The organism is Sphingorhabdus sp., from assembly GCF_023910635.1.
GTDB lineage: Bacteria > Pseudomonadota > Alphaproteobacteria > Sphingomonadales > Sphingomonadaceae > Sphingorhabdus_B.
In genome coordinates, this window is the sequence record NZ_JAAVVZ010000021.1 from 1 (window position 1) to 44,125 (window position 44,125).

At 54.7% G+C, this 44,125-nt stretch carries 33 protein-coding genes; 26 read left to right on the forward strand and 7 right to left on the reverse strand.

All coding sequences use genetic code 11. The annotated features are described in order from the left end of the window. The 6 genes from mce to alr form a co-directional block, all read left to right on the forward strand. The coding region (gene mce, locus HEQ34_RS11290; RefSeq protein WP_296200440.1) for a methylmalonyl-CoA epimerase at positions 1-426 on the forward strand (426 nt) is incomplete at its 5' end. Between the two features lie 167 nt (positions 427-593). Beyond that, positions 594-2,849, forward strand: coding sequence for a methylmalonyl-CoA mutase (gene scpA / locus HEQ34_RS11295; protein WP_296200441.1), 2,256 nt, complete (start codon positions 594-596; stop codon positions 2,847-2,849). A 146-nt stretch (positions 2,850-2,995) separates the two neighbouring features. Then, positions 2,996-4,006, forward strand: coding sequence for a biotin synthase BioB (gene bioB, locus HEQ34_RS11300; RefSeq protein ID WP_296200442.1), 1,011 nt, complete (start codon positions 2,996-2,998; stop codon positions 4,004-4,006). A 670-nt stretch (positions 4,007-4,676) separates the two neighbouring features. Then, a complete protein-coding gene (locus tag HEQ34_RS11305) occupies positions 4,677-6,878 on the forward strand; it encodes an acetyl/propionyl/methylcrotonyl-CoA carboxylase subunit alpha (protein ID WP_296200443.1) in 2,202 nt (733 codons plus the stop codon). A gap of 62 nt (positions 6,879-6,940) precedes the next feature. Beyond that, positions 6,941-8,527 carry an MFS transporter gene (locus tag HEQ34_RS11310; protein ID WP_296200444.1) on the forward strand — a complete coding sequence of 529 codons (1,587 nt, stop codon included), beginning with the start codon at positions 6,941-6,943 and terminating at the stop codon, positions 8,525-8,527. A 31-nt stretch (positions 8,528-8,558) separates the two neighbouring features. Beyond that, on the forward strand, positions 8,559-9,602 hold the full coding sequence (gene alr / locus HEQ34_RS11315) for an alanine racemase (protein ID WP_296200445.1): 1,044 nt from the start codon (positions 8,559-8,561) through the stop codon (positions 9,600-9,602). A gap of 57 nt (positions 9,603-9,659) precedes the next feature. Here alr and HEQ34_RS11320 read toward each other — a convergent pair whose 3' ends face one another. The 3 genes from HEQ34_RS11320 to HEQ34_RS11330 all read right to left on the reverse strand — a co-directional run bounded on the left by HEQ34_RS11320 (position 9,660) and on the right by HEQ34_RS11330 (position 17,113). Further along, on the reverse strand, positions 9,660-10,595 hold the full coding sequence (locus tag HEQ34_RS11320) for a hypothetical protein (RefSeq protein ID WP_296200446.1): 936 nt from the start codon (positions 10,593-10,595) through the stop codon (positions 9,660-9,662). Between the two features lie 554 nt (positions 10,596-11,149). Beyond that, positions 11,150-13,276, reverse strand: coding sequence for an alpha/beta fold hydrolase (locus tag HEQ34_RS11325; RefSeq protein WP_296200447.1), 2,127 nt, complete (start codon positions 13,274-13,276; stop codon positions 11,150-11,152). 612 nt (positions 13,277-13,888) lie between these two features. Next, on the reverse strand, positions 13,889-17,113 hold the full coding sequence (locus tag HEQ34_RS11330; protein WP_296200448.1) for a TonB-dependent receptor: 3,225 nt from the start codon (positions 17,111-17,113) through the stop codon (positions 13,889-13,891). A 395-nt stretch (positions 17,114-17,508) separates the two neighbouring features. On the opposite strand from HEQ34_RS11330, the gene phaR reads away from it, so the two are divergent. The 4 genes from phaR (at position 17,509) to rnr (ending at position 23,098) form a co-directional block, all read left to right on the forward strand. After that, positions 17,509-18,075 (forward strand): polyhydroxyalkanoate synthesis repressor PhaR, encoded by a 567-nt coding sequence (gene phaR, locus HEQ34_RS11335; RefSeq protein WP_296200450.1) that lies wholly within the window; start codon positions 17,509-17,511, stop codon positions 18,073-18,075. A 26-nt stretch (positions 18,076-18,101) separates the two neighbouring features. Then, positions 18,102-19,631 (forward strand): proline--tRNA ligase, encoded by a 1,530-nt coding sequence (proS, locus tag HEQ34_RS11340; RefSeq protein WP_296200451.1) that lies wholly within the window; start codon positions 18,102-18,104, stop codon positions 19,629-19,631. Between the two features lie 30 nt (positions 19,632-19,661). Further along, positions 19,662-20,090: a GxxExxY protein gene (locus HEQ34_RS11345; protein ID WP_296200453.1), complete on the forward strand. Its 429-nt coding sequence runs from the start codon at positions 19,662-19,664 to the stop codon at positions 20,088-20,090. A 737-nt stretch (positions 20,091-20,827) separates the two neighbouring features. Continuing rightward, complete coding sequence (rnr, locus tag HEQ34_RS11350; RefSeq protein ID WP_296200455.1) at positions 20,828-23,098, forward strand: ribonuclease R; 2,271 nt, start codon at positions 20,828-20,830, stop codon at positions 23,096-23,098. Between the two features lie 11 nt (positions 23,099-23,109). Here the strand turns inward: rnr and HEQ34_RS11355 are convergent, their stop codons facing one another. Then, positions 23,110-23,565, reverse strand: coding sequence for a universal stress protein (locus tag HEQ34_RS11355; RefSeq protein ID WP_296200459.1), 456 nt, complete (start codon positions 23,563-23,565; stop codon positions 23,110-23,112). 153 nt (positions 23,566-23,718) lie between these two features. Here HEQ34_RS11355 and HEQ34_RS11360 point away from each other — a divergent pair, with 153 nt between their 5' ends. From HEQ34_RS11360 to HEQ34_RS11430, 15 genes are all read left to right on the forward strand, one after another. Next, a complete protein-coding gene (locus HEQ34_RS11360; protein ID WP_296200461.1) occupies positions 23,719-25,032 on the forward strand; it encodes a pyruvate dehydrogenase complex dihydrolipoamide acetyltransferase in 1,314 nt (437 codons plus the stop codon). Positions 25,033-25,196: 164 nt separating this feature from the next. After that, the gene (locus tag HEQ34_RS11365) at positions 25,197-25,583 is read left to right on the forward strand and encodes an endonuclease domain-containing protein (RefSeq protein WP_296200463.1); all 387 of its coding nucleotides are present in this window, start codon (positions 25,197-25,199) and stop codon (positions 25,581-25,583) included. A 234-nt stretch (positions 25,584-25,817) separates the two neighbouring features. Further along, a complete protein-coding gene (gene lpdA / locus HEQ34_RS11370) occupies positions 25,818-27,209 on the forward strand; it encodes a dihydrolipoyl dehydrogenase (protein ID WP_296200465.1) in 1,392 nt (463 codons plus the stop codon). Between the two features lie 216 nt (positions 27,210-27,425). Then, positions 27,426-28,730, forward strand: coding sequence for an amidohydrolase family protein (locus tag HEQ34_RS11375; protein ID WP_296200467.1), 1,305 nt, complete (start codon positions 27,426-27,428; stop codon positions 28,728-28,730). A gap of 112 nt (positions 28,731-28,842) precedes the next feature. Next, positions 28,843-29,187, forward strand: coding sequence for a hypothetical protein (locus HEQ34_RS11380; RefSeq protein WP_296200468.1), 345 nt, complete (start codon positions 28,843-28,845; stop codon positions 29,185-29,187). 275 nt (positions 29,188-29,462) lie between these two features. After that, positions 29,463-30,617 (forward strand): acyl-CoA dehydrogenase family protein, encoded by a 1,155-nt coding sequence (locus tag HEQ34_RS11385; protein ID WP_296200470.1) that lies wholly within the window; start codon positions 29,463-29,465, stop codon positions 30,615-30,617. Between the two features lie 17 nt (positions 30,618-30,634). Then, positions 30,635-31,837: a CoA transferase gene (locus tag HEQ34_RS11390; RefSeq protein ID WP_296200472.1), complete on the forward strand. Its 1,203-nt coding sequence runs from the start codon at positions 30,635-30,637 to the stop codon at positions 31,835-31,837. Next, on the forward strand, positions 31,834-33,048 hold the full coding sequence (locus tag HEQ34_RS11395; RefSeq protein WP_296200473.1) for an acetyl-CoA C-acetyltransferase: 1,215 nt from the start codon (positions 31,834-31,836) through the stop codon (positions 33,046-33,048). The genes HEQ34_RS11390 and HEQ34_RS11395 overlap by 4 nt, the downstream gene beginning before the upstream one ends. Further along, positions 33,045-34,634 (forward strand): acyl-CoA dehydrogenase family protein, encoded by a 1,590-nt coding sequence (locus HEQ34_RS11400; protein ID WP_296200475.1) that lies wholly within the window; start codon positions 33,045-33,047, stop codon positions 34,632-34,634. Before HEQ34_RS11395 ends, HEQ34_RS11400 begins: the two co-directional genes overlap by 4 nt. Beyond that, positions 34,634-35,500, forward strand: coding sequence for a MaoC family dehydratase N-terminal domain-containing protein (locus tag HEQ34_RS11405; protein WP_296200477.1), 867 nt, complete (start codon positions 34,634-34,636; stop codon positions 35,498-35,500). Before HEQ34_RS11400 ends, HEQ34_RS11405 begins: the two co-directional genes overlap by 1 nt. After that, a complete protein-coding gene (locus HEQ34_RS11410; RefSeq protein ID WP_296200479.1) occupies positions 35,493-36,668 on the forward strand; it encodes an acyl-CoA dehydrogenase family protein in 1,176 nt (391 codons plus the stop codon). Before HEQ34_RS11405 ends, HEQ34_RS11410 begins: the two co-directional genes overlap by 8 nt. A gap of 16 nt (positions 36,669-36,684) precedes the next feature. After that, positions 36,685-37,851 carry an acyl-CoA dehydrogenase family protein gene (locus HEQ34_RS11415; RefSeq protein ID WP_296200481.1) on the forward strand — a complete coding sequence of 389 codons (1,167 nt, stop codon included), beginning with the start codon at positions 36,685-36,687 and terminating at the stop codon, positions 37,849-37,851. Between the two features lie 43 nt (positions 37,852-37,894). Next, entirely contained in the window at positions 37,895-38,680 is a 786-nt protein-coding gene (locus HEQ34_RS11420) for an enoyl-CoA hydratase-related protein (RefSeq protein WP_296200483.1), read from the forward strand. A 359-nt stretch (positions 38,681-39,039) separates the two neighbouring features. Beyond that, positions 39,040-39,783 carry a hypothetical protein gene (locus HEQ34_RS11425; RefSeq protein WP_296200485.1) on the forward strand — a complete coding sequence of 248 codons (744 nt, stop codon included), beginning with the start codon at positions 39,040-39,042 and terminating at the stop codon, positions 39,781-39,783. 474 nt (positions 39,784-40,257) lie between these two features. Further along, entirely contained in the window at positions 40,258-40,488 is a 231-nt protein-coding gene (locus HEQ34_RS11430; protein WP_296200486.1) for a hypothetical protein, read from the forward strand. A 307-nt stretch (positions 40,489-40,795) separates the two neighbouring features. On the opposite strand, the gene HEQ34_RS11435 is transcribed toward HEQ34_RS11430, so the two are convergent. From HEQ34_RS11435 to HEQ34_RS11445, 3 genes are read right to left on the reverse strand one after another with little or no spacing between them, the layout of a single operon-like run. After that, positions 40,796-40,966: a hypothetical protein gene (locus tag HEQ34_RS11435; protein WP_296200488.1), complete on the reverse strand. Its 171-nt coding sequence runs from the start codon at positions 40,964-40,966 to the stop codon at positions 40,796-40,798. After that, positions 40,929-41,150, reverse strand: coding sequence for a hypothetical protein (locus HEQ34_RS11440; protein WP_296200490.1), 222 nt, complete (start codon positions 41,148-41,150; stop codon positions 40,929-40,931). Before HEQ34_RS11440 ends, HEQ34_RS11435 begins: the two co-directional genes overlap by 38 nt. Positions 41,151-41,155: 5 nt before the next feature. Continuing rightward, the gene (locus HEQ34_RS11445) at positions 41,156-41,335 is read right to left on the reverse strand and encodes a hypothetical protein (RefSeq protein ID WP_296200492.1); all 180 of its coding nucleotides are present in this window, start codon (positions 41,333-41,335) and stop codon (positions 41,156-41,158) included. A gap of 1,031 nt (positions 41,336-42,366) precedes the next feature. On the opposite strand from HEQ34_RS11445, the gene HEQ34_RS11450 reads away from it, so the two are divergent. Further along, a partial coding sequence (locus tag HEQ34_RS11450) for an Ig-like domain-containing protein (RefSeq protein WP_296200496.1) occupies positions 42,367-44,125 on the forward strand: 1,759 nt, incomplete at its 3' end.

The window sequence follows — 44,125 nt, forward strand, 5'->3', positions numbered from 1 at the left end:
AACCATATCGGCGTCGCAACGCCATCTATCGCGGACAGTCTCGTCTTTTACCGCGATGTGATGGGCGCGACGAAAATCCATGCGCCGTTTGACTTGCCCGACCAAGGCGTGAAGGTTTGCTTTGTCGATACGCCCGGCGCGGACGGCGCGATGAACGGCACGCAGATTGAGTTAATCGAACCGCTCCCCGGCAATGCCTCCATCGCGGCGTTTCTGGAGAAAAATCCGGCGGGTGGGCAGCATCATGTCTGTTACGAAGTGCCCGATATTCACGCCGCAAAGGCGGAGTTTGAGGCAATGGGCAAACGCGTGCTTGGCGAGCCACGGATTGGCGCGCATGGGACGCTAATATTCTTTGTACATCCAAAGGATATGCAGGGTGTTTTGACCGAGATTATGGAGGTGCCTACGCAAGGCGGGCATTGATTGCACCCCTCCCGCAGGCGGGAGGGGCAGTGAGACTTACCGCCAGAGCTTTAGCGGCGGCGGTTAGTCGCAACGGGGTGGGCAAAAGCCCACACCAACTTCGCCTAGGCCCATTGGCCAAGGCTACGTATCCTCTCCCGCTTGCGGGAGAGGAAGGCAGGGACAAAATGACGAATATCGACGACTGGAAAAAAGCGGCGGAAAAAGAGGTTAAGGGTAGGGACCTAACCTGGCACACGCCAGAGGGCATTGCTGTAAAACCGCTGTATACCGCAGAGGATGCTGGCGACCCCGGCCTTCCCGGCTTTGCGCCTTTTACGCGCGGTGTGCGTGCGTCGATGTATGCGGGCCGCCCATGGACGATCCGCCAATATGCCGGTTTTTCGACCGCCGAGGAATCGAACGCTTTTTATCGCCGGAACTTGGCTGCCGGGCAAAAGGGCCTTTCGGTCGCCTTCGATCTCGCCACCCACCGGGGCTATGACAGCGACCATCCGCGCGTTGTGGGCGATGTTGGTAAGGCTGGCGTTGCGATTGATTCTGTCGAGGATATGAAAATCCTGTTCGACGGGATTCCGCTGGACCAGATGTCGGTATCGATGACGATGAACGGCGCGGTCATTCCGATCCTCGCGTTCTTCATCGTCGCTGGTGAAGAGCAAGGGGTATCTCAGGCGCAGCTCGACGGCACGATTCAGAATGACATTCTGAAAGAATTCATGGTCCGCAACACCTATATTTATCCGCCCGAACCATCGATGCGGATCGTGTCGGACATCATCGCTTACACCAGCGCACACATGCCAAAATTCAACAGCATCTCCATTTCCGGTTATCACATGCATGAGGCGGGCGCGACGGCGGTGCAGGAACTTGCCTTCACCATCGCCGACGGCAAGGAATATGTGCAGCGCGCGATGGCGACAGGCCTCGACATCGACGCTTTTGCGGGACGTCTATCGTTCTTCTTTGGCATCGGCATGAACTTCTTCATGGAGGTGTCTAAGCTACGCGCCGCGCGGACCTTGTGGCACCGCGTTATGGATGAACTTGGCGCGAAGGACGAACGCTCCAAAATGCTGCGCACGCATTGCCAGACGTCGGGCGTGTCTTTGCAAGAGCAAGACCCCTATAATAACGTCATTCGCACGACGATTGAGGCGATGGCCGCGACCTTGGGTGGGACGCAGTCGCTGCACACCAATGCGCTCGACGAAGCCATAGCGCTACCGACCGATTTTTCGGCGCGCATTGCCCGCAATACACAGATTGTGCTGGCCGAAGAAAGCGGCATTACTAAGGTCGTCGATCCTTTGGGTGGCTCTTATTATGTCGAGGCGCTGACGGCTGAATTGGTCGACCAAGCGTGGAAAATTATCGGCGAAGTTGACGAACTTGGCGGCATGACCAAGGCCGTAGCCTCTGGTATGCCCAAACGCCTCATCGAAGAAGCCGCCGCGGCGCGGCAAGCACGCGTGGACAAGGGCGAAGATGTCATCGTTGGCGTCAACACATATAAGCTCGCCACAGAAGACCAGCTCGACACGCTGGAGGTCGACAATGACTTCGTCCGCCAAGGACAGATTGCCCGCCTTGCCGCCACCCGTGCCGCGCGTGATGAGGCCGCCTGTCAGGCGGCGCTGAAGGCGTTGACTGAGGGGGCGCGAAATCCTCCCCGGCACGGGGAGGGGGACCATCCAAAGGATGGTGGAGGGGCAGGTGACGCGTCTCGCAACATCCAAAGCTCAGTCAACCCCGCCGGTGCCCCTCCACCACCTTCGGTGGTCCCCCTCCCCGTGCCGGGGAGGAACTTATTGGCGCTCGCCGTCAATGCCGCCCGGGCACGTGCAACATTGGGCGAAATTTCAGACGCGATGGAGGCTGTATTCGGTCGATACGCGACAACGCCAGTTCCCGTTCAAGGCATTTATGGCAGCGCGTATGAATTTGATAAACGCTGGGCGCAAGTGCTGGACGGCGTTGCTTCGGTTGAACGCCGCTTGGGCCGCAAGCCCAAGCTTTTGGTCGCGAAAATGGGGCAGGACGGGCATGATCGCGGTGCCAATGTCATTGCGTCGGCTTTTTCCGATATGGGCTTTGACGTTATCAGCGGGCCATTATTTCAAACGCCCGAAGAAACCGTTGTGCTTGCCTTGCAACATGATGTTGACGCCGTGGGTGCCTCCAGCCTTGCTGCGGGCCACAAAACACTCATACCAGAGCTCATAAAGGGGCTGCGCGAGGCAGGACGCGGCGACATTAAGGTGATCGCAGGCGGCGTTATTCCCCCGCAAGATTATGATTATCTGCGTGAGGCAGGGGTGCAGGGCATTTACGGCCCCGGCAGCAATGTTGTTGAGTGCGCAGCCGATGTTTTGACGTTATTGGGGCATAATATGCCACCTTTGCACGATGCAACATAATGCTAATCACCAACGTCACCCTGAACTTGGTTCACCTGTGGTGACTTACGTTCCAGGGTCCATTTTGTTTCACGAACGGATGGTTTTGGCTGCAGGATGGATGCTGAAACGAGTTCAGCATGACGAGTATGAATGGGAGTTTTTAATTGACTGAAGTCCGCACCGACTGGAGCCGCGCAGAAATCGCCACTTTGTTCGATCTGCCGTTCGACGAACTGCTATTTCAAGCGCAGACTATCCACCGCGCGCATCATGCGGCGGGGCAGATACAGCTTTGCACATTGCTCTCGATCAAGACCGGCGGTTGCCCAGAAGATTGCGGCTATTGCTCGCAATCGGTGAAGGCCGATAGCGGCGTAGAGGCGACCAAGTTGATGGACGTACAGGGCGTGTTGCAAAAGGCGGCGCAGGCGGCGGACCAAGGCTCGCGCCGTTTTTGCATGGGCGCGGCTTGGCGCAACCCCAAGGACCGCGATATGCCCGCGATTGTCGAGATCGTCAAAGGCGTGCGGCAAATGGGCATGGAAACCTGCATGACCTTGGGCATGTTGACGCCGCGCCAAGCCGATATGCTTGCCGAGGCTGGGCTGGATTATTACAACCATAATATCGACACCTCACCAGAGCGGTATAATGAGATCATTACGACGCGCACAATGGAAGACCGGCTCGATACGCTGGCAGAAGTCCGCCGTGCAGGCATCAACGTATGTAGCGGCGGGATTGTGGGCATGGGCGAAACCCGCGCCGACCGGGTTGGCTTCATTCACACGCTGGCGACCCTGCCAGCCCACCCCGAAAGCGTTCCCGTCAACGCGCTGGTGCCGGTGAAGGGCACGGTGCTGGGCGATATGCTGGCCGATACGCCACTGGCGAAGATCGACGATATCGAATTTGTTCGCACGATTGCAGTGGCGCGGATCACGATGCCGATGAGCATGGTGCGCCTAAGCGCGGGGCGTGAAAGCATGTCGGAAGCGACGCAAGCTCTGTGCTTCATGGCCGGCGCGAACAGCATCTTTACAGGCGACAAGCTGCTGACCGCAGCCAATGCAGGCGACGATAAGGACGCCGCGTTGCTGGCGAAATTGGGGTTGCGGGCGATGGAATCTGAGGAGCCGCTTCGGGTGTGCAAGGCGTTGGAGGCGGCGGAGTGAGTTTTTCTGATCGCCCTGCCGTGCCATGGCGGCGTAAGCTTGGATGCGCTGCTTATATTGCGTTACTGGCTCCGGTTATCTTTTTTTCTCTAGCCGAGCGTTTTTTGGGCCAATGTAACTCAGATGGCTTCTGTTGGGAAACATGGCAGTTCTATCTTATTTTTCCGGGTATACCCATCGTTGCTCTGATAGGCGGTTTTCTCGTTATCCGTTGGGCCGTTAAGGATAATTGATGTTCAAAAGAATCATAACTGCAAACCGCGCGGATTACGGGGCGATGCTGGCAAATCTGGGTCTGGTGCCGATAGAGGCGGCGGAGTGAATTTCGTCCCGACAGCCACCACCCGTCATGCTGAACTTGTTTCAGCATCCATTTTTCAGCAACAACTGTCGGTGTGCGTGGCACGATGGACCCTGAAACAAGTTCAGGGTGACGATTATGAAGGTGTCTGCGCGTGAAATTCGTTCTTCGTGTTTTTCTGAGTATGGTATTATTAATGGTTTGGGCTGTCGCTTACCTTTGGATATACATTTTCACCACCGCCTACTTTTTTGCCAAGGGTCTGGTCGATCCTGAATGGGGATGGCCAATAGCGGGAGTGACTTTCCTGCTGTTCCTTTTCACATATGCCTTCGCACTTAACGTTATTCTAGTCAGACTGGATCGTTCATGTTCAAAAAAATCCTAATCGCAAACCGTGGCGAAATTGCTTGCCGGATTATCAAGACTGCGCGGCGAATGGGGATCGCGACGGTCGCAGTCTATTCCGACGCCGATGCACGCGCGCCCTTTGTGCAGATGGCTGACGAGGCGGTGCATATTGGGCCTTCGCCGGCGGCGCAGTCTTATTTGCTCGCGGACAAGATCATCGCCGCATGCAAGCAAACCGGCGCGGAGGCGGTGCATCCGGGCTATGGCTTTCTGTCCGAACGCACCAGCTTTGCGCAAGCCTTGGCCAAGGAGAATATTGCCTTTATCGGACCGCCCGTGAACGCGATTGCGGCGATGGGCGACAAGATTGAGTCCAAGAAGCTGGCGATGGCGGCGGGCGTCAATGTCGTTCCCGGCTTTGTCGGTGAAATTGACGACACGGAACATGCCGTGCGGATTTCGGAAGAAATCGGCTACCCAGTCATGATGAAAGCCAGCGCGGGCGGCGGCGGCAAGGGGATGCGGCTTGCCTATAATGAGCAGGATGTCCGCGAAGGCTTTGAAGCGACCAAGCGTGAGGGGCTGAATTCGTTCGGTGATGATCGCGTGTTTATCGAGAAATTCATCCTCAACCCGCGCCATATCGAAATCCAGATATTGGGCGATCAGCACGGAAACATCCTATATCTCAACGAACGCGAATGTTCGATCCAGCGGCGGCATCAAAAGGTTGTGGAGGAGGCGCCATCGCCTTTCGTTACGCCCAAGATGCGCAAAGCGATGGGTGAGCAGTGCGTGGCGCTGTCGCGCGCGGTTGGCTATTATTCCGCCGGAACGGTTGAATTGATCGTATCCGGCGCAGACCCGAGCGGTGAAAGCTTCTACTTCCTTGAAATGAACACACGGTTGCAGGTGGAACATCCCGTAACCGAATGCATCACCGGCATTGATCTGGTTGAACAAATGATCCGCGTCGCCGCGGGTGAGAAGCTTGCCATGACGCAAGACGACATCAAAATCGACGGATGGGCCATTGAAAACCGCGTCTATGCCGAAGACCCCTATCGCGGATTTTTGCCGAGCACGGGGCGGTTGACGCGCTATCGTCCGCCGCTTCATTCCTCCCCAGAACGGGGAGGGGGACCAGCGAAGCTGGTGGAGGGGCAGGGGCAGAGCAGCACGACTTTCCGGCCTCATGAGACTATTCTGTTACCCCCCCAATATCCTGCGGATGGTTCCCCTCCTTGTGCCGGGTATGAAGCGCGCGGCATCAACGGCGTCCGCGTAGACGACGGCGTAGCCGAGGGCGGTGAAGTTTCGATATTCTACGACCCCATGATCGCGAAGCTGATCACTTGGGGGGCAACCCGCGATGAGGCCGCCGACTTGCAAATCGCGGCGCTTGATCGTTTTGAGATAGAGGGCCTTGGCCACAATATCGATTTCGTCAGCGCCATCATGCAACATCCACGATTTCGTTCGGGGGAGTTGACCACTGGCTTCATCGCCGAAGAATATCCCGATGGCTTTCAAGGCGCGCCTGCAGATGCAGAATTGATCAAATCACTCGCCGCAATCGCTGGCTTTGTAGCGACGGCGGAGGCCGACCGCGCGCGGCATGTCGATGGTCAATTGGGCGATACGCTTGATCCGCCAGCGCATTGGCAAGTTTCCATCGGCGCGGCGGTCCATCACATCGAAATGGTCGATGGCGACATCGACGTCGATGGCGTGCCTTTCGATCTGTCGATGGAATATGATCCCGGAGATCGCTTGATCGAAGCGGAAGTCTATGTTCCCCAGCGCACGCTGGGGGCCAGCCCTAATCAATCCGAATCTGGACCCCGGCCTTCGCCGGGGAACACCATGGAACTCGCGGTCAAGATCACTAAAACGCGCACCGGATTTCATCTGACGACACGCGGTGCAACGCATGTCGCCCGCGTGCTGCCGGGTCACATCGCGCATTTGGCCACGCATATGATAGAAAAAATCCCGCCAGACTTGTCCAAGTTTCTCATTTGCCCGATGCCCGGCTTGCTTACGACCTTGCATGTCAATGTCGGTGACACGGTTGAGGCTGGCCAACCACTTGCGGTGGTAGAGGCGATGAAAATGGAAAATATTTTGCGTGCGGAAAAATCCGGAACGGTAAAGTTGATCAATGCGCAGGCTGGAGACAGCCTGGCCGTCGACGCCGTGATACTAGAGATGGAGTGAACCCGCTTGTAAGTGCCGACATTGGCATTAAAACAAGAGCGAAGGGTTATTAGGGGAATATCATGGCCAGTACTGCCGAAACTGAAGTTGTGCTTGATCCAAAGCGCGACCGCTTGGTCATTACCGCATCGTCGCTCGGTACGGTTTTCGAATGGTATGACTTTTTCGTGTATGGCATTTTGGCCGCGTTAATCGGAAAGCTGTTTTTCCCCGCCGACAATCCGACGGCCGCGACTTTGGCATCGCTGGCGATCTTTGGCGCAGGCTTTGGTGTGCGGCCATTTGGCGCAATCCTGTTCGGCTATTTCGGCGATAAGATTGGTCGCAAATATACGTTTCTTGTCACCATAACGCTCATGGGTGTTGCGACCGCGGCGATTGGATTGCTGCCGACGTTTGAAACCGCAGGGATATGGGCCGCAGGCTTGCTTTTGCTTATGCGCTGTCTTCAGGGATTGGCGCTTGGCGGCGAATATGGCGGGGCGGCCATCTATGTTGCCGAACATGCGCCAGACGGCAAACGTGGCCAATATACCAGCTGGATTCAGGCATCGGTCGCTGGCGGCTTTCTGCTCGCGGTCATTGTCGTGCTAATCACGCGCCAGTCCATGAGCAATGAGGCGTTTGAGGCATGGGGCTGGCGTATGCCGTTCTTGACCTCGATTTTGTTGCTTGCGATTTCCCTCTACATGCGTCTCAAACTGTCGGAAAGCCCGGTTTTTAAGGCGATGAAGGCCGCTGGCACGACGTCCAAAAACCCGTTTCTGGAAAGCTTTCAATATCCGGGCAATGTGGGGCGTATTTTCGTTGCATTATTTGGCGTTGCCGCCGGGTTGACCGTCATTTATTACACCTCGCAATTCGGCACTTTATACTTTCTGACGGGGACTGCGCGCGTTCCGGAGACTGATGCGCTTTTGTATATGGCAGTGGGCGCGGCGTTGGCGGCACCGACCTATGTTGCATGCGGTTGGCTGTCGGATAAATGGGGCCGCAAAAGGTTGCTCTTGCTTGGCTACGGCCTTTCCATCGTCGGCGTGTTCCCGATTTTCTGGATGATGGCGGATGCCGCAAACCCGGCCTTGGCCCGCGCGACAGAGCGCAACCCTGTCACCCTTTCGATACCACAATGTGATTTCAACGCGCTCAACCGCGTACACAAAAGCGAATGTGCGCAAGCGCTAAACTTCCTGACGAAGCGCGGCATAGCCTATAGCAAGCAGCCGAGTGATCGCGTGTCGTTGAACGTCGGTGACGCAAATCTTCAGGGTTTTGTTGAAAAAGCCTATATCGCCGCGCTGGAAAAAGCAGGCTACCCCGACAAGTCAGACCCGGCGCAGCGCGAGCCTTGGAAAATTATCTTGGCGGTGTTCCTGATGGTGGCGTTGTCAGGCATGACCTATGGGCAAGTCGCCGCGATCCTTGTCGAAATGTTTCCGGCGAAAATTAGATACACCTCAATGTCCATACCTTACCACATTGGCGCAGGTTATTTTGGCGGATTTCTGCCCTATATTTCGCAGTATATCGTGGCGCAGACCGGGCAGCCGTTTTCGGGACTGTGGTACACCGTCGGGGTTACGGCATTGGCATTTGTCGTAGCACTGATCTGGTTGCCGGAAACATCGGGAAAAACCAAGTTAGATTGACAGGCATCGGGCGAGCAGCAAAAGGCGGTCAATGACTAATTTTGACCCTCCCTTGCGCCTTCACCTTGACGGCGAGGCGTTGGTTTCCAACTGGCGTGCGCTAGATGCGCGCAGCGGCGCGGCGCGGGCAGGGGCCGCGGTAAAAGCCAACGCTTATGGCTTGGGTGCACGCGCGGTCGTCGCCCGTTTGCGGGATGCAGGGTGCCGTGACTTTTTCGTTGCCCATTGGGGTGAAGCAGAAGCTATTGCCGATGTGGTACCGCCCAGTTGGATATCGGTGCTGAATGGTATTGCGCAATGCGATGTTACCGCCGCGCGGGCGTTGGGGGCCACGCCCGTGCTGAATACGCCAGAGCAACTTGGCATGTGGCGCAACGCAGGCGGCGGGCGATGCCATGTCATGGTCGATAGCGGCATTAACCGCTTGGGCCTTGCGCCGCAGCACATAATAGACGGCGCGCTCGACGGCATGCAGGTTGATGTATTGATGTCGCATCTGGCATCGGCGGACACCGATGTCGCGCAGAACCGTGAGCAGCTCGGCCTGTTTCACCAGACTGTTTCCGCAACGACAGCGCAGCGGTTAAGCCTAGCCAATAGCGCAGGCATCATGTTGGGCGCAGATTATCATTTTGACCTAACCCGCCCCGGGATCAGCCTATATGGCGGCATTGCGCGCGCCGGTATGGAGGAATGGATCAAACCGGTTGTGCGTCTCTCGGCGCGGATTTTGCAGGTGCGAAATTTACCGGCAGGGGCAATGGTCGGTTACAACGCAACGCACATCTGTGCGCAAGAAACACGCGTGGGCACAATATCGATTGGCTATGCCGACGGGTATCTGCGCGCTTTTTCGGGCAAGGGCAGGGCGATGGCGGATGGACATGCGTTGCCCGTCATCGGCCGCGTGTCGATGGACATTGTGACGCTTGATCTCAATGCGGCCCCAGCATTGCGCGAAGGTGACTGGGTAGAATTAGAATATGACCTTGTCACTGCGGCGGCACTGACGGGGCTTTCGCAATATGAACTGCTGACGAATTTAGGGCCGAGGTTCGCGCGCGTCTGGGGTTGATAGCTTCTTGTTCGCTGCAGCCGCCCTATGCGACATGGCCATCGCGGACTGCGCTTTTTAACCCGTCAAGTCCATTCGCTCGATTTTGGCGACGGGTGAACGTTGACGAACGCGTGTTCCGGTAACATCATTCTCATATTGCGCCGTCAACGAGTACCGCTCGATCGCATATACGCCCAACGTTGAGCCATCGCCTTCCGCCTTTAACGGAGCGTAGATACGGGTTTTGATGGCTTTCAAAACAACATCCGCCCAATCAGTGTCGCCTTTATTGCGCAAAATTTCGGGTTCATCGACTTTGCCGTCAACTCCAATCCAAAATCCGATGTCCACCCATCGATTCTCGACTACTTGGGTCCCGATACGGTTCAAGTCGCTGCCACCAGCCATTGCACGAACGGCTTGTGCCTCATTCATTTTGATTGGCGTAGAATACAACAGGACCGGTTGGTCGGTCCCACCCATTGCCGCATAGCGCGCGATCAACTTGTTCGCTGTTTCGCTGTTACCATCGGTTCTATCCAAGCGCGATCTGAGAACTTCTGCGACGATTTTGAATTTGTCATTACCGTCGGTTGGTGCATTCAAAAACATATCAATTTCGTCCAGTGCGTCCTTTTTGCGAAATGTTGTCTTTTCAACTTCTGCTCGTTGTACCCGAAGCGACAGATCGCGTAAGCGAGCAATGGCGGCAACCTGAGGCAAACCCGCCGTGAGCGCCAGCCTCTCAATCTCAAGGTACTTGTCACTTGCTTCTTTAATATAACCAAGCTTCATTCGCGAATCTGCGACCTCAATCTCGGCGCCAAACACGCGATAATCATTGGGTTTTAGTGCGCCTTTCAGAGTATCGCGCATATCAAGAACTGAGATTCGATAAACGTTGAACTCCCCTAAATGGGCGGCTACATTTCCGTTTGCACGAAGCAGATCCGAGACTTCGACAGGATACTCCCCTTTATGCTTTCGGTTCCGTCCAAGGGCATTCGCCAAGGTTGAGCGCGCATTTCGATAATCCCCTTCGACAAATTGATTTTCGGCGTGGGCCAGCGTTGCCTTGATATCTTGATCCGGTGGGCATTTCCGCGCGAGGCATGCTTTCAAGTCGGCCTCTGTGTCTTTCAATGACCGTGCAGTGACAACGATTTCTCGCTGAACTTCTTGTTTCGCTATCGTCGGGCCATCGGCCCCGGCCATCAAAAGCATTGCGGTCAGTGTAAATGTTTTTAGCATGCTGGCATCCTAAATTCTAAATGACTTCAACTACGTGTAATGAAGATGTTAAGATGAAACGTGAACTCCTACCCTCATCCAACTAGGATAGGGCTTCGACGTTGTCGTTACCGATGCGACTTAGTCAAGAAAGGGGCGCAAAACGGGGTTGCCCCTGCGCCCATTTCTCGACTGCTTCAAGATAAAGGCAATTTCATCCATAGGTTCTGCAATCCAATCAAACCGGAAATGATATGGCGGCAAAGCGGGCCAACACGCCTGCTTGATGAAACTAATATTCTAACAGAATATTAGTTTCATCAATTGCATGGCGGCTATTTTGAATTAAGAGCAACAGCAATAGGCGGGAGCTGGTCTGGGTCGGATGCGATGTAGGCCGGGTTAAAACGCTCCGCCCATGCTTCTGCCTCTTTTAACCATTCGATATGTACGTCTTCATACGGCAGATTGTGCGTGCCCTTTGGCTGCTCGACATATCTAAAATCTATGCCTTCTTTCTTACCCGATCCTTTCAGTCGCGATACGAGTGTCCGCGATTGTTCAATGGGAATACGCGCGTCTCGTAAGCCCGCAACAATCAAAATCGGGGACCAAGGTCCATTCGTATTCCGCGCGGAAGAAATGCCGATCAAGTTGTCAGCCGTCGCCTGAAAATTTGCACCGAAGTCGCCAAAGGCCCGCGTGTCGAATGCTTTCATCATCGGGAAATCGTATACACCGGCTCCAGCAATCGCACATTTCCATTTATCCGCATCGCGCTGCGCACCTCGTGCTGTGGCGTAGCCCCCATAAGACCATCCCATGAGGCAGGCGCGCTTAGGATCGATCAACCCAGATTGACCAAACCATGTCAGTACGTCATTCAAATCATCCTGCATCCGCTCGCCGTAGCCATTGGGCTTGCGGCCTTCCTTTACGAATTCCTTACCATAGCCGCCGGAGCCTCGGTAATTGGGCTGAATAACCACATAACCAAGCTCAGCCATCGCCTGATGCCATGGGAATACACCAAATTCTTCCTGATCGCGAACGCCGAAGGGGCCGCCATGCGGCATGACAATTACGGGTAGCTTCTGGCGGCTTGGTCGATGGCGTGGGTACGTGACGACTGCTTCGATTTCTAGACCGTCGGATGCTTTGTAGCGCACGGAGTCAGTTGGGTTAAGTTCAAATTCCTTGATGATCGGATGCGCCCAACCAACAAGGTTCAAGTTGCCAGATTCCGTATCAAAGAGATAATAGCCGCCTGGGGCGTTCACCTTACCAATTTGCATGAGGATTTTCGTATCCCCATCGTTGGTGGACAGAATTTTGGCGTTCCCTCTGCCAAAATCTTCATCCATTAACTTCTGGACTTCGGCGAGGCGTGGGTCAAACCAGCGCGTTCGTTCTTTCGTAGTTGTGTATGCTACCCCTTGTATTGCATTGTCAGCCTCATTCGCAATGAGGCCATCGACATCATAACCCTTGATCCCAAATATGGGGTCCCCCACAATCTGCATCGTTTTCATGTTTACTTTGTATACTTTACGAAAACCATCCTTGTTGCTTGTCGCATATGCCATATCTGGCTCATCCAGGAAGATGCCGGGGGTAATTTGGGTTCCTGTAAAAGTAGAATCAGCCTCGTTGGAAACGGTTCTCAACGTTCCGTTGCCATCAGATCGATACATTAAACGCTGCTTGCCACTGTCACCATCGCCGCCCACGCCAGCGCGGATTACGCCTTTACCGTCAACAATCCAGTCGCCAACCTCTACATTCGGACGCATGACAGTTTTGAACTTGCCAGAACGAACTTCGACTTCGATTACCTCGGGATTATCGCTATAGCTACTATCCTTTAAGGTATCGCGTGAGACAAGAATCTTTTCCTTTTCATCGTCGATGAACAGAATGTCGGCACCATTTCCGCCAGCGCCATCCCACGCCAAGGGGCTTATCTTTTTGGTTTCTAGGTCATAGGTTACCAAGCGCGCCACGTCTGAACGGCGACCACCAAGGATTTCGCGCGATGCAACTGTAAAAACAATCGTCCGGTTACCGACAAAACGCCATGATCTAATCGTACGGTCACCTGCCTCTCGATACTCTTCTGCTTTGGCGAAAAATACCGGCGCTGATCCGGGTTTGGTCACATCTAAATAGCCTAGGAAATCAACACCGTCCTTCGTCATCATCACGGCGATTTTGGTTCCGTCGGGGGAAAGCCGCGGAGAACGCATGAAAGGGCGTTTACCAAACACGGCCGTATCGACCCTTCCGCGTGGAGCGTTGACCACAATCGTCCGGCTATCAACCGCCTGCACGGCTATATGCAGAAAAGGTGCGTTACTTGCAGACGCCGCCGTTGCAGACGCTGCCGTTGCAGACGCTGCCGTTGCAAAAATTGATGATACCGCAGCGCCTGAAAACAAAACTGCTAATTTGGCCATATTCATAATTTCTACCTCCTAACATTATGACTTCATGTAATAGTTTGGATAGTGGTAGACGCAAGACAAATAACGCGCTTGTTTGGCATGTGAGGACAATTATTTTGTTGTCGTCACCAGCGGATTGGCACGGTGGAATGTTTGCCTGCCGATCCTGAAGAAGGCCACAATAGCCGTTCGCGCCCACGGACACCGGGTCCCCCTAAAAACTAATATGCTCTGTATATGGCGCAAGCCCGCTGCATGGTGATTTTGTAACCACTGCTCCTAGTTAGGCCGTGAACGCATAAAAACCGGCAGGTTAGATAGCGATGTCTGGACTGCCGATGCATTGCCTGCATAAAAGTTGCGATGCACGCCTAGGGTCAGGACCACTTAAATCCACCTTGGCGTCCGTCGGATTTGACCCATACTGTCCATTGCCGCGTTGGCAAGCTTGGACTTAGAACCACTAAGTCCTGCGCTTGCCGCCTTGCACTGAACAGTATGGCCTCAAACCGCGAAGGTGGATTTAAGTGGTCCTGACCCTAGATACAAATCGTCATTGACTGACACTGTAACAGTAAAAAAAGGGCATCTAAATAGGCGCCCTTCTTTTTGTCTCAAAGATATTTCAACTTAGAAATTAGCATTGATTCCGAAGAAGAAGTTACGGCCGAAGCTGTCGAACGGATCTCCACCGATTGTACCAAGCAAGCCAAGTGGTGGTTGCGTATCGAGCACGTTGCCGACACCAGCGTAGAAACGCAAGTCGTTACCTATTTCAAAGCCGAGACGTATGTCGTGATACAGTGCGTCTGGATAGTAGACCCGTGGGAATGCATCGAGGTTCTGCGGAGCCAAAGTAACAATGTTGCCAAGTACCGGGTCACACGTACCGCCATTCAGGCCGGTTTGACCACGGAATGCACCAGTAAGTGGGCATTGACCCGAATAATTGTTCTGTGTTTCCCACCCGCCAATGGTCTGCTTACCGATATAACGTGCGGTATACAGGATATCAACATCACCGAAGTCATAATCAAGCGAGAAGCTAGCGGAATACTCAGGATCGCCCAACTCGCTTTTTTGGCGGTTCGGCGAGACTGGGTTGGTTGGATCAGTGAAGTTATTCAGCGAAAGAACTTTGGTTACAATCATACGTGCAGTCACGCGATCACCATTGTCGAAGGACTTACGATAAGCGAGGTCGAAATCGATCCCCTTGGTCTTCTGCGCTGCGAAGTTGACACCGCCGGAAATTACCGCAGGCTCAACAAACAGGCCGGTCGTTGGGTTACGCTGAACAGTTGCACAGAACGGATTGTTTAATCCTGAAGCATTTGCATAGCACAGATTAAGGATTTGCTGGGCACCCAAAGTGGCAATCAGGTCTTCCACCTCAATCTTGTAGTAGTCGACTGTCAGGCTAAGGCCAGGAATGAAGTTTGGCTCAAGCACTACACCAAGTGTCAAGCTCTTGCCCTTTTCTTCGGTCAAGGTGGGGTTACCACCTGAAACGAAGCCAGTGGAAGCGGTACGAGCCAGGCAGTTAACCCAAGGATCACCAAGCCTCCGTTGGGTAGCAGGAACAGCGCTGCTTTCACACGCTGTAACCGCCGCCTGATTGAAGGTGGTAGGAACCCCAGCAGCCGCGCAATTTGCGGCAATGATGCTGCCTGGTGAAGGAAGATCACAAGGGTCGGACAACTGGGCAAAGTTTTCCGAAGCAGACCCGAAGAGGTCTCCCTGAGTCGGGGCGCGCACTGAAGTCGCGTAGGACGCACGCAAGCGGATATCATCTATCGGAGCGTAAACACCCTGAATAGTGTATGCATAAACAGTTCCAGTTGCTGTGTTATAATCTGAAACACGGCCTGCCAAGTTGACTGAAAGTTCCTTCGCAAACGGCATATCCTTCAACAGCGGAATCTGGATTTCGCCATAGGCTTCTTTGACACTAAACGAGGGCGGACGGAAATCCTGAAGTGCGTTCAGGAACGTTGCGCCGCTTGATGTCAATTCATCATAATCAACGCTTGCTTTTTCTTTACGATATTCAGCACCGATCGCGAATGCCACCGGACCACCGGGAAGTTCAAAAATCTGTGATAGATCGCCACCGACGAACGCGGATGCAACAAACTGGCTCGCAAACTCGTCCGTCCGGCCTTCTGTATTGACGAAATCAAGGGCCCTAGGGTCGGCACGGCCTTGGCCGAAAACGTTAATAGGAACACAAGCCTGATTAACGTTCGTCACTGCATTCATCGCACAGATGACGCGCTGACCAGCGCTATTTAAAACGAAATTGGTGCCCGTGAATGATGCTGGCGCAACCACAGCCTGAACCGCCTGGTTAAAGCCGTCATAGTCAGAGCCGTCCTTGGTAAACAGAATTAGGTTATTCGTGTTAAAGCCCTTGGCTTCAAACCGGCCGTAGTTGACCGCGAATTCGTAGTTCCAATCTTCATTAAACGTACCTTCAATACCACCAACGGCGCGATAGGTTTCGCGTGTAGCTTGAAGCCCACGTCCGCCCAAATCGATGTTGAATCGCTGCATACCAAAGGTGGTTTGTGCAGCTGTGGTCCCGCCAACAGGGCACAAACCAAAACTACGCAGGGTAGAAAGGTTCTGAGCACTTAAAAATCCGTTACTGCACCGAAGTGGCTCACCACCAAGTGTACCCGGAATACTGGTGAAAAAGCTTGGCTGACCTTCACCCGATGCGTCTGCGCGGACATATTTTGCCTCGATGAATGGTTTGAAAGCGTCCGATACATCGAAATGCGCCAACAGGTTCACCGCATAACGGTCTACAGCGGCTAACAAACTGCCGGTGTTCCGCAGTGAAGAGCCATTGCCGCCGCGAATGGCGGTTGAGCCAGCACTTTCGAAGTTTTCGGGAGCCGTATCAACATACAAATCGCCTGCATCGCTGAAGCGAAGATAGGCACCAGCGCCGACGCGCCCGATTGTCCCAGCGTCAGAAATCGCACCGTTCTTTATTCCACATATGAAAGTGTTGTCTGGGATACCGTCAGTTGCACTGAAACCAACTTCACCGCCAGCCGCACCCTGGGGATCTGTGGTCTGGAATTGGCAACGACCACTTGCGGCGCCTGTCAACGCGTCACGGTCACGCAATAATAAAGGTTGCTGACGGGTATATTCCGCCGAGACGGTAACGTTACCGCGACCATCCGCGAAGTTCTGGCCGGCAAGAACGCTTGCAAAATAGTTACCACGGTCTCCGCGTGACGAAATGCCACCCTGTGCACGAGCCGTGATGCCATCATAATCGCGCCTCAAGATAAAGTTCACAACACCCGCAACTGCGTCCGAACCGTAAACAGCTGAGTTACCACCAGTGACGAGGTCGATACGTTCAACGAGATCAGTTGGGATTGTGTTCACGTCAAAGCCGTTGTCACCTGGAGTCGATGTGACGTGGCGGCGACCATTGACCAGAACCAGCGTACGGTCAGTACCTAGGCCACGAAGGTCGAGAAGGCTGAGGCCGGCCGTACCAATGAAACGGCTAGAGTTACCCGAGCTGAAAGTGGAACGCAGCGATGGTAGATCGTTCAACGCGTCACCAAGCGACACCTCGCCTGTGCCCGTAAGATCTTCAATCGTCACAGACGTCAATGGAACGGCAGACTGCAGCGTTGGACGGGCAATGCGCGAACCAGTCACTAAGATGGGTTGAGCTACCTCTTCCTCTTCTGCCTCTGTGGCGACCTCCTCATCAGCCTCCGCCGACGTAACGTCTGCAACTTCCTGCGCAAAAGACGGTGCCGCAGCAAACAAAGCGAAACTTATTGCCGAACCGGCAATCAACAAACGTGTTTTCTTCATAAATAGCTCCCCTGCTATCTCTTAAATCAAAGTATATATATGACCGACTATCCACTTGGAAAGCCACCAATGACGGCACAGACTCATGTTTAACCTAAGATTAACAAAAAGTGCAACGCTCGCTATCTGAAAAATTGGATTTTTTTCAAATGTTGCATCATTGCCACAATTCTCATCATTGTTACTTTGTTAATGGAGGGCTGATAGAGGAGTTTACTATATGTTACGTGTCGTTTTCTTTAGTTTACTTGGTTTTACTCAATGTTACATATAAAAATCGGCCGATGGCCAAACTGTAGGCGCATTATAACCACCGCCCGGCATGCAATTCACCAATGTTGCAGTGCACTATGGCTTAATGCTATCAGGGCCTAACTTTTCCGGAAGGACCACATATGGCACGCACGGCCAACAAGAACGGTGATGGCCCGATCATCATTAAAAAATATGCCAACCGCAGACTTTATAACACGCAGTCTTCGAAATATATCACGCTCGATTTCCTTGCAGAACTCACGCGCAAGAACATTGATTTCAAGGTTGTCGATGCCAAATCGAATGCGGATATTACCCACGGCGTCTTGACGCAGATCATCATGGATGAGGAAAATAGCGGGCAGCAAATGTTGCCCGTGGGCTTCCTTAAGCAATTGATCGCCATGTATGGTGATTCCATGCAAGGCATGGTGCCGCAGTTCTTGGAAACGTCGATGGACAATTTCCGCAAGAACCAACGGCAGGTTCAAGAAGTGATTGAAACTGCGATCACCTCTGGTCCTTTTGGCCATTTGGCAAAGCAGAATATCGAATTTATGCGATCTGCGCGTGAGGCGTTGATGCCGAATTTGGGCAACCTTACCGGTAAAAAGCCGGAACGCGACGAAAGCGTTGCTGATCTTAAGCAACAAATTGCCGCGCTACAGGCCCAAATTGACAAAATGGTCGCCGACCGCACCGTATAATTCTCTCATAAAAAACAGGTAAGATTTTGATAAAACATGCTTTAAGTGTCACCCGCGCGCAAAATTTCGCTGGCTGGTATCAAGAGGTCATTTCGGAGGCCGATTTGGCCGAGGAATCCGGTGTCCGGGGATGCATGGTCATCCGGCCATGGGGCTATGGCATGTGGGAACGCATTCAAAAGCTTATGGACGCAGAAATTAAGGCCGCTGGCGTTGAAAACTGCTATTTCCCATTGTTCATTCCTTTGTCCTTCTTTGAAAAAGAGGCCGACCATGTCGAAGGCTTTGCCAAAGAAATGGCGGTTGTTACGCATCACCGCCTTGTCAGTGATGGCAATGGAAAACTGATCCCAGACCCCGGATCGAAGCTAGAGGAACCGCTTGTCGTTCGCCCCACGTCGGAAACGGTGATTGGCGCCGCCATGAGCCGCTGGGTGCAAAGCTGGCGCGATTTGCCATTGATGGTCAACCAATGGGCCAATGTTGTGCGCTGGGAAATGCGGACACGTATGTTCCTGCGCACCAGCGAATTTTTGTGGCAGGAAGGGCATACCGCCCATGTGGACCGCGAAGACGCGATGCAGGAAACGATGCGCGCACTGGAAATGTACCGCGCCTTTGCCGAAGGTCCGCTGGCCATGCCTGTTGTGGCCGGTGAAAAACCGGAAAATGAACGCTTTCCCGGCGCAGTTGCCACCTACAGCATCGAAGCGATGATGCAGGATGGTAAAGCGTTGCAGGCCGGCACGTCGCATTATCTCGGCACTGGCTTTGCCGAGGCATCCGGCATTAAATATCAGGATAAGGAAGGCAATCAGCAATTTGCGCATACGACAAGCTGGGGCGTGTCCACGCGCATGATTGGCGGCGTTATCATGACGCATGGCGACGATGATGGCCTGCGCTGCCCGCCGCAAATTGCACCGCATCAAATTGTTATCATTCCGATGTTGCGGGATAATGACGAGGACGAGGCGGTATTGGCATATTGCCGCAGCCTGCGCTTGGAATTGTTGGCGGCTAACGCCTTTGGTGAACCATTGCGCGTGTTGCTGGATACCAAAGCAGCAAAGGCGTCAAACAAGCGCTGGGCGTGGGTTAAGAAGGGCGCGCCCATCATAATTGAGGTGGGGCCGCGTGATATGGCCGAAGGCAAGGCAGCGGTCATACGCCGCGACCGTCTGTATAAGGACGACGGCAAGCTTGCGACCGCGTTCACGCCGCGCACCGAATTTGTGGCGTCTGCGGCGGCGTTGTTGGAGGAAATCCAGAACGGTTTATATGCCGAGGCAAAAGCGCGGCTAGAGGCCAATATCCGCCGTGACGTGGCCGACCTTTCCCAGTATTTTGCGGGCGATGAGGCCAAATTTGCTGGATGGGTCGAAGTGCAATGGTCGCGGCCAAGCGGCGAAGCGCTCGACAAGATCGTCACGCAACTCAAGACGTTGAAACTCACCATGCGCAACAGCCCCATTGACGCTGCCCCTGCCGACGGGGCGTGCTTTTTTACAGGCGACCCTGCGGTGGAACGGATACTGATCGGGCGGACTTATTAGCGGTTCGCACGAAGACACGAAGAGGGCAGAATGGACATTGAAGAAGTTTGCAATATCATTGTCGACTGCGCGTTCAAATTGCACGTAGATATCGGTTCGGGTCTTTTGGAAAGTGCGTATGAGGCAATCTTGGCGGCTAAGCTCGAAAGCCGAGGGCTGCGCGTCGCCCGGCAGATACCCATCGACATTGAATATGACGGCGTACAGTTACCAGCGGCCTTTCGCCTGGACTTGCTCGTAGAAAACAGTGTTATCTTGGAGATAAAATCTGTCGAAAAAACTCTGCCAGTCCATGCAAAGCAAGTGATAACCTATCTGCGCTTAACAAATTTAACCCATGGCTTTGTCATTAACTTCGGTACAGCGATGTTCAAAGATGGCATAAGGCGGCTATTAAACGACCGAACGTCTTCTGTGTCTTCGCGTCTTCGTGCGAACAAAGTTGAAATATATAATTAATGACAAAATAACTGATACTTATCGAGCGGACTTATTGGAATTTCGCACGAAGACACGAAGAGGGCAGAATGGACATTGAAGAAGTTTGCAATATCATGGTCGACTGCGCGTTCAAATTTAACCCATGGCTTTGTCATTAACTTCGGTACAGCGATGTTCAAAGATGGCATAAGGCGGCTATTAAACGACCGAACGTCTTCTGTGTCTTCGCGTCTTCGTGCGAACAAAGTTGAAATATATAATTAATGACAAAATAACTGATACTTATCGAGCGGACTTATTGGAATTTCGCACGAAGACACGAAGAGGGCAGAATGGACATTGAAGAAGTTTGCAATATCATGGTCGACTGCGCGTTCAAATTTAACCCATGGCTTTGTCATTAACTTCGGTACAGCGATGTTCAAAGATGGCATAAGGCGGCTATTAAACGACCGAACGTCTTCTGTGTCTTCGCGTCTTCGTGCGAACAAAGTTGAAATATATAATTAATGACAAAATAACTGATACTTATCGAGCGGACTTATTGGAATTTCGCACGAAGACACGAAGAGGGCAGAATGGACATTGAAGAAGTTTGCAATATCATGGTCGACTGCGCGTTCAAATTTAACCCATGGCTTTGTCATTAACTTCGGCACAGCGATGTTCAAAGATGGCATAAGGCGGTTAGTAAACGACCGAACGTCTTCTGTGTCTTCGCGTCTTCGTGCGAACAAAATTGGAATAACCAAATAATGACCAAATATGCGCAGTTTGAAGGGCTCCCCACCCGCGATCAGATCCTTGAATTTATCAAAACGTCGAAGGACCCTGCGGGTAAACGGGAAATTGCGCGAGAATTTGGTCTGCGCGGTAATGAAAAAATTGCGCTGAAGGCGTTGTTGAAGGACATGACGGACGAAGGGCTGATCGACATGGCCCCGGGCCGTGCCTTTCACAAAATGGGCGGTGTGCCGAAGGTTACCGTGCTCAAGATCGTTGCGATTGACGGCGATACTGCGGTCGCTGTGCCGGAGCATTGGGAAGCCGAAGGCATTCCGTTGCCTAAAATTCGGGTCATAGAAACCAAAGGCAAGCGTGGCGCCTTGGGCATTGGTGACCGTATATTGGCGCGTACCGAAGAGCGTGGCAGCGGCCATGTCGCGCACATCATGAAGAAGCTCGCAAAGGGCAGCGAGCAGATATTGGGCGTGGTCGAAGGCGGAGAAAATGGCCGTTACTGGCTAAAGTCTGTCGACAAAAAAGCACGTTTCGATACGCAAATTGGTGACGTTGGTGATGCCAAGGCCGGGGAATTGGTGCTTGCCGAATTGACTGGCAATGCGCACAAAAAATCGGCGCGTGTGACGCAAGTCCTTGGCGACCCATTTGCGCCCAAAAGCTTCAGCCTTATCGCCATTCACAAGTTCGGCATTCCGTTTGAAATGCCAGAAGCAGTCGAGCGTGAGGCCGAACGCGTAAGGGAGTTACCGGTCACCGACGACCATCGCGAAGACCTGCGCCATTTGCCTATCATTGCCATTGATCCACGCGATGCGCGCGACTTTGATGATGCCATTTGGGCAACCCCCAATGCCGACACCGGCGGGTTTGACGCTATCGTCGCGATTGCCGATGTGAGCTATTATGTCCGCCCAGGAAGCGCATTGGACCATGAAGCGTCGAAGCGCGGAAACAGTGTGTATTTCCCCGACCTAGTTGTGCCAATGCTGCCGCACGCTTTGTCTTCGGACAAATGTTCATTGCGGGCAGGGGAAGATCGCGCGGTACTGGCCTGCCATCTCGCCATCGGCAAAACTGGCCAAGTGACGTCATGGCGCTTCACGCGCGCTATCGCCCGAATTGCCGCCAATATCCCTTATCCAGATGCGCAGGCCGCTATCGATGGCCGGATGGAAAACCCGTTGCTGGAATCGGCGCTTAAGCCGCTTTGGGCGTGCTGGCGGTTGCTTTCATTGGCGCGGAACAAGCGCGGGCCACTGGAACTCAATTTACCTGAAAAGCGGATTACGCTTGACGATCAAGGCCGGGTCACTGGTGTTGCCGAGCGCGAACAGTTGGAAGCACATCGTTTGGTCGAAGATTTCATGATTGCCGCCAATGTTGCCGCAGCAAAGGCGCTGGAGGCAAAGAAGTCATCCTTAATTTACCGCGCACATGAGCCACCGAGCCGCGAAAAGCTTGTTGCGCTGAAGGAATATCTGAAGACCTTTGACATTGAATTTGCGCTTGGTCAGGTGATCAAGCCTGAGACTTTCAACGCGATCCTCGAAAAAATCATCGACGAAGAGGTGCGTCCGCAAATCATGGAGGCCGTTTTGCGTAGCCAGACACAAGCTTATTACGGCCCCATTAATGTGGGACATTTTGGCTTGTCACTGGGCAGCTATGCGCATTTCACCTCGCCAATCCGGCGCTACGCCGACCTTATCGTGCACCGCGCATTGGTGAGCGCTTATGGGCTTGAGATGCCCAAGCCAAAACTCAAAGATGTTGAGCCCATAACGGGCTTGACCGAGGCCGCGATCACGAAGCTTGCAGCCACCGCAGAAGCCATCAGTCGCACCGAACGCCGCGCGATGGAAGCAGAGCGCGAGACAACAGACCGCTACATTGCGGCCTATCTCTCCGCGCAAGTCGGGCAAATCGTTCAAGCGCGGATTACGGGCGTGCAGAATTTCGGATTTTTCGCAACTGTACAAGGGATTGGCGGCGACGGCTTGGTCCCTGTCTCAACCTTGGGCAAGGATTATTTCCATTATGACGAGGCGAGCCAGACGTTGATCGGCGAAAAGACACGGCAGGAATATCGGCCGGGCATGTGCCTTGAATTGCGATTGGCCGAGGCGAACCCGATTTCAGGCGCGCTGCGCTTTGAGTTGCCGGAGGGCGGAAGCTACGCGCCAGACCGTTTCAAGCATAAGGGCAAGCCCAAGGCCGGGAAATATGATACGGCAAAGCGCGGTAGGCCGGGGAATATCCGGCATCAGGGAAAAAGGCGTTAGACACGTATAGCCTAACTCAACTCGTCCAATTGCGCGTCGCTGAGCGATCCGGGAATAACCATGACCGGGCAGGGCAAGGTCCCCGCATTCACGCCGGTAAAGTGGCTGATTAACGGGCCAGGAGCACCTTGGGCGGCGGCACCCAGCACGAGTGCGGCGATACCGGGATGTTCCTCCAACATGACCTTTACAACATCAATAGCCTCGCCAGGCTTAACCGTGATATCAGGGCGAACGCCCATTTCGTCGAAGATCGAACCGGCTGCTGCGGTCACAAGCTGCTCCGCCCGGTCGCGCGCCTCTTCTTCCATCGTCGCCTGAACGCCGCCCCAGGCGACAAAATCCGCCTGCTCAACGAGCGCCAAAATATGCACTGCGCCGTCGGTTTTGGCGGCACGGCGCGATGCAAAGCGCAAGGCAAGCCGTGCTTCCTCGGTTTCGTCGATAACCACCAAATATGTCCGCATATTTCCCCCCCGCCTTTGCTTCACCCGCGGCATTTCATGAATTCGTATAGCCTGCGCGAAATTTGAATGATTGGCAACCACATCACGCTTGACGCTTGGGAAAGCTTGGCTATTCGAAGAACGATAACGACGACCATAAAAGGCCTGTACCCGATGCCCATAGAACTCAAAATGCCCGCGCTTTCACCCACGATGGAAGAAGGCACATTGGCCCGTTGGCTGGTCAAAGAAGGCGACAAAGTGTCTTCTGGCGATCTGCTGGCCGAAATTGAGACCGATAAGGCGACGATGGAGTTTGAAGCGGTTGATGAGGGTATCGTGACCAAGATATTGGTGGCCGAAGGAACCGATGGCGTGAAGGTCGGCGCGGTCATTGCGATGATTCAGGGTGAGGATGATGAGGGTGCGGTTGATAAGGGTGATGCCCACCCCCGGCCCCTCCCGCAGGCGGGAGGGGAGCAGGTTAAGTCTGCGCCTAAAACCGCAATGGTTGCCCAACCGGCTATAACTCCCCTCCCGCAGGCGGGAGGGGTTGGGGGAGGGCCAGCGACGTCACAATCCAGCGACCGCGTCAAAGCCAGCCCACTCGCCAAACGTATTGCCGGGAACAAGGGTCTTGATCTCACCACGATCTCAGGCACTGGCCCCAATGGCCGTATCGTGAAAGCCGACGTAGAAGCGATCTCTGGCGAAGGCCGGAGCCCAGTCGCGCCGGCGGAACTGGATCGCGGCCTTCGCCGCGAAACACCAGCGCCCACGCAGGCAATTGACACCGACATCCCGCATGAGGTCGTCAAGCTTAGCAATATGCGCAAGACCATTGCGCGCCGCCTGACCGAGAGCAAGCAGACCGTTCCGCATATTTATCTGACCGTCGATGTCCGCTTGGACGCCTTATTGAAGCTGCGCGGCGAGTTGAACGCCAGCCTTGAAGGCCGCGGCATCAAGCTGTCGGTGAATGACATGTTGATCAAGGCGCTGGCGCTGGCGCTGGTGCAAGTGCCAAAGTGCAATGTCAGCTTTGCCGGTGACAATATGCTGCAATACGCCCGCGCCGACATCAGCGTGGCTGTTTCGGTGCCCACTGGCCTGATTACGCCAATCATTACCGACGCCGCGAACAAGTCGCTGTCCAAAATCTCGACCGAAGTGGCCGAGCTTGCGGCCCGCGCCAAGGATGGCAAGTTGCAACCGCATGAATATCAGGGTGGCACCGCGTCGATCAGCAACATGGGCATGATGGGCATCAAACAATTCGACGCCGTCATCAACCCGCCACAAGCGATGATCCTAGCGGTCGGGGCAGGGGAAAAGCGGCCCTATATCGTCGATGACGCCCTCGCCATCGCCACGGTAATGTCCGCCACCGGCAGCTTCGACCACCGCGCCATCGACGGCGCAGACGGCGCAATGTTTATGAAAGTCTTCAAGGAATTGGTGGAGAAGCCTTTGGGGTTGGTGGCTTGATATGGTGAAGAATGTCACCGCCTAACCCCTCTCCCCTTGCGGGAGAGGGAGGGGCCCGCCGCGTAGCGGTGGGAGGGTGTGGGGGCGCGTCGCGGCAAGCGACGTCGGCTACCTTGGCGCAGGTTCAATCGCGGCACGAATTGCTCAAAAAAAGGGCGCGGTTTATGCGCGCCAACCCCACCGATGCCGAACGGAAGCTTTGGTACATTCTGCGAGATAAGCGGCTGAATCCGCTTCGTTGGCGTCGGCAACAGGTGATCGATGATCGCTATATTGTTGACTTCATTTGCTTTGAGCATCGGGTGATTATCGAGGCAGATGGCAGCCAACATGCGGAAAATGACATGGATGCCGCACGCGATGCCTGGCTGAAACAGCAGGGATTTACGGTTCTGCGTTTCTGGAATGCGGACATCCTTAACAATATGGAAGGCGTAGTCGAAACAATCATCGCTGCCGTTCAAAATAATGCCGCACAGACGTGCGGCGACCCCACACCCAACCCTCTCCCGCAAGGGGAGAGGGCTTTGGAGAGAAGCCAAAATGTCTGATTATGATCTCATTGTTCTCGGTTCCGGCCCCAGTGGTTATGTCACCGCCTAACCCCTCTCCCCTTGCGGGAGAGGGAGGGGCCCGCCGCGCAGCGGTGGGAGGGTGTGGGGTCGCGTCGCGGCAAACGACGCTGCCTTCCGCTTCGGATAAAAGAGATATGTCGGTACCCATGTACTTGCCACACACACCCAACCCTCTCCCGCAAGGGGAGAGGGCTTTAGAGAGAAGCCAAAATGTCTGATTATGACCTCATCGTCCTTGGTTCCGGTCCCGGTGGCTACGTCGCCGCCATCCGCGCCGCGCAGCTCGGGCTGAAAGTCGCGATTGTCGAGCGCGAAAATCTCGGCGGGATTTGTCTCAACTGGGGGTGCATCCCGACCAAGGCGTTGCTGCGCTCGGCGGAGATTTATCATTATATGCAGCATGCGGGCGATTATGGCCTGATGGCCGCTAACATAAGCGCGGATATTGACGCGGTGGTGAAGCGGTCGCGTGGTGTGGCCAAGCAGTTGAATCAGGGCGTCACGCATCTGATGAAGAAGAACAAGATTACCGTTCATATGGGCGACGGCAAGTTGATCGCCGCGAACACATTGACCGTTACCAAGGATGGCAAGACCGAGGAACTAACCGCAAAGAACATAATCCTCGCCACCGGCGCACGGGCGCGGGATTTGCCCTTTGCGCCCGCCGATGGGAAACGCATCTGGACCTATCGCCACGCAATGGTGCCGCCCGAAATGCCAAAGAAGCTGCTCGTGATTGGGTCCGGTGCGATTGGCATTGAGTTTGCGAGTTTCTACAATGATATGGGCGCAGAGGTGACCGTCGTTGAAATGCTGGATCGCATAGTGCCGGTCGAGGACGCCGATGTCTCGGCCTTCCTGGAAAAGGCGCTGACCAAGCAAGGCATGAAGATCATGACCGGGGCAGGGGTCGAAAGCCTGAAAGCCAGCGCGACGGTCGTTTCCGCTGCGATCAAGGGCAGGGACGGCAAGGTCGCCCAATCGGAATTCACGCATTGCATCGTTGCCATTGGCATAGTCCCCAACACCGAAAATATCGGGTTGGAAGCGCTTGGCGTCGAAATGGATCGCGGCTTCCTGAAAACCGACCCGATGTGCCGCACAAACGTGCCCGGCCTGTGGGCGATTGGCGACATTACCGCCCCGCCTTGGTTGGCGCATAAGGCAAGCCATGAAGGCGTGATTGCAGCCGAAGCCATTGCAGGCGGCCACCCAGTTGCCATGGACCCGCTGAACATTCCCGGCTGCACTTATTGCCATCCGCAAGTCGCGAGTGTCGGCCTGACTGAGGCCAAAGCGAAAGAGGCTGGCTACGACGTCAAGGTCGGCAATTTCCCGTTCCTGGGCAATGGCAAGGCAATTGCGTTGGGCGAGGCAGAAGGCTTTATTAAAACCGTCTTCGACGCCAAGACTGGTGAGTTGCTTGGCGCGCATATGGTTGGCGCGGAAGTCACCGAGCTGATCCAAGGCTACACCATCGGCAAAACCGCCGAATTGGTCGAGGCCGATTTCATGCACACCGTCTTCCCGCATCCAACCTTGAGCGAGATGATGCACGAGAGCGTGCTCGGCGCTTACGGCAAGATGATTCATATGTGAGCCAAGGCGGTTGGGATCAATACACCAATACAACCGTCACCCTGAACTTGGTTCAGGGTCTATTGTGTCTTTCTAACGTCGGCTTGAGTCGCAATATGGATCCTGAAACAAGTTCAGGATGACGTCGATTATATAAGGATGACGACGTTTTCGCTGTCCTACACGTCCATTTTTTGCCATCCTTTCCGGCAACTGAAATATGTAGGAAAATTGGGTATGTTATTAAGTGTGAACTTGCTGAAGAATCTGCGGGTCTTGGCGGTTTCAGGCGTCGCGATTTTGTCCTCGACTGCGCAGGCGCAGACCACGGTCATTACCGCCGACAAGATGGTCGATGTTTTGAACGGTAAAACGGTCGAATATCCAGCTGTTTTTGTCGGCGCAGACGGCCGCATCACCAGCATCGCCGATGCCCGCACGGTAAAATGGGGAAGCGACGTCACGCATATCGACATGTCCGGCAAAACCATATTGCCCGGCCTCATTGACATGCATGTCCATCTCGATAGCCCAGCTGATATTGGCGGCTATCGCGGCCTTGAATTTACCGACAGCTTCTGGGGCATGTCGGCCGTCGGCGCAGCGCAAGCCATGCTTAAGGCTGGCTTTACCACCGTGCGCAATGTCGGGGCGGAAAACCGCAATGACATTGGCCTGAAACAAGCCATTGAAAATGGCTATGCGATTGGTCCCCGGATCGTGCCAGCAGGCTATTCCATCGGCGCAACGGGCGGACATTGCGACTCGACATTCCTCCCGCCAAGCCTTGAGGGCGCTTCCAAGGAAGAGGGCATCGCCGATAGCGAGGACGAACTGCGCTACGAAGTCCGCCGCCAGCGTAAATATGGCGCTGAAGTCATCAAGGTCTGCGCCACGGGCGGGGTGTTCTCGCGCAATACCGAACCTGGTCAGCAGCAGCTTTCCGAACGTGAATTACGCGTAATTGCCGATGAGGCGCATCAATGGGGCCTGCGCGTTGCGGCACATGCGCATGGTGGAGACGGCATTAAGGCCGCGATCAAGGCGGGCATCGACACGATTGAGCATGCAAGTCTTGTCGACGATGAAGGCATAAAGCTTGCCGCCGCGCGCGTGCGTCCTGTGTGGTTCTCTATGGATATCTTCAACACCGATTATACCCAGGCCGAAGGCGCGAAAAACGGCGTGTTGGAGGACAATCTGCGCAAGGACCGCGAAGTTGGGCAGATCCAGCGCGACAATTTCCGTAAAGCGCACAAAGCTGGCGTGAAGATGGTCTTTGCCTCCGATGCGGGCGTGATGCCGCACGGGCTTGTCGGCGGACAGTTCAAGGTCATGGTCGAATATGGCATGACCCCGATTGAGGCCATTCAGGCAGCAACCCGCAACGCCGCGCAAGCGCTTGGCCGTGAAAAGGATGTTGGTGCGATTGCCATTGGCCGCTTTGCCGATATCATCGCTGTCGATGGTGATCCTTTGGCCAATGTGCGGGAACTGGAGTCGGTCGATGCCGTTGTGAAGGGCGGCAAAATCGTCCGGTGAATGCGCATGCATCAAACTGTCATAGCGCATTGATTGCACCATGACGCTTGTGTAAACTATATCATCAGCGGTCGCAGAACCGTCCGGGAATGAACATCAGGGATTTTGAAACATGATCACTATCATCGCAACCGCACTGCTCAGCATGGCCGCCATGAAGGGCGACGCCGTGGACAACGCGCGCAAGGCATTCAACAACTGCATGATTGAAGTCCACAATATTGCAGTTTCAGAGAAACTAACCCCCACCGCGTTCATCAAAACATCCGATACGGCATGCCCGACAGAACGTGCAGCCTATAAGGCGATATTGGTGAAGGCCGAGCGGTCTTATGGTTCAAGCCTAGCCGACGCGGAGAAGTTTGCTGCCGAAGAGATCCAGATGCTGGTCGACTCGGTGGTGACGAGCTTTAATGAAAATGTTGAGGGTGGCTCGAAGTTAACGCCGGAGAAATAAGGGCCGCAACACACAATGTCGGTGACTTACAACTCGCTATAGATGGACTTAACGCGAAAAAATTCAGATAATGTAGTTAGTGCACTGAATTAATTATATTTTTTATATTTTATCGCCTATCTAGCGACCTCAGCTCGATACACATTGCCCCGGAATTTGATCAAGCGGGCGGGTTTGAACGCCCAATGTGCTTGGCCTTGCCAAGAGGCGCAACATTGATCGGTAAAGAGCGTATACGGAAGTGATATATTTATATCTGAGGGGAAGCGGGCAACATGGATAACGACATTTTCGAGCAGTTTATCGCCCAGCTTCAGCGATATGTCCGCGAACGGTTAATTCCGGCGGAGAAGGAAATCCTCGAAACAGACATTATTCCGGACTCAATCCTGACCGAGATGCGCGACATGGGCCTGTTTGGCCTAACCATGCCTGAAGAATATGGCGGTGCGGGAATGAATATTCAGCAATATGTCCGCACCATCCGGGAATTGAGCTATGCCATGCCCTGTTATCGGTCGATCACCTCGATCAACATCGGGATGGTGTGTTCAGCATTCAAAAATGGCGGAACTGACGCACAGAAATCTGAGTGGTTGCCGCGATTGGCTGCGGGAGAAATTGCCTCTTTTGGTCTGACCGAGCCGGGATCAGGTTCGGATTCGGCTGCCATGCAGACTATCGCTGTAAAGTCCGGCAATGGTTGGTTGCTGAACGGCACGAAGCGCTACATCACGAATGCCCCCTTTGCGGATGTGGCGCTGATTATGGCGCGAACCAGCAAAGAAGCCTTGCCCAAAAATGCGCATGTTTCGGCCTTTATCGTACCTATGGATACTCCGGGCATTACCGTTGGTAAGTCTGACAAGAAAATGGGTCAGGCCGGAAGCCATATTGCCGATATTGTCATGGAAGATGTTAAACTACCTGCCGACGCGATATTGGGTGGCGAAGAGGGCAAGGGCTTTGCTTTTGCGATGCAAAGCCTCGACAATGGACGGCTTTCGGTGGGAGCAGCAGCTACCGGGTACGCCCGCCGCGCGCTCGACAGCGCATTGCGTTATGCGAACGAACGTAAAGCGTTTGGCGAACCAATTGCCAATTTCCAACTGATCCAGCAAATGCTGGCCGATAGCGACATCGAAATCTATGCTGCGGAATCTATGCTCGAAGACGCTTCCCGCCGTGCTGATGCGGGCGAGAATGTGCTTCGTAAGGCTGCCGCTGCAAAGGTATTCGCCACCGAAATGTGTGGCCGCGTGGTTGATCGTGTTGTGCAGATTTACGGCGGCGCTGGTTATCTCGCAGAATATGATGCGGAACGTTTCTACCGCGACGCCCGCATTTACCGGATTTATGAAGGCACAACGCAAATTCTGCAGCTTCAGATTGCAAAACATATGCTGCGCGAATGGGCGGCGCAGGCATGATGTCGGAAGCCTGATGCATGTATAACTTGTTGGACGGTTTGAAGATTATCGAGGCGTCGTCCTTTGTGGCGTCGCCGACGGCTGGCCTTTATTGTGCGCAGTTCGGCGCAGAGGTCATCCGCGTCGACCAAATTGGCGGCGGTCCGGATTATCACCGCTGGCCAGTGACGCAAGACAATGACTCGCTGTATTGGGAAAACCTAAACCGTGCCAAAAAGTCGGTGGCCCTTGATTTATCCAGCCCGCAGGGACGCGAATTGCTGCAAGAACTGGTGCGCGCCACCGGGCAATTTATTACTAATTTTCCTGCTGAGGGATTTCTGTCGCATGCTAAACTGGCGGAAGGACGCGCCGATCTCGTAACCGTGCGGGTCATGGGTTGGGCCGATGGCGCACCCGCGTTAGATTACACTGTAAATAACGCCGTGGGCTATCCCATGATGACTGGACCTGGCCCCGAACCAGTCAACCATGTTTTACCCGCATGGGATTTGCTGAGCGGTGCTTATGCCGCCTTTGCGATGCTGGCGGCAATTCGCAAGCGCGAACGGACGGGCGAGGGCAGTGAGGTTCGCATTCCCCTGTCGGACGTTGCCATAGGCACTGTGGCCAATCTGGGCGGTATCGCCGAAGTGTTGCACAACAAGGCAAATCGTCCCCGTCTCGGCAACGCGGTCTATGGATTGTTTGGGCGCGATTTTGTCACCAAAGACAATGTGCTGACGATGATCGTGGTTGTGACCCACCGCCAATGGGCGGGCCTCATCAATGCGCTTGGCTTGAACGTGCAAGTGGAGGCGATCGAGGCGGAGCGCGGGGTTAGTTTCGCCAAAGATGACGGGCTTCGCTTTGAACATCGTGATGCGCTTTATCCATTGTTTGAAAGGGCGATTGGTTCGCTTGATCACGCGATGATGGCTTCGAAGCTTGATGCGGCCGGAATCGTTCATTCGGTCTACAGGACTATGTTGGATGCCGCACATGATCCGCGCTTGGTCGGGCATAATCCGATGTTTAGCGCCTCTGGGACCAACCCGTCCGGGTTTAGCTATCCTGCCGCCGGCGCTTTTGGCACCATACCCCAAATGCAACGGGGCGACGCAAAGGGAGCGCCGCGCAACGGGCAGCATAGCGCAGAAATACTGAGCACATTGCTCGGTCTATCCTCGGGCGAAATCGCCCGCCTTATAGACTCTGGAATCATAGGAATTGCCACATGAATAAGCTTCGCCGCGCCGCCATTGTTGCCCCTATTCGCACCCCCGTCGGCAAATTCGGTGGAGCGCTGTCGTCGCTCAACGCAGGCGAGTTGGGTGGCATTATCTTAAAGGCGTTGATGGAGCGAACCAAGATAGACCCGGCGCGGGTGGACGACGTGGTATTTGCCCAAGGATATGGCAGTGGCGAAGCGCCGTGCATTGGGCATTGGGCGTGGCTTGCGGCGGGGCTTCCGATTGAAGTGCCGGGCTATCAAATTGACCGGCGCTGCGGCTCCGGCCTGCAAGCCATCGCAAATGCAGCGATGATGATCCAAACCGGCGTCAGTGATGTTGTGGTCGCTGGCGGATGCGAAAGCATGTCCAATGTCGAACATTACTCTACCGACATTCGTAAGGGTGTTCGCGCAGGCAATTTAACGCTGCACGACAGGTTGACGCGAGGGCGGTTGATGAGCCAGCCAGTCGAGCGTTTTGGCGTGATTAGTGGTATGATTGAGACTGCTGAAAATTTGGCAAAAGATCATAATATCAGCCGCGAAGCTTGTGATTCTTATGCAGCGCGATCGCATCAGCGCGCTGCCGCCGCATGGGCAAATGGCTTGTTCGATGATGAATTGGTACCCGTAAGTATCGCGCAGAAAAAAGGCGAGCCAATCGTGTTTGATCATGATGAAGGCTATCGCGCCGATGCCACGGTCGAAACAATGGCTGGCTTACGTCCGCTCGAAGGTGGCGTCGTCACGGCTGGCAACGCCAGCCAGCAAAATGATGCGGCCGCAGCGTGCCTTGTTGTGGCGGAGGATAAGCTTGAAGAACTCGGGCTGGAACCCATCGCTTATTTCCATAGCTGGGCAGCCGCAGGCTGTGAGCCGTCGCGGATGGGCTATGGCCCTGTTCCTGCCACACAGCGTCTGTTCGCGCGCAACGGCCTTAGCTGGAGTGACATCGGCCTTATTGAACTGAACGAGGCGTTTGCCCCGCAAGTGCTGGCCTGTCTCAAGGGCTGGGGCTGGTCCGATGATGACAGCCGCCATGACATGCTCAACGTCAACGGCTCGGGTATATCGCTTGGCCATCCCATTGGTGCAACCGGTGGTCGGATACTGGCGAACCTCACCCGCGAAATGCATCGCCGGGACGTCCGTTTCGGTCTTGAAACGATGTGCATTGGCGGCGGTCAGGGGATTGCGGCGGTATTTGAACGCGCATGAATTTTGCCGCCGCTTTAAAAGCTGCTGAGCGCTACCGCGATGCGGCGACATCGGCACTCGTGGCGCGCTTGGCGGATCGTGCTATTGATAGCGACCAACGCGCGGCGCATGGCTTTGCTTGGGTGGCAACCAGCGTAGCCGCGTTGGAAGCCGTTAGCCGCTGGCTTGAGAGCAATGACGGCGGGACTCAGCTTGACCAATATACAGCGTCGCTGATTTTTGCCGAAACATTGGCGCAACTGACGGGCGGCTTGCCGATGGGGCAGAATGAGTTTTTCCGCCCGACAGATCTTGGGATTAGCACCGCAGCGCAGTCGCTTGCCCAAGATTGCACTTTCTGGATCGACAGCGACCAAGCCAAAACGCGGGCTGCGGTAGCGCAGGCTTTGGTCGATGGCCAGATGCCAAGCGAGAATATGCACGACGCCGAACTGGATGCGGTTCGGGAACAATATCGGCGATTTACGACAAGCAGGATATTGCCAGACGCCCACAAATGGCACCTTGCGAACGACCTGATTCCCGATGAAACCATCGCTGAAATGGCGCAGCTTGGGACTTTTGGAGTGTGCATTCCCACCGAACATGGCGGTTTGGGATTATCGAAGCTCGTCATGTGCGTGGTGACAGAAGAACTGTCGCGCGGGTGGATCGGCGCGGGATCGCTGAGTACCCGGTCTGAAATAGCTGGCGAACTGATCGCGATGGGCGGTACGCACCCGCAAAAGGCGCACTGGCTGCCGAAAATCGCCAGCGGAGAAATTCTGCCAACGGCAGTGTTTACCGAACCCGACACAGGCTCCGACCTTGGCGCGTTACAGACACGGGCGCGGCGTGATGATGGAAATTGGATCATCGACGGGTCAAAGACCTGGATCACCCATGCAAGTCGTTCTGACCTGATGACCATGCTCGTGCGCACGGCGCCTGATGTGAAGGGCTATGCAGGATTGTCGATGTTGCTAGTGCCAAAGCCGCGCGGAACGCAGGGGGATGCATTCCCGGCTGAGGGAATGTCAGGTAGCGAAATCGAAGTGCTCGGTTACCGCGGCATGCGCGAATATGCGCTGCAATTTGATGGCATGATTGCGCCTGGTGACGCCGTGCTGGGCGGCGAAGAAGGGCAGGGCTTTAAACAGTTGATGCGCACATTCGAAGGCGCGCGTATCCAGACAGCGGCGCGGGCCGTTGGCGTTGCCAAGCGGGCGTTAGAGCTGGGTCTGGACTATGCCACCAACCGCAAGCAGTTTGGCAAAGCGATCATCGGCTTCCCCCGTGTTGCCGACAAAATTGCGATGAGCGTGGCGGACTTTGTGATGTCGCGTGAACTGACTTATGCGGCGGCCCGCGCAAAGGATTCTGGTAAAAGATGCGATATTGAGGCTGGCATGGCGAAACTGCTGGCGGCGCGCGCAGCATGGAGCAATGCCGATGCGAGCTTACAAATTCATGGCGGCAATGGCTATGCGCTCGAATATGAAATCAGCCGCGTTTTGTGCGATGCACGAATCTTGAATATTTTTGAAGGTGCCGCCGAAATTCAGGCGCAAGTGATAGCCAAGGGTCTGACGGGGGGTCGCAACTAATGCGTATATGGGACAGGTGGATTGGACGTGAAGAAATACGGAAAGATCGCATCGACCATGCTTTGGTGGCGCGCTGGCTCGCCACCTTTGATTGTGTGGCCAGCGGCGATGGCACAGTGCCGCAGGGGTTACATTGGTGCCTATGCGTACCGGACGCAGCGACGACACAACTGGGCCCCGACGGACACCCTGCACGTGATGACAGCCCGCAAGGCTTTCTTCCACCTGTTCCCTTGCCGCGCCGCATGTGGGCATCCAGCAAAGTAGACTTTTTCGCACCCCTGCAATTGGGTGAAGCCGTCACCCGCACGTCGCGCATCCAATCCATCACCGAAAAATCAGGCGGATCGGGCCAGTTGTTTTTTGTCGATGTCACCCATGAAACTTTTGGCGAATCCGGCATTGCGGTTCGGGAGATCCAAAGCATTGTGTATCGCGAAGCTGCCGCTCCAGACGCTACTTTATCACCGCCTAAAAATGGTGTGGGCAGCTTCGATGCAGTGGCTTGGAGGATCCACCGCATGCTCATTCCAACCGAACCGCTATTGTTCCGCTTCTCCGCGCTGACCTTCAACAGCCACCGCATCCATTATGATTTGCCTTATGCGCAAGGGGAAGAGCGCTATCGCGGCCTTGTCGTTCATGGTCCATTGACGGCGACATTATTACTGGATTTGGCGCGACGGGAATATGGCGACAATGCATTGGCACATTTTTCCTACCGGGGCCTTTCGCCAGCGATCTGTGGTGAGGCGTTGCATCTTGTGATGCGCGGGAAGGGCAATGACATCGAAATGGCCGCTTTTGCAGATGACGGAAGGCAAGTGACCGCTGCAACGGCTCAAAGGAAACAACAATATGCCTGAAAGCCTGGATATTAGCGAAATACGCCGTGCGGTGCAGGCATTATGTGCGGAGTTTCCCGGCGAATACTGGCGGGAAAAAGACCAAGCACGAGCCTACCCGAGTGAATTTGTCGATGCGCTTACCAAGGCAGGGTTTCTCGCCGCTCTGATCCCGGAAGCCTATGGTGGTTCGGGACTAAAGCTTGATGCCGCCGCCGTAATCATGGAAGAAATTCAGGCAGCGGGCTGCAACGGCGCTTCGGCCCATGCACAGATGTATATTATGAACACGCTGCTGAAATATGGCAGCGCGGAACAGAAGCAGGAATATCTGCCGCAGATCGCCACAGGGGAACTGCGCTTGCAGGCCTTTGGCGTTTCTGAACCGACCAGCGGCACGGACACGCTTTCGTTAAGAACGGTGGCTGTGCGGGATGGCGACGATTATGTCATCAACGGCCAAAAGATATGGACCAGCCGCGCGGAATATTCCGACCTAATGATGTTGCTTGCGCGCACAACGCCGCGCGAAGAGGTGTCCAGCAAGACCGAAGGACTATCCATTTTCCTGGTTGATATGCGCAAGGTCGTTGGCCCAAAATCCGAAGCGGGTGGGGGCATGACGATCAAGCCGATCCGCACGATGATGAATCATTCAACAACCGAAGTTTTCTTCGACGATATGCGCATCCCCGCATCGGCATTGATCGGTGAGGAGGGTAAGGGCTTCCGCTACATCCTGTCGGGCATGAACGCAGAGCGCATATTGATTGCTGCCGAATGCATTGGTGACGCCAAATGGTTCATCAAAAAGGCAAGCGACTATGCCAAGGAGCGCAATGTATTTGGCCGGGCGATCGGCCAGAACCAAGGCGTGCAGTTCCCGATCGCCCGTTGCTATGCGCAAATGTGTGCCGCCGAGTTAATGGTCCATCATGCGGCACAAGCCTATGACGCTGGCGGCAATCCGGGTTCCGAAGCGAATATGGCCAAGCTGCTGGCCTCTGAAGCAAGCTGGGCTGCTGCGGACATGTGTGTGCAAACGCATGGCGGCTTTGGCTTTGCCGAAGAATATGATGTCGAACGCAAATTCCGCGAAGCCCGCCTTTACACCGTCGCCCCGATCAGCACCAACCTGATCCTCAGCTATCTTGCCGAGCATGTCCTCGGTCTTCCGCGCAGCTATTGATTGAAAGGACATCCCCATGAATTTCGAACTCGCCCAAGAGCATCAGATGCTCAAAGACCTTGTCCGCAAATTTGTGAACTCCCAACTCATGCCGCTGGAAAGCGATGTGTTGGCACGCGAGACAGCGGGTAAGGGCAGCTATCTGACCGCAGAAGAACAGGCGCGGGTCGACCTTGTGTCAAAGGATCTGGGGCTGTGGGGGCTCGATGCGCCGGAGGAAGTGGGCGGCATGAACCTGCCGATGGTCGCCATGGTTGGTGTTGGCGAAGAACTGGGACGGACCGTTACCCCTTATACAATCCCGCCAGATTCGCCCAATTTGCGCATGATGATGGCTGCGGCGGATGAAAAGCAGCGCGAACATTATCTGGCGCCTTATGTGCGCGGCGAGACGATCTCTGCTATTGGGATATCGGAACCGAGCGCTGGAGCCGACCCGCAATTGATGAAAACTACCGCCGTTCAGGATGGCGACGACTGGATTATCAATGGCCGCAAAATCTGGATCACAAAGGCGGACGAGGCCGATTTTACCATATTGATGGCCGTGACGGACAAAAATGCCGAAGGCCGAAATGGCATGTCCGCATTTCTGGTCGACCGCGAAACACCGGGCTTCAATGTCCTGCGTAAAATTCCGATGATCGACGGCACCGCGACCTATGAAATTGCGCTCGACGATTGCCGCGTTCCAGGCTGGAAATTGCTGGGCAAACGCGGACAGGGGTTTTTGCCTATGCAAGTGCGGTTGGGGACAAGGCGGATAGAAATGGCGTCTTGGTCGATTGGCATGGCGCAGCGCGCGCTTGATATGATGATCGAATATGCGCCGCAACGCGTGACCTTTGGCAAAGCTTTATCATCCCGCCAAACGGTGCAAAATTGGGTTTCTGACGCCGCCACGCGGATTCATGCCATGCGGTTGATGACCTATGACTGCGCGTGGAAAATGGACGAAGGGCGTGACACCAGACAAGAAATTTCGATGATCAAATCCTATTGCACCGAAACGGCCTATGACATTGTCGACCATGCAATGCAGATGTTTGGCGCGATGGGCATGACGCGCGAAATGCCGCTGTATCTGTTGTCCAACAAATTGCGGACGATGCGCATTTATGATGGGCCAAGCGAAATTCACAATTGGGTGGTCGCACGCGACTTGCTCGGAACACGCGACTGAATTAGGCGATGGCAGGACAAGCGCCGGAGGAGGGCGCGTAATTATGACGTATGAAACGATCACTTTGGATGTTGCGGACAGGATCGCAACCATCACCCTCAACCGTCCCGAACGCATGAACGCGTGTTCGCTCGAAATGGCGGGTGAAATAAATGATGCCGTTTCCAATGGTCTTGGCGATGCACGTTGTCTTGTCCTTACCGGCGCAGGGCGTGGCTTTTGCTCCGGCGCAGACTTGTCCGCGCGCGCAGGACGCTCAATTTCGGGAGGGGAGGGCAGCTACATCGCACTGACCCGGCATTATAACCCGCTGATGATGAACCTTGCGCGTCTGAATATGCCCATCGTCACCGCCATCAACGGCGCGGCGGCGGGGGTTGGCTGCTCCATCGGTCTATGCGGCGATTTTGTCATTGCAGGCAAATCAGGCTATTTCCTTCAGGCGTTTGTGAATATCGGCCTCGTCCCCGACGGAGGTGCATCGTGGATGCTACCCCGCTTGGTTGGCAAAGCGCGCGCAACCGAAATGATGATGCTCGGAGAGAAAATCAGCGGTGAAAAAGCGGCCGATTGGGGCATGATCTACAAATGCGTGGAAGATGAAGCGTTGCACGCAGAAGCCCGCGCACTGGCGACCCGGCTCGCCAACGGCCCCACAGTGGCCTATGCGGTGATGCGCAAAAATATCCTAACCGCGCTGGAAAACTCTTACGCCGAACAATTGCTCGCCGAAGCCGAAGGGCAGAGGATCGCAGGAAGCACCGCCGACGCAAAAGAAGGCGCGCGGGCCTTTGTGGAAAAGCGCAAAGCAGTTTTTACGGGGCAATGAGACGTGGTGGCGTCTTGATCTGAAGGCGGGTGTGGCCAAAAGCTGTGCCCTCTTGTCCATCAGCGCCCAATATTGCGATGTTGCCTAGAACGCATTGCCGATAGCGAGGACGAAGTTTTTTGAGGTAAGCCCAATTCAATAATGGCGGTTCAGTAAAGAGTTTAGCACTTCTGAAGATCGCAGAGGGTTTATCCGGGAGAGATGCTGGCGGACAGGGTGAAAATACCCCTGAGGCCATGAAAATGCCGGTTTTCTGGGTTTTGTTTTTCTCTATTCTGTGACGGTATGTGACCGAGCTGTGTGCGCTAGTCAAACCCGTCCGGTTTATGTATCCCTAACAAAACTCACTCGGGGGTGTTATGGCGCTTGAAGTCAGTGGTGAAGAAATCGTTGGACTAACGAACTACGAGGCCGCGCTCCAGCTCCAGACTATTTTGGTTTCCGCTTGCGAGGGCAAGAGGGATGGAGAACCAGCGATAATCTATCAACAGCTTCGCCGCTGGGCAATGGCGAAGGCTAGCTGGGCATCGGCCATCCCGTCGTTCGTTAAAGGCTGCCATGACCTTCCGTCCTTTTGGTCCTATATCCGTGGTGTAAGTGACCAGTGGGAACCTCGACGCCAACACGTTCGGAAGGCAATGGAGGCATTGCTGCATCTGTCCGAACACTCCAGCGACGTTGTGAACTCTTCAGCCTGGACGGGAATCAAAAGTGCGAGGGACCGTCTCGGAGGCGCTCAAGCTCTAATCCCCGTAGCTCAGGCATCTATCAAAGCCTTAATAGACCACTATGAGCTGGGCCGTGGGAATGGCGGTCCGCCTTTAGACGAACATAAGGATGCGTTAGAGGCGCTTCGCGGATTGCATCAGGCGCTTGGCGATATCCTGAGGTTGGTCGATGGTGGACACTCCATCACCGCCAAGGCCCAAAAAGAGGCCGTTGATTATCTCGGAAGGGCTGCGAAAGCGTTGAAGGGGGACCCTTTACCCTTTGCGGTATCAGCCTTGTGCATGGGAGTGTTCACCGCTCTTGGCTTTCCCAATGTCGGCGGCTGGCTGGGCGCTGCTGCCATGACTATCCGTAAGTCCGGTGAAGCCGTGTAACTTGAACTCAGAGTCACTCAAGGTTCTACGAAGGGTATAGCTCATCAAGCGCCAACTGCGCCTCCAACGGTGTCTCTATCCCAAAGTCCTGTTGCAACCCGTGCGGGTCACACCACTCAGGCCAAGGCTCGTCCTTCCCGAACTTTCCCGTCACGGCATTTGTAAAGCCTGCCGTGTTAGCGGAAACCACCATAAGGGGTTCTGTGCAAATGGCGTCGCAGGTGAGGTCACAGGGTTGGTATATTTGCCCCTGAGAGATTTACCCCTGGGCCGTTCGGTCACCAAAGGCAGTCGCGGAAACAAGGCGGTAAAATAGCTGGCTGCGTTCGATTCGGGTCATGTCCCTCTATGGAACAAATGCGGAATAAACATCATTGGCGCTGTTGTAATTTTCCTCTTCCGTGCGAACGAATGTAACGCGTAATCAATGTCTCAGGTCAAGGGGCGGGTGTTTGCGACGGCAACGGAGGGTAAATGTCTGACGACAGTTTTTGGAGCCGCATGTTCGTGATGGGGGTGCTTGCAGGTAGTCTATACTATTGCACCCGAGAGGACGAGCCTGCGCCTCCGGAAGCGGCGGCCTTGGCGATGCCCTCGTCTATGACAGTTTTCGATGACATGCCGGGCAATAAACTTGGGGTTATGGCCATTCCTGCGGCTCTTGAGGGAGCTGGCGGACAGGGTGTCCGCCGTCTCTTTAACTAAGCATTTCAAAAAAAGCAATTTAATCTAAAATGTCTTGGATCTGCTCCCACACGTGCTCCCTCATATTTCAATCGAGAAGAGAGATGAGCTGATTTGTGGTCGGCTTCTTGTAGCCTGATGTGGCTCCGATGCGAAAGAAATCTTTTTTCTCCGTTTCGATGTTTTCGAAGAAGTCATTTTGCAAGATTGCCAAATCGCTAACACCCGATGCGGAGATTAGAGCTGCTAATCTCCGCGCCAGGGGAACGCGCTAAGCGCGCCCGTCTTAATCGTCGACTTTCGGCAGAGGCTGGCGAAGGACGATGCGTCAGTTTATCGGCATGACGTCGAGTTGAAGCGAAAGGCCCTTGCCGTCGCGGTGAGGCCAAGCGGCCCCAACCTTGGTCCAGAAGCCTTTGTCGCCCTTGCTGGTGACGTGCCATGCGTGAAAGTCTGGCTGCTTAGGTTCGTTGGTTGATGCGGCTGTTGTGCGGGTCATTGTCGTCGTCGACGGCGTCAAAGGTCTCGATCAAATCGCGGATGCATGATTGATCTGCATCGGGAAACGAACGAAACCCGACTGTCGCAACGGCAGTGCAAGCAACCCCCATCGCTTGACGTGTCATGTCGTCCAAACGCTCAATCCGCGTGGTCTGTTCGCGCGCAGTGGCAAGAGCGGTCATTGCACCTATCCCCTACGGGTTTCGCAAAGCATTACTAGCGCCCCAAAATCCTCGCGCTCATCAAGCCGGTCGGAAATCTTGCGGACACAGGCAATCGGCAAACCATTATCGTTGGCAATGCTGCGTGAGTAATCGTCGCGGGTCTCGGCCCCGCACTCATGATACATCAACTGTAAATCAAACATTTCCCACCTCCTTTGCAGGCTGAAAGCCGCACTGGCTGCGACATGCGGCTGTGCCTCCCGGCGAGGATCGGGGAGAGGGGGAGGGTAAGCCGAATCGTCACCCTTGGCGCGGGCCAGCGGGCAATACCCGCCACCAGGGGGTGACTATTCTGCTTTGGGAAATGAGAGGGCAAAGCCCTTAACGTTCCCGCCCAGATCGCCTTGCGATCCAGCAAGCAACGGCACACTTGCACGGCACAACGCAGACGGACGCCCTGATGGCGAAGGCAAGCGGGCAGAGGGTGTTTCGCGATTAGCGCAGTTCCGCAATGCCTGCGATAGCGAGATACAAGCGGGCATACGGCAAGGCGAGAGGCAAGATTACCAGCGGGTCAGAACAAAAGCACAGCACCTTCAGGAGGACGAAGCGTGGGAAGAGTGCAACCACTGTTATTTCCATCCAACTGGACCTGCTCCGGATCGTCACCCAGATAGGACGAGACTACAGGCCCAGTATGCGTCGGCGTATACAGCCTGTTGCCCGAAGGCTAGGCCCTATGCCGTGCGCGATGATTTCAGGAACGGCTAGAAACGCTAACTTTTCGGACGTTCGTTAAGCGTTTTGCATTTCGCAAATCCTGCCGTTCGTTCAACTCACATTTGGTTGCTGCCTAATACCAAGTCCCGTTGATTAGAACTCATGAGCTCATTGACGCAGACCAATGGACATTATTTTCCAGAGTTGATCGACGATATCGTCATGGGGTTTGATGAAGCGCTCGCAGAACGATTCTTTCACCGATTCCATCCATTTTGGACTATTATCATATATTTTAGATGGAATTACGTACATTTACACAGTGGCCGTGGATCTCATGTGCATGTGTATGTCAGGATTTCGGTCCATGTTGGCCTACTATCATTAATTTTACATAACATTACTTAAATTTACGTATTTGTTGTTGAATATCATGTGTATGCGGGGATTTCGGTCCAGTTTGACTATTAGTTTTGGGTGACGGTACCCCAGATAAAGCAGAGAAAGATGCAACATGGCTAAGATCATTCGACTGACGGCAAAGAATGGCGCGATTAAGGAAATTCCTTTTGTAGGCAAGTTCAAGCTTGATCCCCAGTTTCTTGGCGCGAAAGTTGAGGTGATCGACAGCGTTACCGGAGCCTGGGTGTCAGCCGTTAAAGTCCGTATTCGTGGCAAGAATGTTGATCTGTCATATTCTCAGGACGCGCAACCAGAAGAGGCAAAGCCCGAAGTTGCTGCCGAGAGCCAGAGCTCTTCGGATGCAGGCTTGAAAGACGGTTCCAATTTGTCTGACTTAGATACCGGCGATACAGGGGGTGTCGGTGCATCGGCCCAGCAACAGCCTTCTGCTGCGCTGCCGGCGGGCGGCATCTCTGGGACTAGTATTGCACTTGGTGTTGTTGGGCTTGGCGCATTGGCAGGCATTGCTGCTGCCGGTGGCGGTTCTAACAAGACGCCTCCGCCAGCCCGCACGCCTCCGCCCGCCCCCACTGCACTTGACTTGGCTTCTGCCGATGACACGGGTGCGAGCAATAGCGATAATGTAACGAGCCAGACGTCCGCCCTCACCATTACGGGCCAGGCCGAAGCTAATGCCCGCGTTGAGTTGTTTGACGGCACAACCTCGCTTGGCACGACAACTGCCAGTGCAACCGGCGCATTCAGTCTGGATGTGACGCTAGCTGCTGGCGCGCGCTCGATCACCGCCAAGGCGACCAATGCTGCGGGCAATGTGAGTGCGGCGTCTGCCGCACTAACCATAACGGTCGACGCGACAGCTCCTGCTGCGCCTACTGGTCTTGACTTGGCTGCGGCAGATGACAGTGGTGCCTCACCGACCGATGATCTGACCAACAAGCAAAGCGTGACGATCACTGGCCAAGCAGCGGCCAATGCCTCCGTTGAGTTGTTTGATGGCACAACCTCGCTTGGTACGACAACTGCAAATGCCTCTGGTGCATTCAGTTTTGAGGTCACGCTTGCCGCTGGCGTTCGCTCGATCATTGCCAAGGCAATAGACGCTTCTGGCAATGTGAGTGCGGCATCTGCTGCACTGGCCGTAACGGTGGACGCGACAGCTCCCGCTGCGCCTACTGGCCTTGACTTAGCTGCGGCAGATGACAGCGGCTCTGATAGCACAGACAATGTTACCAGCCAGAGCTCAGGCCTGACGATCACTGGCCAAGCAGAAGCCAATGCCCTCGTTGAGTTGTTCGATGGCACAACCTCGCTTGGCACCACAACCGCAAATGCCTCTGGTGCATTCAGTCTTGATGTGACGCTAGCCGCTGGCGCGCGCTCGATTACTGCCAAGGCAACTGACACTGCGGGCAATGTGAGTGCGGCATCTGCCGCACTAGCCATAACGGTGGACGCGACAGCTCCTGCTGCGCCTACTGGCCTTGACTTAGCCGCGGCCGATGACACGGGGTCGAGCAATAGCGATAATGTAACGAGCCAGACGTCCGCCCTAACGATCACTGGCCAAGCCGAAGCTAATGCCCGCATCGAGTTGTTCGATGGCACAACCTCGCTTGGCACGACAACCGCAAATGCCTCTGGAGCATTTAGTCTGGATGTGACGCTTGCCGCTGGCGCGCGCGCGATTACTGCCAAGGCGACCGACGCTGCGGGCAATGTGAGTGCGGCATCTGCTGCACTGGCCGTAACGGTCAACGCTGCGGTTAATGTGACGGGTCAGATTGTGGCTGGCCCCGTCCAATCCGGCAACGGCCTGTCGGTCGACATTTATCGTGCCAACGGGACGCTTC

Bases quoted from the DNA above. Each gene is read 5' to 3' on its own strand.
- HEQ34_RS11390 (WP_296200472.1), top strand. From the start codon at position 30,635: ATGTATAACTTGTTGGACGGTTTGAAGATTATCGAGGCGTCGTCCTTT.
- HEQ34_RS11325 (WP_296200447.1), bottom strand. From the start codon at position 13,276: ATGAATATGGCCAAATTAGCAGTTTTGTTTTCAGGCGCTGCGGTATCA.
- lpdA (WP_296200465.1), top strand. From the start codon at position 25,818: ATGTCTGATTATGACCTCATCGTCCTTGGTTCCGGTCCCGGTGGCTAC.
- rnr (WP_296200455.1), top strand. From the start codon at position 20,828: ATGACCAAATATGCGCAGTTTGAAGGGCTCCCCACCCGCGATCAGATC.
- HEQ34_RS11395 (WP_296200473.1), top strand. From the start codon at position 31,834: ATGAATAAGCTTCGCCGCGCCGCCATTGTTGCCCCTATTCGCACCCCC.
- HEQ34_RS11410 (WP_296200479.1), top strand. From the start codon at position 35,493: ATGCCTGAAAGCCTGGATATTAGCGAAATACGCCGTGCGGTGCAGGCA.
- HEQ34_RS11360 (WP_296200461.1), top strand. From the start codon at position 23,719: ATGCCCATAGAACTCAAAATGCCCGCGCTTTCACCCACGATGGAAGAA.
- HEQ34_RS11375 (WP_296200467.1), top strand. From the start codon at position 27,426: ATGTTATTAAGTGTGAACTTGCTGAAGAATCTGCGGGTCTTGGCGGTT.
- HEQ34_RS11430 (WP_296200486.1), top strand. From the start codon at position 40,258: ATGTCTGACGACAGTTTTTGGAGCCGCATGTTCGTGATGGGGGTGCTT.
- HEQ34_RS11415 (WP_296200481.1), top strand. From the start codon at position 36,685: ATGAATTTCGAACTCGCCCAAGAGCATCAGATGCTCAAAGACCTTGTC.
- HEQ34_RS11305 (WP_296200443.1), top strand. From the start codon at position 4,677: ATGTTCAAAAAAATCCTAATCGCAAACCGTGGCGAAATTGCTTGCCGG.
- HEQ34_RS11425 (WP_296200485.1), top strand. From the start codon at position 39,040: ATGGCGCTTGAAGTCAGTGGTGAAGAAATCGTTGGACTAACGAACTAC.
- HEQ34_RS11440 (WP_296200490.1), bottom strand. From the start codon at position 41,150: ATGACCGCTCTTGCCACTGCGCGCGAACAGACCACGCGGATTGAGCGT.
- HEQ34_RS11385 (WP_296200470.1), top strand. From the start codon at position 29,463: ATGGATAACGACATTTTCGAGCAGTTTATCGCCCAGCTTCAGCGATAT.
- HEQ34_RS11435 (WP_296200488.1), bottom strand. From the start codon at position 40,966: ATGACCCGCACAACAGCCGCATCAACCAACGAACCTAAGCAGCCAGAC.
- HEQ34_RS11445 (WP_296200492.1), bottom strand. From the start codon at position 41,335: ATGTTTGATTTACAGTTGATGTATCATGAGTGCGGGGCCGAGACCCGC.
- HEQ34_RS11380 (WP_296200468.1), top strand. From the start codon at position 28,843: ATGATCACTATCATCGCAACCGCACTGCTCAGCATGGCCGCCATGAAG.
- HEQ34_RS11330 (WP_296200448.1), bottom strand. From the start codon at position 17,113: ATGAAGAAAACACGTTTGTTGATTGCCGGTTCGGCAATAAGTTTCGCT.
- HEQ34_RS11310 (WP_296200444.1), top strand. From the start codon at position 6,941: ATGGCCAGTACTGCCGAAACTGAAGTTGTGCTTGATCCAAAGCGCGAC.
- phaR (WP_296200450.1), top strand. From the start codon at position 17,509: ATGGCACGCACGGCCAACAAGAACGGTGATGGCCCGATCATCATTAAA.
- HEQ34_RS11345 (WP_296200453.1), top strand. From the start codon at position 19,662: ATGGACATTGAAGAAGTTTGCAATATCATTGTCGACTGCGCGTTCAAA.
- HEQ34_RS11400 (WP_296200475.1), top strand. From the start codon at position 33,045: ATGAATTTTGCCGCCGCTTTAAAAGCTGCTGAGCGCTACCGCGATGCG.
- alr (WP_296200445.1), top strand. From the start codon at position 8,559: ATGACTAATTTTGACCCTCCCTTGCGCCTTCACCTTGACGGCGAGGCG.
- scpA (WP_296200441.1), top strand. From the start codon at position 594: ATGACGAATATCGACGACTGGAAAAAAGCGGCGGAAAAAGAGGTTAAG.
- HEQ34_RS11420 (WP_296200483.1), top strand. From the start codon at position 37,895: ATGACGTATGAAACGATCACTTTGGATGTTGCGGACAGGATCGCAACC.
- HEQ34_RS11355 (WP_296200459.1), bottom strand. From the start codon at position 23,565: ATGCGGACATATTTGGTGGTTATCGACGAAACCGAGGAAGCACGGCTT.
- HEQ34_RS11365 (WP_296200463.1), top strand. From the start codon at position 25,197: ATGCGCGCCAACCCCACCGATGCCGAACGGAAGCTTTGGTACATTCTG.
- HEQ34_RS11405 (WP_296200477.1), top strand. From the start codon at position 34,634: ATGCGTATATGGGACAGGTGGATTGGACGTGAAGAAATACGGAAAGAT.